Source organism: Streptomyces sp. NPDC051963, assembly GCF_044593495.1.
Lineage (GTDB): Bacteria > Actinomycetota > Actinomycetes > Streptomycetales > Streptomycetaceae > Streptomyces.
In genome coordinates, this window is record NZ_JBIUCC010000002.1 from 1,167,821 (window position 1) to 1,223,676 (window position 55,856).

Genomic DNA, 55,856 nt, shown 5'->3' on the forward strand with positions numbered 1-55,856 from the left:
TCGTACGCGGGCATCGTGGCCCGGATCGTCGCCCACCACTCCTCGGGCACCGGCGGATTGCTCCACACCGCCGGATCGGACAGGTCGCCGGACTGGGCGGGAACCACGAGTGTGCCGTCCGGGCCGAGCGCATGGAGTAATCCCTGGACGACCGCGACAGCGCCTCCGCAGACCCAGCCGAGCGAGCTGAGCGAGGAGTGCAGGAGGAGCGTTTCGCCGGGTTTGACCCCCAGCTCGCGCAGGTCGTCGGAGATGGTGCTCCGGGTGACAAGAGGGCCGGTCGGAGGGGGTGTGGGCATGGTTGGGGAGTGTGCTGGAAGGGTCTTGAAAGCGCCAGCGAATTGATCGATCAATGATCGTTTCCGCAGGTCAGATTAGGTATACCTAAGTGACGCAGGGCACCGTCCAGTGAGCCGGACGCCGCTTGCCTGGCTCTGAGGAATTACGCAACAATGGCGTTGTGAAAAACGTCGGCGAGGCTCGGGAGACCCACACGGGTACCCCGCAGGAGGAGCTCGCGGCTGGGGTGCGCTCGGACCGTTCGACGCGCAACCGGGTCGCGCGATCCATCCTGGACCACGGGCCCTCGACCGTCACCGAGCTGGCTGGACGGCTGGGGCTCACCTCGGCCGCCGTACGCCGGCATCTGGACGCGCTGGTCGCGGACGACGTCGTTCAGGCGCGCGAGCAGCGGGTGTACGGCGCGCGGACACGCGGTCGGCCCGCCAAGGTGTTCGCCCTGACCGACTGCGGACGCGACGCCTTCGATCAGTCGTACGACAAGCTCGCCGCGGACGCCCTGCGCTACATCCAGGAGCGGTTCGGCGGCGACGAGGCGGTCGTGGCCTTCGCCCGAGCGAGGATCGCCGAGCAGGCCGACGCGTACCGCAAGGCGATCGAGGCGGCGGCCCCCGAAGAGCGGACCGAAGCCCTGGCCAAGGCCCTGAGCGCGGACGGGTACGCTGCTACGGCGCGCAGCGCACCGGTCGGTGAGCAGCTCTGCCAGCACCACTGCCCGGTGGCCCATGTCGCGGAGAAGTTCCCGCAGCTGTGCGACGCCGAGACGGAGATCTTCTCGCAGCTGCTCGGCACGCATGTCCAGCGACTTGCAACCATCGCCCACGGTGACGGCGTCTGTACGACATTCATCCCAAAGATTTCCAAGAACACCCATAACGCATCTGCAAGCACCGCCGGGAGGAACCCCGCATGACGCTCCCCATCGAGGAGACCGCCCACCCCGAGCTCGAGGGTCTGGGCAACTACGAATACGGCTGGGCCGACTCCGACGTGGCTGGTGCCTCTGCCAAGCGCGGTATCAACGAGGACGTCGTCCGGGACATCTCCGCCAAGAAGAGCGAGCCGGAGTGGATGACCAAGCTCCGTCTCAAGGGTCTGCGCCTCTTCGACAAGAAGCCCATGCCGAACTGGGGCTCCGACCTGTCGGGCATCGACTTCGACAACATCAAGTACTTCGTGCGCTCCACGGAGAAGCAGGCGGAGTCCTGGGAGGACCTGCCCGAGGACATCAAGAACACGTACGACAAGCTCGGCATCCCCGAGGCGGAGAAGCAGCGCCTCGTCGCCGGTGTCGCGGCCCAGTACGAGTCCGAGGTCGTCTACCACCAGATCCGCGAGGACCTGGAGGAGCAGGGCGTCATCTTCCTGGACACCGACACCGCGCTGAAGGAGCACCCGGAGCTCTTCAAGGAGTACTTCGGCACGGTCATCCCGGTCGGCGACAACAAGTTCGCGTCGCTGAACACCGCGGTGTGGTCCGGCGGCTCCTTCATCTACGTGCCGAAGGGTGTGCACGTCGAGATCCCGCTCCAGGCCTACTTCCGTATCAACACGGAGAACATGGGCCAGTTCGAGCGGACGCTGATCATCGTCGACGAGGACGCCTACGTCCACTACGTCGAGGGCTGCACGGCCCCGATCTACAAGTCGGACTCCCTGCACTCCGCGGTCGTCGAGATCATCGTGAAGAAGGGCGCCCGCTGCCGCTACACGACCATCCAGAACTGGTCGAACAACGTCTACAACCTGGTCACCAAGCGCGCCGTCGCCTACGAGGGCGCGACCATGGAGTGGATCGACGGCAACATCGGCTCCAAGGTGACGATGAAGTACCCGGCCGTCTACCTGATGGGCGAGCACGCCAAGGGCGAGACCCTGTCCATCGCCTTCGCGGGCGAGGGGCAGCACCAGGACGCCGGCTCCAAGATGGTCCACATGGCGCCGAACACCTCCTCCAACATCGTCTCCAAGTCGGTGGCGCGAGGCGGCGGCCGCACCTCCTACCGCGGTCTCGTCGAGATCGGCGAGGGCGCCCACGGCTCCAAGTCGAACGTGCTGTGCGACGCGCTGCTCGTCGACACCATCTCCCGCTCGGACACGTACCCGTACGTGGACGTCCGTGAGGACGACGTGTCCATGGGCCACGAGGCGACCGTCTCCAAGGTCTCCGAGGACCAGCTCTTCTACCTGATGAGCCGCGGTCTGAGCGAGTTCGAGGCGATGGCGATGATCGTGCGCGGCTTCGTCGAGCCGATCGCCAAGGAGCTGCCCATGGAGTACGCCCTCGAGCTCAACCGGCTGATCGAGCTGCAGATGGAAGGCGCGGTCGGTTAAGACCGGGTCCTCTGCACAGCAGCCAGCGAAATCTGACGTAGGAAGAGAGCAGACCGACAGCCATGGCTGAGGCTCAGAACATCCCCGTGGGGTCCACCACCGCGGGCCAGATCGCGGTGGCCGCCGAGTCGACCGTCGCCACGCGCATGAGCGCGCCCCCGTCCTTCGACGTGGCGGACTTCCCGGTTCCGCACGGCCGCGAGGAGGAGTGGCGGTTCACCCCGCTGGAGCGCCTGCGCGGGCTGCACGACGGCACCGCGGTCGCCGACGGCGGTTTCCGGTACGAGGTCACGGCGCCCGCCGGTGTCACCTACAAGCAGGTGGGCCGGGACGACGAGCGCCTCGGCCGGGCCGGCAAGCCGGTGGACCGGGTCGCGGCCCAGGTGTTCAGCGCGTTCGAGAAGGCGGGGGTCGTCTCGATCCCCAAGGACACCCAGCTGAGCGAGCCGGTCCGGATCGCCGTGCACGGCCAGGGCGGTACGGACTACAGCCACTTCCTGGTCGAACTCGGAGCCTTCGCCGAGGCCGTCGTCGTGATCGACCACACCGGTGACGGCGTCTTCGGCGGCAACGTCGAGTACGTCCTCGGCGACGGCGCCAAGCTCACCGTCGTCTCCGTCCAGGACTGGGACGACAAGGCCGTGCACGTCGGCCAGCACAACGCGCTGATCGGCCGCGACGCGACCTTCAAGTCGTTCGTGGTCACCTTCGGCGGCGACCTCGTACGCCTCCACCCGCGGGTCGCGTACGCCGGCACCGGCGGCGAGGCCGAGCTGTTCGGCCTGTACTTCACCGACGCCGGCCAGCACCAGGAGCACCGTCTCCTCGTCGACCACAACACCCCGCACTGCAAGTCCAACGTCGCCTACAAGGGCGCGCTCCAGGGCGACGAAGCGCACGCGGTGTGGATCGGCGACGTGCTGATCGAGGCCAAGGCCGAGGGCACGGACACCTACGAGATGAACCGGAACCTCGTCCTCACGGACGGCGCCCGGGTCGACTCGGTGCCGAACCTCGAGATCGAGACCGGCGAGATCGTCGGCGCCGGCCACGCCTCGGCGACCGGCCGCTTCGACGACGAGCAGCTCTTCTACCTGATGGCCCGCGGCATCCCGGCCGACGAGGCCCGTCGCCTGGTCGTCCGCGGCTTCTTCGCCGAGCTGGTCCAGCAGATCGGCGTCGACGACATCGAAGAGCGTCTCCTCGTGAAGATCGACGAGGAGCTGGAGACCGTGTCTGGACCGGGCCGATGACCTTCGTACGCGCCTGTGGGCTGAGCGAGCTGGAGGAGGACACCCCGAAGCGGGTGGAACTCGACGGCACGCCGGTCTCGGTCGTGCAGACCGAGGGTGAGGTGTTCGCGATCCACGACATCTGCTCCCACGCGAACGTGTCGCTCTCCGAGGGCGAGGTGGAGGACTGTCAGATCGAGTGCTGGCTGCACGGCTCCAGCTTCGACCTCCGCACCGGCAAACCGTCCGGCCTTCCCGCGACGCGCCCCGTTCCCGTTTACCCCGTAAAGATCGAAGGGGACGATGTGCTCGTCTCCCTCACCCAGGAGTCCTGAGGCACCCATGGCAACGCTTGAAATCCGAGACCTGCACGTCACCGTCGAGGCCGACAACGCCACGAAGGAGATCCTCAAGGGCGTCGACCTCACCGTGAAGCAGGGCGAGACGCACGCCATCATGGGCCCGAACGGCTCCGGCAAGTCGACCCTCGCCTACTCCCTGGCGGGTCACCCGAAGTACACGATCACCGGCGGCACCGTCACCCTCGACGGCGAGGACGTCCTGGAGATGTCCGTCGACGAGCGCGCCCGCGCCGGCCTGTTCCTGGCGATGCAGTACCCGGTCGAGGTCCCCGGCGTCTCGGTCTCCAACTTCCTGCGCACCTCCGCCACCGCCATCCGCGGCGAGGCCCCCAAGCTGCGTACCTGGGTGAAGGAGGTCAAGGAGGCCATGGAGCGCCTCAACATGGACCCTGCCTTCGCCGAGCGCAACGTGAACGAGGGCTTCTCCGGCGGTGAGAAGAAGCGCCACGAGATCCTCCAGCTGGAGCTCCTCAAGCCGAAGGTCGCGATCCTCGACGAGACCGACTCCGGCCTGGACGTCGACGCCCTGCGCGTCGTCTCCGAGGGCGTCAACCGCGTCCGTGAGACCGGCGAGGTCGGCACCCTGCTGATCACGCACTACACGCGCATCCTGCGCTACATCAAGCCCGACTACGTCCACGTCTTCTCGGCCGGTCGCATCGTGGAGTCCGGCGGCGCCGAACTCGCCGACAAGCTGGAGAACGAGGGCTACGAGGCCTACACGAAGGGTGGCGCATCCGCGTGACACAGCTGCCGGGCCTCCTCGACACCGAGGCGATCCGCAAGGACTTCCCCATCCTGGACCGACTGGTCCACGACGACCGGAAGCTCGTGTACCTGGACAACGCGGCGACTTCCCAGAAGCCGCGCCAGGTGCTGGACGCCCTGAGTGAGTACTACGAGCGCTACAACGCCAACGTCCACCGCGGTGTGCATGTGCTCGCCGAGGAGGCCACGGCGCTGTACGAGGGCGCGCGCGACAAGGTCGCCGCGTTCATCAACGCGCCCAGCCGCGACGAGGTGATCTTCACGAAGAACGCCTCCGAGTCGCTGAACCTCGTGGCCAACATGCTGGGCTGGGCCGACGAGCCCTATCGCGTGGACCACGAGACCGAGATCGTCATCACGGAGATGGAGCACCACTCCAACATCGTGCCGTGGCAGCTGCTGTCGCAGCGCACGGGCGCGAAGCTGAAGTGGTTCGGCCTGACCGACGACGGCCGCCTCGACCTCTCCAACATCGACGAGATCATCACGGAGAAGACGAAGATCGTCTCCTTCGTGCTGGTGTCGAACATCCTCGGTACGGTCAACCCGGTCGAGGCGATCGTGCGCCGCGCACAGGAGGTCGGCGCTCTCGTCTGCATCGACGCCTCCCAGGCGGCGCCCCACATGCCGCTGGACGTGCAGGCCCTCCAGGCCGACTTCGTGGCCTTCACCGGCCACAAGATGTGCGGCCCGACCGGCATCGGCGTCCTGTGGGGCCGCCAGGAGCTGCTGGAGGATCTTCCCCCCTTCCTGGGCGGCGGCGAGATGATCGAGACGGTGTCGATGCACTCGTCGACGTACGCCCCGGCGCCGCACAAGTTCGAGGCGGGCACGCCTCCGATCGCGCAGGCGGTCGGCCTGGGAGCGGCGATCGACTATCTCCAGTCGATCGGCATGGACAAGATCCTCGCCCATGAGCATGCGCTGACCGAGTACGCGGTGCGTCGCCTGGCGGAGGTCCCGGGTCTGCGGATCATCGGCCCGACCACGGCCGAGGACCGGGGAGCCGCGATCTCCTTCACGCTCGGTGACATACACCCCCACGACGTGGGCCAGGTCCTCGACGAGCAGGGCGTCGCGGTCCGGGTCGGGCACCACTGCGCCCGGCCGGTCTGCCTGAGGTACGGAATTCCTGCGACCACGCGAGCGTCGTTCTATCTGTACTCCACGCCGGCCGAGATCGACGCTCTGGTCGACGGACTGGAGCACGTACGGAACTTCTTCGGCTGAGAGGCTGATCGTGAAGCTGGATTCGATGTACCAGGAAGTCATCCTGGACCACTACAAGAACCCGCACGGGCGGGGCTTGCGGGATGGCGATGCCGAGGTGCACCACGTGAACCCGACGTGCGGCGACGAGATCACGCTCCGTGTGAAGTACGACGGCACGACGATCAAGGACGTCTCGTACGAGGGCCAGGGCTGCTCGATCAGCCAGGCGAGCGCGTCCGTGCTGAACGAGCTCCTCGTCGGCAAGGAGCTGTCCGACGCCCAGAAGGTCCAGGAGACCTTCCTGGAGCTGATGCAGTCCAAGGGCAGGATCGAGCCGGACGACGCGATGGAGGAGGTGCTGGAGGACGCGGTCGCGTTCGCCGGTGTCTCCAAGTACCCGGCCCGGGTGAAGTGCGCGCTGCTGAGCTGGATGGCGTGGAAGGACGCGACGGCCCAGGCGCTGGGCTCCGACGCCGCTGAAAGGAAGACGGCATGAGTGACACCGTTGAGATGAAGCCGGCCTCGGAGGAAGAACTCCGCGAGGCGCTGTACGACGTCGTCGACCCCGAGTTGGGCATCGACGTCGTCAACCTCGGCCTGATCTACGGCATCCACGTCGACGAAGCGAACATCGCGACGATCGACATGACCCTGACCTCGGCGGCCTGTCCGCTGACGGACGTCATCGAGGACCAGGCCAAGTCCGCCACGGACGGCCTCGTCAACGAACTCCGGATCAACTGGGTCTGGATGCCGCCGTGGGGCCCGGACAAGATCACGGACGACGGTCGCGAGCAGCTTCGGGCGCTCGGGTTCAACGTCTGAGCAGCCGAACGGCTTGTACCGAGGCCCCCGGAGCGATTCCGGGGGCCTCGGTCGTTCGGCTACGGGGCTTCGGCCGGCCGGGCTTCAGTCACCCAGCGCGGCCACGAGCCGGAACGCCGAGTCCCGGCGGTACAGGTCGCTGTGCTGGTACGACTCCAGGCGGACCACGAAGTTCCTGTGGCGCAGGAAACGGCCCGGGTAGTTCACCGACTCCAGCATGACCGCGCCGGAGAAGGACGAGGGGCGGGCGCAGAAGGTGGCGTCCTGTTCGAAGAGGGACGAGCCGTCGTCGCGTTCCTCGCGCAGGACGAAGTTGCGGTGGCGCAGATACCTGCCGTCGGCGGTGGCGAAGGAGTAACAGGACGACTTCGCAAGGCCGTCGACCACCTTGAAGGTGGCGTCCTCGGCGGCCGCGGCGGAGGTGATCCGGTCGAGGGCGACGGAGTCGTCGGCCGCATGCCAGTAGCGGTCGGTGTAGTTGGCCGCGCGGACCGACCTCCAGTTGCTGACGGGGGTCGGTGAACTCGCCCCGGGCGCCGTCGGCTTCGAGGGCTCGGCCGAGGGCTTGGGCGTGGAAGTGTGCCGTGACGGCGGCGTCTTCGTGGGCTCGGCCGAGGGCGGGCCGCCCTTGCCCTTGGGAGGGGCCGTCGGACTCGGCGACGGTGAGCCGAAGGAGATCAGGCCGGGCAGCGTCGCGTTGACGGGCGACGGCTCCAACGATCCTGACGCCTCGTCAACTCCCCTGTCCGTCATGACGATTGCCGTGACACAGGCGGCGATGGTGGCCACCGCCACCGTGCCGGCCAGCCAGAGGCGTCGCGTTCCCGGTATCCGGGAGGTGTCCGGGGCCAAGCCGTGTTCCCAGGGTTGGTTCCGGGGAGGCCGGGGCGGGGTTTGTGGCATGCACTGTCCTCCAGCGGCGCCCATGAGAGCAGGGCAGGCCGCGGCTGCGAAGACCCGGTATGTGAACGGTGAAACAGTAGTGGACCCCGGGGCTGGGGAGCAGCCGTTTGAAGAGAGCGGTTTCCACATTCCCTTGCGGGGCTGGGCAGTTGACGCGGCCCCTCCGCACCCCACCGGTTATGTACGCTCGTACACATGGGATACCTGACACTGATCGGCGCCATCGCGGCCGAGGTCGCCGCGACGACCGCCATGAAGTACAGCGACGGCTTCAGCAAGCTCTGGCCGTCCCTCCTCACGGCGCTCGGCTATGTCGTCTCCTTCACCCTCCTCGCCCAGACGCTGAAGACCGTCGGCATCGGCACGGCCTACGCGATCTGGGCGGGCGTCGGCACCGCCACGATCGCCGTCCTCGGGCTCTGGCTGTTCGGTGAGGCCCTGACCCTCACGAAGGTCACCGGAATCCTGCTCATCGTCGCCGGAGTGGTGGTGCTGAACCTCGGGGGAGCGCACTGATGGCCAGGCGCTACGATCCCGAACGCCGCCAGCGGATCATCGACGCCGCCATCCGGGTCGTAGGACGGAAAGGCCTTGCCGGTCTGACCCATCGCACGGTCGCGGCCGAGGCCGACGTACCGCTGGGCTCCACCACCTACCACTTCAAGACCCTGGACGACCTGATGGTCGCCGCCCTCCGCCAGGCCAACGAGGGCTTCGCCAAAGCGGTTGCCGCACGGGGTGCGCTGGAGGACCCGCGCACCGACGTCGCCGCCGAACTCGCCGCCTGGATCGGCGAATGGCTGGCCGGCGACCGCACCCACGTGGAACTGGAATACGAGCTCTACCTCGCCGCCCTCCGCCGCCCCGCCCTCCGCCCCGTGGCCGCCGAATGGGCCCAGGACCTGGCCCACCACCTCATCCCCCGCACGGACCCGCTCACGGCCAGGGCCCTGGTCGCGCTCCTGGACGGAATCTGCCTACAGGTCCTCCTCACCGACGAGCCGTACGATGAGGAGTACGCCCGCGAGGCACTGGCGCGGATCATCCCCTGTGACCCGCGCCGAGCGCGCTGAGGCCGGCGGAGGGGGACAACCTGCGCCGGGCCCACCCCACCGGCCCGCCCCCTGAGACACCACCCCCGCCGGTTGGCCCGCGCCGCCCCGTGCCGGTTAGGTTGCCCTCATGACCGACACGACTGCATCTCGTACCACCACCGGTGGCGCTGCCGGCGCCGTTGCCGCCGGGCTTGCCACGATCGCCGCTGACGGCACCGTCCTCGACACCTGGTTCCCGGCGCCCGAGCTTGCCGCCGAGCCCGGCCCCTCCGGTACCGAGCGGCTCTCGGCCGAGCGGGCCGTGGAGTTGCTCGGTGAGGGTGCGGCGAAGGCGATCGGCCGGGACGCCCGTCGTGACGTAGAGGTGGTGGCGGTCCGCACGGTCATCGCGTCGCTCGACGAGAAGCCGACCGACGCCCACGACGTCTACCTCCGTCTGCACCTCCTCTCCCACCGCCTGGTCAGGCCGCACGGCCAGAGCCTGGACGGCATGTTCGGCTTCCTCGCCAACGTCGCCTGGACCTCGCTCGGTCCGGTCGCGGTCGACGACATCGAGAAGGTGCGCCTGAACGCCCGCGCCGAGGGCCTGCACCTCCAGGTGACGTCGATCGACAAGTTCCCGCGGATGACGGACTACGTGGCGCCCAAGGGCGTCCGCATCGCCGACGCCGACCGTGTCCGCCTGGGCGCGCACCTCGCCGAGGGCACGACGGTCATGCACGAGGGCTTCGTGAACTTCAACGCGGGCACGCTCGGCACGTCGATGGTCGAGGGCCGTATCTCCGCGGGCGTGATCGTCGGCGACGGCTCGGACATCGGCGGCGGCGCGTCCACGATGGGCACGCTGTCCGGCGGCGGCAACGTGATCATCTCCATCGGTGAGCGCTGCCTGATCGGCGCCGAGGCGGGCGTCGGTATCGCGCTCGGCGACGAGTGCGTGGTCGAGGCGGGCCTCTACGTCACGGCGGGCACCCGTATCACGATGCCCGACGGCCAGATCGTCAAGGCCCGTGAGCTGTCCGGCGCCTCTAACATCCTCTTCCGCCGCAACTCGATCACCGGCACGGTCGAGGCCCGCCCGAACAACGCGGTGTGGGGCGGTCTGAACGAGATCCTGCACAGCCACAACTGACTTACACAAACGGGTTACTCAGCGTGACCTGATCAAGGTTTAGGCAGATGAACGGGTGGACGCAGCGTCCGATCAACTGCCGAACCGCGAAACAAGGGGCTGAGCAATGACGAGCGAGCGGGCGAGGACCGTGGCAAGGCTGCTGACCGGGACGGTCACCGCCGTGATGGTGTGCTGGCTCCCGGTGGGCACCGCCCACGCCGACGAGACCAACACGGCCTCGCACAACGGCCCCAGGGTCGGCCTGATCAACGTCGGCCAGGTCGACGACCCGATGGAGGACGTGCTGGAGCACTTCCTGCTGTTCGGCGACGGGTACCGCTGGGGCTGACCCCGGCCTGTTCCCGGCCCGGGGGGCGTACCGCACGCGGTACGCCCCCCGGGCCTTTTTGCGCCGGGCGGCATAGCAGCGGACACCCGCAGGCGTCACAAGGAACACAGGGGCCGGGCACAGTGCCCACCCGGGGGAAGAGAAGGTGACGATGGATGCCGCAGCACAGGACAGTTTTCGGGAGTTCGTGGCGAACCGGTCGTCCGCGTTGCTGAAGACCGCGGTCCTGCTCAGCGGCGGCGACCGGCACGCCGGCGAGGACCTGCTGCAGAACGCGCTGATCAAGGCGGCGGGCCGCTGGCACCGTATCGACGAGCCGGAGGCGTACGTACGGCAGATCCTGTACCGCCAGCAGGTCAGCCGCTGGCGGCTCAAATGGCCGAGACGCGAACTCAGCGTCGCCGAACCGCCGGAGAGCGGCTCAGGCCCGGACACCCTGTCCGCGGCCGAACTGCGCGTCGTGATGCGCGCGGCGCTGTCCCGGCTCACCGCGCGCCAGCGCACCGTGCTGGTGCTGCGCTATTTCGAGGACCTGCCGGAGGCCGACGTGGCCCGCCTCGTGGGCTGCTCCGTCGGCACCGTACGGTCCACCACGCATCGCTCCCTGGCTCGACTGCGCACCCTCGCGCCCGAACTCGCCGCCCTCGGCGAAGCCGAGGCGGAGGCCGGTGCCGATGCCGAGCAGCCCCCGTCCCGTGACCACTCGCCCGTGGAGGTACGGCCGTGAACGTCGACGAACTCGTACGCGACTCCCTGCGCGAGCTGGCCGCCGAGCAGCCCTCCGCCGCACCGGGCTTCGCCGACCGCGTGCTCACAGCCCGTCGGCGTCGCCGCACGCGCAGGCTCGCCTCCGTCGCCGCGGCCACCGCCGCCGTGGTCGCCGTCGCGGTGGCGGTGCCGCTGCTGGACTCCGGCAGGAAGGACGTACGTCCGGCGGGCGTGCTGGACGGGGACGCGACCGTCGCCCACCCCGACCAGTCGCCGCCACGTGAGCTGATCGCGGCAGGGAACGTGGCGCTGGCCGCGTACTACACGGCACAGCTCCAGGAGCAGTCGGAGCAGCGCGGTGCCGCGATCCGCACCTACTGGCTCCTCGACCCGGAGACGGGACGGTACGAGAAGGACACGCGGTGGTCCTACGTCGCCGTCGCACCCGGGGCGAGGACCGCCGCCGTCCTGGAACGGGGGCTGCTGCCCGCCCACCGGATCGGCCTGCTGGACCTCGCGACGGGGGAGGTCCAGCGGTGGATCCCGGTCGAGCGCGGAGTCGGCGGTCTGGCGTTCTCGCGCGATGGGAGGAGGCTCGTGGCGACGACGTACGAGGAGAACCCGGATCTGCGCGTCAAGTTCAAGACTTCCTCAGGCGGGGCCCAGTGGATGGCGGGCCACCTCGGCCGGTCCAGCCGCAGCGGCTTTCACATCCTCGACGTGGCCTCCGGAAGCGGCTCATGGGCCGCCGTCCCGTCCGGCCCGGATATCAACGACCGCCAGGACTTCGCCTTCAGCGGCACCGGCGAGCTGGTGTACTCGCAGGTCATCGGCACCAAGAGCGGGATGCAGCGGTTCTACGACCGCACCGGCCGCGAGGTCGCCGCCCCCGCCGAGGAACGGTACCTGCGGTCCGACGTAGGCGCCCGGCTGTCCCCGGACGGCAGCCTCGCCGCCCTCGGTCTGACGAGGGAGGTCGACCCCGGCAAGTCGTACTCCTCGATCCGCGATCCCCGCACCGGCGAGGAGATCACCAAGGTGCGTGGCGCGGAACTCCTGGCCTGGGCCGACGAACGGCGGCTCATCGCCTGGGAACGGACCACCGGCCTGGACGAGCCGTACCTGCCGCGCCTCGTGCTGGTCACGATCGGCAGCGACAAGGTCGTACCGCTGAGCGGCGCCCGCGAGCAGAACCGGGATCTGAACCGCTCGGAGTGGGAGCCCGTCTTCGCCCGGCGCTGATCAGCCGGCCGTGAACTCCTCGTACACCGCCAGCAACCCGTCGACCGCCCCCCGGTCGGCGGGGCGCAGCGGCGCGCGGACCGGGCCAGCCGGCAGACCGAGTGCGTTGAGGAGGGCCTTGGCGGTGACCGTGCCGGGCAGGCCCGCCGACATCATCGCCTCGATCAGCGGTGTGGCCCGCTGTTGGAGGCGGGCGGCGACAGGGGTGTCGCCCGCCTCGAACGCGTCGAGCACCGCGCGCAGTTGACGCGGCACGATGTTCGCGACCGTGCTGATGTAGCCCGCCCCACCCACCGCGTAGAGGGCGAGGTTGTGCTCGTCGCAGCCCGCGTAGTACGCCAGGTCCGTGCGGGCGAGCACCTTCTGGGCGCCGAGGAAGTCGTACGAGCAGTCCTTGACGGCGACGACACGGGGGTGCTCGGCGAGCCGGATCACGGTGTCCGGCTCGATGCGCGTGCCGGTGCGGCCGGGGATGTCGTACAGCACGATCGGCAGACCGGAGGCGTCCGCCACCTCGCGGAAGTGGGCCTCGACGGCGTCCTGCGGGGGCTTGCTGTAGTACGGCGTGACCACCAGCAGACCGTCCGCGCCCGCCTTTTCGGCCTCCAGCGCGAGTTCGACGGTGTGCCGCGTATCGAAGGTGCCGACGCCCGCCACGACCGTCGCCCGGTCGCCCACCGCCTCCCGGGCCGCGGCGACGAGCGCCGACTTCTCGGCGTCCGTGGTGGTCGGCGACTCGCCCGTCGTACCCGAGAGCACCAGTCCGTCGCAGCCCTCGGACACCAGCCGCTCGGCGAGCCGCTGCGCTCCGTCGAGGTCGAGCGCGCCCTCCTCGGTGAAGGGCGTGATCATGGCGCAGAGGGCGCGGCCGAAGGGGGAGTCCGTAGTCATGGTAGTAGTCTCGGCGCGATCACCTCGTAGCTCCACTTAATTCTTCTACGAGGTATTGGTAAGTGATGCTGTGATGTCGGGCCGGGTGGCGTGTGCGCCGAAGGGTTGAGGCCCTATGTCCAACGCGGGCCCTCATGGGTCACCATGGCCCAGACGGTCAACCGACGTGCAGGGCCATGGGAGGCGTCATGAAGCTCGGCAAGGCACTCGCCACCGGCGTCGCGGAAGAGCAGCCGCGCAGCCACGACGAAGAACTCGAACTCCCCGAGGAGATCAGGGAAGTCGAGGCGTCCGCGCCCGAAGAGGTACCGGCCGCCCGATGAGACTGCGGCTTCCGGAGGAACGCCCGACGGAGCCGCCGACCGGATACAAGATCGCCCACCCGGTGCTGTCCCAGGACGGCACCCGGGCCGGGTTCACCGGTGTGTCGCTGGGCGGTGCGCTGCCGTACGGGGTCCTCGACGAGGCCCGGTGCGTCTACGGACTGCGGCACCGTGCGCCGCACCGCCGCTGCGACTGCGGCTTCCACTGTGTGCACGACCGTACGGCGGCCGAGGCGCTGCTCACCACCGCCGAGAACCGTGCGGCCGTGCTGCTGGAGGTCTCGGTCCTGGGCGCCTACATCCGGTTCGAGCGCGGCTTCCGGTATGCGCGGCAGCGGGTGCGTACCGCGACGGTCGGACCGTGCGCGTGCGGAGCCGTCGCGGCGGCCCTCGCCGACGCCGGCTGGGGCAGGCCGGGCTGGTACGGGCTGGCCCCCTCCTGCGCGGCCTGTGTCCGCGGTCGTACGTCCCTGTCGCTCGCCGGGTTCGCGCGACTGGCCGGGGAGCGGCTGCGCGTGATCGCGGGGAGCGGCGCCACGGCGGTGTCGGCGGCCGACCTCGACATGCCCGAACTTGTCGCGGAGGCTGCCCTGTTGCAGGCCCGCCTCGACTGGTTCCAGACCCAGCTGGCCCGCCTCGGTGGACGCGGGAAGGGGTAGCGGGGTCCTGTGCGGGTACCCGGGCCTTCCGAGCAGGGCCATCACCCGGGAAAGGCACAGCGATGACGGACAGGACAGCACCGGAGCACACGGTCGGCGGGGTCAAGGGACCCGATGAGCTGCGACAGCAGCTCGGACACACCGCGAGCCGACTCGGCCGTACCGTCGAGGAGTTGGCCGACAAGGCCGACCTGAAGACCCGAGCCGCCGACCTCAAGGACAGGGCGGGCGCGATGACCGTGCAGTTGCGCAGCACCGCCACCCACGCCGGCCACACCGTGGAGCACAGCGTCCCGCGCCCCGTCGCGAACGTCGTCCAGGCCGGTCTGCGGCACCCCCGGCCGGTGGTCATCGTTGGCGCCGCCGCGGGTGCGGTGGTCGTGGCGGGGCTGCTGCGGCGGCGGCACAACGGCCACCACTGAGCCGCGTCGGCTCCCCTCGTCCGCCGCCGGGAACCCCACTCCGCCCAGGACGGTGAGCTCCGTGCGCCGCGGCGGGGACGTCGGCGCCAAGCGCTCCGCCGGCTGTGCCGATATGCGGCTGCGCCGCGGGGCAGCGATGTGCCGTTGATCGTCTGCCGCGCCGTCGTGGCCGGTCGCGCAGTTCCCCGCGCCCTTTGGGGCGCTGCCGAACCGCACCGGGCTTCGCCGGACCCGTGACCCGCAGTGGAAGGGTGGCGATGGCGGTGGAGTCGCAGCGCACGACGACCTCGTCCGCCCGGAGGTCTCGGCGCCCTTCTTCAGTATCTGGCGGGTGGCGACGCCCGAGTGGCAGCAGCAGACCGCCGAGGTGATCGCCCGCACCTGGGAGCGCCGCCCGTGGCCCGCCGGCGACCTGTTCGGCTACCACGTCTACACCGGGCACGACGGCTCCACGCCGGCATCGAGCGGGTCGCGCTCGCCCGGTACCGGCGCTACCGCAGCCATGAGCGCACGGCCGGCGACCCCCGGGTTCCGGGGCTCATCGTGACCGTGCGGATCGACTTCGAGCCGGAGGCCGCCGGCAGGCGGCGGGACTGGGTCGACCTCGTGGTCCAGGCGCTCGCCGACGATTCCACCGGCCATCGCGGCCTGATATCGGCCCACTTCCATCTCGCCACCGACGGGACCCACGTCCTCAACTACGCCGAAGGGGAGAGCGGCCAGGCCTACGGCGACGCACTCGCGGCACCCGGCGAGGGCATCGGTGCCAGCCGCTACGACCACGCCGCACCGAAAACTTCACCCTCCTGGACAAAAAAAGTTGTCGGTGGGACAGTGGATCCATGTTGGACGTGACCGTGATCGAGGACCCCGAGGCCGCAGCCGTCTCCCTGGACCCCATCAGGGCCCGGCTGCTCGCCGAGCTGGCGGCCGGACCCGCGTCGGCCGCCATGCTGGCCGGCAAGGTCGGACTGCCCCGCCAGAAGGTGAACTACCACCTCAAGGCGCTGGAGCGGCACGGCCTGGTCGAGCTGTCGGGAGAGCGCCGCAAGGGCAACGTCACGGAGCGGCTGATGCGCGCGACGGCGGCGTCGTACGTCATCTCGCCGCTCGCGCTCGCCTCCGTGCAGCCCGACCCGGACCGCTTCCGGGACCAGCTGTCCGCGCGCTGGCTGCTGGCGCTGGGCGCCCGGCTCGTCCGGGACGTCGGTCAGCTGATCACCGGCGCGACGAAGGCCCGCAAGCGGCTCGCGACGTACGCGCTCGACGGCGAGGTCCGCTTCGCCTCGGCCGCCGACCGGGCCGCGTTCATCGAGGAGCTGACGGCCGGCGTGAGCGGGCTGATCCGCAAGTACGACGCCTCCGATGCCGAGGGCGGCCGTGACCACCGGATCGTCGTGGCCGTCCATCCCACGGTGAAGCAACAGCCCGAGCCCACGGTCGAACAGGCAGAGATTTCCGAGAGCTGATACCCAGGAGTGCACCATGTCCAAGGAATTCGAGATCGCCCGCGAGTTTGAGGTCGACGCCACGCCCGAGGAGGTGTGGGAGGCCGTGACCGCCGGGACCGGCGGCTGGCTGTGGCCGATGGAGGCGCCCGAACCGCGTGAGGGCGGCGCGGGGCCCTTCGGGTCCAAGGTCACCGCCTGGGACCCGCCGCACCGATACACCAACCGCGTCGAGGACGTCGACGGCATCTCCGAACAGACCCTCAACCAGCTCGACTACACCATCGAGCCGCGCGACGAGGGCCGCCGCGCCTGGGTGCGGTACGTGCACAGCGGGATCTTCGTCGACGACTGGGACAACCAGTACGACGGCGCGAACCGGCACACCGACTTCTACATGCACACCCTGCGCGAGTACCTCACGCGCTTCCGGGGCCGCCCGGTCACCGCCTTCGCCACCTTCGACGGACCCGAGGAGTCCAAGACCTCCGACGCGTTCGTCACCGTGGGGCGGGCGCTGGGGCTCGCGGACGACACCGCCGAGGGCGCGGCCGTCCAGGTGCGCGGTCCCGAGGGCCGACTCCTCGACGCCGTCGTCGACTTCCGCAACCCGTACTTCCTCGGACTGCGCACGGACGACGCCCTCATCCGCTTCTTCGGACGCAACCACTGGAACTACATGGTCGGCATGTCCGTGCACGACTTCGCACCGGGCGCCGACGCCAAGGCGGACGAGGAGACGTGGAAGGGCTGGCTGAACGGCGTGTTCAGCCAGCCCTGAGCACACGGGGTGTTACGGCCTGAACCGCAGCACCTGCGGGTCGTGGTCGCTGATCTGGTCGTTGAACTCCGCGTTGATGTGCACGCTGTCGTACGTGAAGTCGCAGCTGTAGCGGATCGACGGGGAGATGAGGATCTGGTCGAGGACCTGGCTGTTGCCCTGGTAGTCGTAGGTGTAACGCTCGCTCTTCGGCAGCGACTTGATCGCCGACCACAGCGCGCCGTCGCTCTCGAGGATCTTCGTGGTGTCGGAGAACTCGAAGTCGTTGATGTCGCCGAGCGTGATGACGTCCGCGTTCTTCTGCTTGGCCAGGATCTCCTTGACGAAGGCGTTCACCGCCGTCGCCTGGGCGTGGCGCTGGGTCTCCGAGCTGCGGGCCGGCGGCTGGTACTGCGCGGTCAGACCCTGGTCGCCACCCTTGGAGTTGAGGTGGTTGGCGATCAGGAAGACGGTCTTGCCACGGAAGACGAACTCGCCGGCCAGCGGCTTGCGGCTGTTCGCCCAGGCCGTGTTGGCCGGGTCGATCCGGCCGGGGGAGGCGGTCAGCTGCGCCTTGCCGTGCACCTTCGTGACACCGACGGCGGTGGTGGCGTCGCCGCCCGCGCGGTCGGTGAAGGAGACCCGCTCCGGGTTGAACAGGAACACCTGGCGGATGTTGCCGCCCGGCTCGCCGCCGTCCGTGTTGTTGGTCGGGTCGATGGAGCGCCAGTCGTACGTCGGCCCGCCCGCGGCGGCGATCGCGTCGATCAGCTTCCGGACGGTCTGGTCGGCGGCGACCGTGCCGTCGTTGGTCGCGCCGTTGTTGTCCTGGATCTCCTCCAGGGACAGGATGTCGGGCGACTGGAGGTTGTTCACGATCGCGGCCGCGTGCTCCTCGAAGGAGGAGTCCGACGGGTCGAGGTTCTCGACGTTGTACGTCGCCACCGCGAGCTCGCTCCGGGACTGCTTGCGGGTCGTCTCCCGCTCCAGGCCGCCGCTCTTCAGCGTGCCGATCTCGCTCGCGACGAGCGTGTAACCCCCGAACTGGTTGTAGTCCAGCGGACCGGCGGTGGTGCCGGTGAGGGTGTCGCCCACGTTCGCGACCGGGAAGTCGGCGACCGCGCCGAGGGACTGGATCTGGAGGCGGCCGGTGTTCTGCGAGGTGTACGAGCCGTAGAGCGTGCCGCCGTGGCGGGTGGTGTTCTCGCGCGGCTTCACCGTCACCCACAGCTCGGTGTACGGGTCGGTGGCGCCGACCACGCGGGTGTCGGAGACCTGGACGTTCATGCCCTCCAGGGACTCGTAGTAGTCCAGGGCGTACGTCGACGGCTGGAGCGTCAGGCCGTTGACCGACCCGTTCGCGGCGGTGTCGCCGGCCGGGGCGTAGGCGGCGGGCACCGACTTCGCGCCGATCCTGGTCGCGGCCGGGACCGCGTTGCCGCTGGAGACCACGGTCACCGTCGGCCGCGTGATCTCGGTGAGCGACTGGTTGCCGGACGACGTGCCGCCCGGGACGTACTCCGAGACCGTGCCCGACACCGTGACCGAGTCGCCGACGGCGACCTTCGGAGCGGAGCTGGTGAAGACGAAGACGCCCTCACTGGTGGCCGGGTTGTCGTCCGGGCTCGGATCCTGGAGCCAGAACCCTCTGGACGAGCCGTAGGTGCGTATGCCGGTGACGATTCCGGCCACGTCCGTGACCGTCTCTCCGGCGTACGGGGATATCCGGGTGCTGCCCTGGATGTCATGGACGCGCACCGAGTCCGCGTGCGCGGGCGAGGTGAGGACGATCGTGGACGCCGCGGAACAGACGGCGGCGACAGTGAGCGCGGCGAGACGCGCGGAACTCTTGCTCGGCAAGGGATCCCTCCGGGGACGTACGTGGGCGCCGGGACGAGGGTGGTGCGAGGGTGACGCATGAGGCGCGAATGACGCGCGGATGACGCGCGTAGAAAAGAGTGAACAGTTGTCCCCCCTGTTTCTACGCGCGTCAATCTCCTGCCTGATCACGCCAGTTGTCAAGGTTCCAGCCATGTACACGGCCTGACCGGGAGATGAACCGGGCGGCATGGGTCGAAATCCGTCTAGGCTGAGCGCCAGAGTGGTAGGACGTGCCCGAGGAGAACCAGCCGATGTCAGACAGCTCCCCCTTGCCGCCGGTGCGGCTGCACCCCGAAGCGGAGCTGGCGCGGGACGCGCTGTCCACGCCGTTGCTGTCCCGGGCCGTACGGCTCGCCCGCTGGGCCGGGTCCGAGACCCGGGTCGACGCAGGCGGTGGACTCGTCGAAGAACAGCTGCCCATGGCCGCCGAGGCCCTCGGGCTGACCGGCGACGACGCCGCGGCCTTCGCCAGTGAGGCCTGGCGGGTCGCCGTCGACACCGGGCTCGTCGAGGTCGTCGACGAGGAGGAGGGCACGGTCGGGGTGGGCGAGGATCTCGCGCTGCTCACCGGCGGTTCGCCGCACGACGTGCTCGCGGTCTGGCTCGCGGCGCTGGAGACGGTGCTGGCCGATGCGAGCGTGCCGGACATCGACGACCTGGTCGAGGCGGTGGACGAGGGCGGCGGGATCGACTTCTCCTCCCTCGACTGGAACCCGGAGGCGGAGGCGGAGTTCCTCGACGGCGTGCTGGGGAACCTGTACCTGCTGACGGTCAGCGAGGACGGTCCGGGTGACGGGACCGTGCCGTTGCCCGCACTGGCCGCGTCCATGATCGTGCCCAGCGACATGGGGGAGCCCACCAACGACGTCCTGGAGCAGGTCTCCGACGCGATGATGCGCCTCGACGACCAGTTCCGGCTGCTGGCGCCGGTCGGACTCGTCGACTTCCAGCCGGTCGACGAGGCGCTGATGGCCGACGCCGACGAGGAGCCCGCGGCGCCGATCGACGACACCGACGTCTCCCGCTACGGCATGGTCCGGCTGACCCCGCTCGGCCTCTACGGGCTGCGGGCGCGACTGCTGGAGGCCGGGATCGAGGCGCCGGCCGTCGGCGACCTCGCGGACAAGGGCGCGGACGCGCTGCTCGACGGGACGTCCACGTTCCCGCCGGCCGCCGCGCAGGCCGAGACCGAGCAGTGGCTGGCCCGCCGTGAACCCCTCGCCGCGGCACGGGAGTTGCTGGCCGCGGCGCGCGGGTCGGACGCGGGGGCGCCGCTGCGGAGGCTGCGCTGCCAGCAGGCGCTGTCGCTGGTCGGCCCGGAGGCCGGGCCCGCACTGCGGGAGGTGCTCGACGACGCGGAGCTGGGCGGGCTGGCCCGGGTCTGGCTCACCGAGCACGGGGCGCCCGACGTTCCCGCGCCGTCCGAGGCCATGGTGTTCTGGCTGACCATCGACACGGTGGCCGCCCAACTCGCCGCCGAGGGCAACTCCGAGGAGCTGCGAGGACTGGTGGAGGGGCTCGCCGAACAGCATGGCGGCTTCTTCGCGGCGGCCTGGCGGGTGGAGCATCCGGCGACCGCGGATGTGCTGGAGGCGATGGGGCGGTTGCATCCGGACAAGCGGGTCGCCAAGGAGGCGCGGAAGGCGGCGTTCAAGGCGCGGTCGCAGCACGGGGGGTAACGGGCGGGTGGTGTGTGCGGGTTTGTGGGGGCTGGTCGCGCCCACGCGGCGGAGACGCATATCTGATGCAGTCCCGCGCCCCTTTGGGCGTTGTTCAATCGGCGTTCATGCGGCGGCGGGAACGTTGCGCCGCAACCGAGGTCCGCCACCCTCCACGGCATACCCACCGTCACAGGAGTAAGCATGTCGCTCACCCGCAGGGACTTCGCCAGAAACTCCGCGATCACTGGCGCCGGTGTTGCGCTCGCAGGCAGTGTCGGCGCCCTCGCCACCGCCCCGAACGCGCTCGCCGCCACCGACATCGAGAGCGAGGGTACTCAGGCGGCGCACTCGCACGGTCGTGTCGGGTACGGACCGCTGATCGCCGACCCCGACGGCCTCCTCGCGCTGCCCGCCGACTTCACGTACCGCGTCATCACCTACAGCGGCAAGACCAAGCTGGAGTCGGGTGAGTTCACCCCGTCCAACCACGACGGCACGGCCACCTTCGACGGCCCGCGCGGCACCACGCTGCTGGTCAACAACCACGAGCTCGCCGGCCCCCGCGCCAACTGGCCCCACCCCGTGCCGCTCACCGAGGGCCTCGTCTACGACCCGGCGGCGGCCGGCGGCTGCACGGTCGTCGAGGTGCGACCCGGCGGCAAGGTCGCCGAGTGGGTCGGCATCGCCGGCACCGCCACCAACTGCGCCGGCGGCAGCACCCCCTGGGACACCTGGCTGACCTGCGAGGAGACCGAGGACAAGGCCGGCACCAACGGCTTCACCAAGGACCACGGCTACGTCTTCGAGGTCGACCCCGCCGACCGCCGCGCCAACAAGAGCCCCAAGCCGATCAAGGCGCTCGGCCGCTACGCCCACGAGGCCGTCGTCATCGACCCCAAGCGCGGCCACGCCTACCTCACCGAGGACGCCGCGGGCCCCAACGGCCTGCTCTACCGCTGGGTCCCGGAGGACGGCTTCTGCCACGGCCGCGGCAAGCTGCGCCACCTCGCCGACGACGCGGGCGAGCTCCAGGCCGCCAAGTGCTTCGACTCCGGCGGCAAGTTCATCGACGACCTCTCCCGCGCCACCAAGATCGGCACGGTCTACGGCGTCGACTGGATCGAGGTCCCCGACCGCGACGCCAGGACCACGCCTACCCGCAAGCAGTTCACCGACGCCCAGATCACCCGCTGCCGCAAGCTCGAGGGCATGTGGTGGGGCGACGGCGGCGCCTACATCGTCTCCTCGTTCGCCCGTGCCGAGAGCCCCGGCAAGCCGCACGACGGCCAGGTCTGGTTCTACGACCCCAAGCGCCGCACGCTGACCCTGAAGGTCCTGCTCGGCGTCAACGCCGACCCTTCCGAGGAAGGCGCCTTCGACAGCCCCGACAACATCACCGTCTCCCCGTACGGCGGCCTGATCATCGCCGAGGACGGCAACGGCATCCAGCACCTGTTCGGCGCGACCGAGAGCGGCCGGACCTACCCGATCGCCCGCAACGAACTGAACCTGGGCACCGAGGAGGAGCCCGAGTACAGCGAGTTCACCGGCGTCACCTTCTCGCCCGACGGCAAGATCCTCTACGCCAACATCCAGACGCCGGGGATCATGCTCGCCATCACGGGGCCCTGGAAGCGGCAGCGGCGCTGAGCCGGATCGCTCGACGGCGTAGGCGTGTGCGGTCCGGCATCGACATTCGGTGCCGGACCTTTGCGTGTACACCCTTGTCCGCGAGCAGCACTGACATCTAACATTTCAGTTCGTGGAGGCCATACCGCGCACCCTGCTCCGGGACCGCGCCTACGAAGCGATCCGGGACGCCATCGTCGCCGGTGACATCGAGCCCGGCGCGGTCGTGCGGGATGCCGATCTCGCCGAGCGGCTGGGGCTGTCCCGGGCGCCGGTGCGGGAGGCGTTCTCGCGGCTGGTGGACGAGGGGCTGCTGGAGAGCAAGCCGCAGAGCTACACGCGGGTGACCCCGGTCGTCGCGGCCGACGTACGGGACGCGGCCGCGGTCGTCGGAGCTATGCACGAGCTGGTCACCCGGGTCGCGGTGCCCCGGCTGACCGCCGCGGACATCGAGATGATGCGTGCGGCCAACGAACGGTTCGCGGACGCCGTCCGCGCGGGCGACATCGACACCGCGTTGCGCGCCGACGACGAACTGCACGACGTCCTCGTCAGGGCCGGCGGCAACCGCGCGGCCGCCGCCACAGCCGCCCGCTACACCCCCCTCATCCGCCGGCTGGAGCGACGCCGCTTCGGTGAGGGCGGCACCTGTAGCTCTCCCGGGCTGCACGAACGGCTGATCGTGGCCTGCGCGGACGCGGACGTGGACGAGGCGGTCCGTGTCACCGCGGAAATCTGGCGCACTCTCCTGGACCTGGCCGACCCCGACTGAGCCAAGGAGGCTCCATGTCCCTCTCCTCGTACGAGCGTTACCCCCTTCTCCTCGGCCCCTCGCCCGTGCACCGGCTGGAGCGGCTCACCGATCATCTCGGTGGCGCCTCCCTCTGGGCCAAGCGCGAGGACTGCAACTCCGGTATCGCGTACGGCGGCAACAAGACCCGCAAGCTGGAGTACCTGATAGCCGACGCCCTCGCGAAGGGCTGCGACACGCTCGTCTCGATCGGCGGGGTGCAGTCGAACCACACCCGCCAGGTCGCCGCCTGTGCCGCCCGCGCCGGGCTCAAGTGCGTGCTCGTGCAGGAGAGTTGGGTGGAGTGGCCGGACTCCGTGTACGACAAGGTCGGCAACATCCTCATCAGCCGACTCGCCGGCGCCGACGTACGGCTCGTGCGGGCCGGGTTCGGGATCGGCTTCAAGGAGAGCTGGGAGCAGGCGCTGCGCGAGGTGGAGGAGGCGGGCGGCACGCCGTACGCCATCCCCGCCGGTGCCTCCGACCATCCGCTCGGCGGGCTCGGCTTCGCCGGATGGGCCTATGAAGTCGCCGAGCAGGAGCGGGAGTCGGGCGTCTTCTTCGACATCGTGATCGTGTGCTCGGTGACCGGGTCGACACAGGCCGGCATGGTCGCCGGATTCCGTGCGCTTGAAGAGGCGGGCGGGCGGCAGCGGCGCGTGATCGGCATCGACGCGTCGGCCGACCCCGTCCGCACCCGGGAGCAGATCGCGCGGATCGCCCAGCGCACCGGGCAACTCATCGGTGTGCAGAAGGAGTTGACGGAAGCGGACGTCGAGCTGGACGAGCGGTACCACGCGGGCATCTACGGCATTCCCGACGAGGTGACGCTCGCGGCGATGCGGCTCGCCGCCCGGACCGAGGGGATGGTCACCGACCCCGTCTACGAGGGCAAGTCGATGGCCGGGATGATCGACCTCGTCTCGCGCGGGGAGATCGGCCCTGAATCCACCGTGCTCTACGCCCATCTCGGCGGACAGCCCGCCCTCAACGCGTACAGCGCCCTGTTCTAGGCGCGGCCCATCGCGCGGGCCAGCCCGAGACCGTCCATGTAGTCACGGACGTGCACGATCAGGCCGTCGCGGACCCGGATGACGAGGAGTCCCGGGACGGAGAAGGACTGGCCGGTCGAGGTCAGGGTCCCGCTGACGGTCTGCTCGACCACGATCACCTCGGGGTCGGTGCTCTCGTGCACGGCGACGTCGTGGATCTCTCGCGGCTGCGCCGGGCTCCCGCCCCAGGCCGCCCGATAGCCGGCCCGGACCTCTTCGCTGCCCTGGAAGCGCGGGGGCATACCGGGGGCGGTGAACGGGAATTCGTGGACGCCGTCGACCGCGTACAGGTCCGCCAGGTCGTCCGCGGACATGTCCAGCATCGCCTGCTGATAGCGGGCCAGGATGTCACGAGGGCCTGATGCAGGCGGGGTGGGCATGGGGGGGGGGGCTCCCTGATTGCAGGGCTGAAGGGTCGTTGATTGCAGGGCGCCCCCACTGGCGGGGGCGCCCTGCGAATCGTAGCGACTCGTACATCGACTCCTGCAGTGACTTCTACAGCGACTGGGCCGCCGGCTTCACCATGCCCCGTACCGTGCGGGACTTGACGAAGTCGCCCATCGCCGTCATCTCCCACTCGCCGGAGAACTGGCGGATCATCTTCGCCATCAGTACGCCGGTCTGCGGCTCGGCGGTGGTCAGGTCGAAGCGGACCAGCTCCTCGCCGGTCGCCGCGTCCAGGAGGCGGCAGTAGGCCTTGGCCACCTCGGTGAACTTCTGGCCGGAGAAGGAGTTGACGGTGAAGACCAGGCCGGTGACCTCCTGCGGGAGCCGGCCGAGGTCGACGACGATGACCTCGTCGTCTCCTCCGCCCTCGCCCGTGAGGTTGTCGCCGGAGTGCTTGATCGCGCCGTTCACGATGGACAGCTTGCCGAAGTAGCAGCTGTCGATGTGATTGCGCTGCGGGCCGTACGCGATGACCGACGCGTCCAGGTCGATGTCCTTGCCGCGGTACGCAGGCTCCCAGCCGAGGCCCATCTTGACCTGGGAGAGCAGCGGGCGGCCGCCCTTGACGAGGGACACGGTCTGGTTCTTCTGAAGGCTGACCCGGCCCTTGTCGAGGTTGATCTTCCCGGCGCCGGGCGCGGGGGGCGCGGGCGGGGCCGGGGGAGCGGCGGGAGCCTGGGGTGCCGGGGGCGTGGACATGGGCGGGGCCGGTGGGGTGACCGGGGGCTGCATGGTGGGCTGCGGCGGGGCGACGGGGGCGGCCGGGGCCGGTTCCTCCACGCTGACGCCGAAGTCGGTGGCGATGCCGGCCAGGCCGTTGGAGTAACCCTGGCCGACCGCGCGGGCCTTCCAGGCGCCGTTGCGCAGATAGATCTCCACGACCACCAGGGCCGTCTCGGTGCCGAGCTGCGGGGGCGTGAAGGTGGCCAGGACGTTGTTGTCGTTCGCGTTGCGGATCGTGGCCGTGGGTTCGATGCCCTGGAAGGTCTGGCCTGCGGCGTCCGGGCTCGCCGTGACCACGATCTTCTCGATGCCCGGGGGGAGCGCGGCCGTGTCGACCGTGATCGCGTCGGGGGCCGTGCCGCCGCCCGAGCTGTATGTCACGCCGGGGCCGCTGGGCTGGTTGTAGAAGATGAAGTCGTCGTCCGAGCGGACCTTGCCGTCGGCGGTGAGCAGCAGGCCCGATACGTCGAGCCGCACCGGGGCGGCGACGTCCACCGTCACGCGCGCGGTGGAGAGAGGGATGTTCGAGCCGGGGGTCATAGCTGTCATGCCCGGTGAACGAGCGAGGGCGTTTTACCGTTCCCTTACTCTGCGGCCAATTGGACGAGCGGGTTCAGCGGCGGTTGCGGGGGTGGTTGCGGGCGGTGCGTTCGTTGCCGTGCTTGTAGTTTCCCGTCCAGCGGGCCATGACGAGTTGGGCGTCGCCGGATTCCACCTCCGTGAGGAAGTCTTCGGCTCGGGGGCCGCGGAGGGTGGTGGCGGGGTGGCCGTGGTGGGTGATGCGGACGGTGCCGTCTGGGTGGGCCTCGTAGTGGAAGCCGTGCGGGCTTGGCATGGTCCGGATCGTACGGGTGTGGGGTGGTCCGGCCCAGGGGTTTTCGCCCCCGCCGCCCCTACCCGTCCCGTCCCTGGGGGCTGCGCCCCCAGACCCCCTCGTCCTCAAACGCCGGACGGGCTGGATGTTGCGGACCTGCGCCGAAATCCAGCCCCTTGGGGGTCCCCCCTCTGGGGGAGTTTGAGGAGCGGGGGTCCAGGGGGCGGAGCCCCCTGGAGGACGGGAACATCTACGGCACCACCACGATCTTGCGGCCCACGCCCGACGCGAACTGGTCCAGGGCTTCCGGGTAGCGGTCCAGTGGGATTCGGTCGCTGATGAATACGTCGGGGTCCAGGACGCCGGTCGCGAAGAGTTCGGCCGCGCGCTCGAAGCTGTGGAGGACGGCCATCGAGCCGGTGATGGTGATCTCCTGGTTGTAGATGCGGTACGGGTCGATCGTCACGCGCGTCGCGTAGTCCGCCACCCCGAACTGAAGGAACGTCCCCGCCTTCGCCACCCGCTCCAGACCGTCCTGGATGGCCGCCGCGTTACCGGTGGCGTCGATGACGAGGTCCCAGCCCTGGGGGCGGTCGAGCTCGTCGGGGTTCGCGGCGGAGGCGGAGACGCCCAGGCTGCGGGCGGTTTCCAGACGGGTGGGGTTGACGTCGACCACGTCCACGCTCGCCGCGCCGGTCCGCTTGGCGAGCTCCAGCATCATCAGGCCCATCGTGCCGGAGCCGTAGATGAGGACGTGGGCGCCTAGGCGGGACTGGAGGACGTCGTAGCCCCGGACCGCGCAGGACAGGGGTTCCACCAGTGCCGCGTCCTGGGTGCGGACGTGTTCGGGGAGCCGTACGCAGTTCGCCACCGGAGCGACCGCGTAGCGTGCCGCGCCGCCGGCCGTCGTCACGCCGATCGCCGCCCAGCGCTCGCAGAGGTTGTTGTGGCCCGTGCGGCAGTAACGGCACTCGTAGCAGTAGAGGGAGGGATCGACGGCCACTCGGTCGCCCACCGACAACTCCGTGACCTGCGTGCCGACCCCGACCACCTCGCCCGCGAACTCGTGCCCGGGCACGATCGGCAGCTTGGGCGCGAACTCGCCCTGGAGGATGTGGAGATCGGTGCCGCAGAGGCCGCACGCGGCGACCTCGACGACCACCTGGCGGGGGCCCGGCGTCGGGTCGGGGACCTCGGCGACGACGGCCCGGCCCACGGACTCGATGACGGCGGCCTTCATTTCACGGCTCCCAACGACAGGCCCTGGACCAGCTTGTCCTGGGCGGCGAACCCCGCGGCGAGCACCGGCAGGGAGATCACGAGCGACGCGGCGCACACCTTCGCCAGGAACAGGCCCTGGCTGGTGATGAAGCCGGTCAGGAAGACGGGGGCCGTCTCGGCCACGACGCCGGTCAGCACCCGCGCGAAGAGCAGTTCGTTCCAGCTGAAGATGAAGCAGATCAGCGATGTCGCGGCGATGCCGGGGAGGGCGATGGGGGCCACCACGCGCGCGAGGACGGTCGGCAGGTTCGCGCCGTCCACCCGTGCCGCCTCGATCACCTCCACCGGGACCTCGGACAGGAACGACTGCATCATCCACACCGCGATCGGCAGGTTCATGGAGGTGTAGAGGATGACCAGCAGCCAGATGTTGTCCAGCATGTCCGTGTTCTTTGCGAACAGGTAGATCGGGAGCAGGCCCGCCACCACCGGCAGCATCTTCGTGGACAGGAAGAAGAACAGTACGTCCGTCCACTTCTTCACCGGGCGGATCGACAGCGCGTACGCCGCCGGGAGGGCCAGGAGGAGTACGAACAGCGTCGATGCCACCGATGCCACGGTGGAGTTGATCAGGGACGGCCAGGGGCTGGCGCCGCCGCCCGTGCCGAAGAACTCGCGATAGCCGTCCAGGGTGAGCGCCGCTCCGAAGGACGGCGGGTTGGTCGCCGCGTCCTCCTCCGAGTGGAAGGACGTCAGCGCCATCCAGGCGATGGGCAGGAAGAAGACGATGCCGGCCAGCCAGGCCACCAGGCCCAGGCTCACGCCCTTGCGCTTGCGGATGCGTACGGCGATGTCGCTCATGCGCGGCCCACCTCCTCGCGGAACAGGGACGACACGACGCGCAGGGCGAAGGTCGCGATGATGATCGAGCCGATGACCACCAGGACGCCTGCGGCCGAGGCGAGGCCGTTCTCATGGGCCTGGTAGAAGCTCTGGTAGACGGTGTACGGGAGGTTCGCGGTGCCCAGACCGCCCGAGGTGATCGTGAAGACCGCGTCGAAGTTCTGGACGATGTAGATCGAGCCCAGCAGGGCGCCCAGCTCCAGGTACCGGCGCAGGTGCGGAAGCGTCAGATAGCGGAAGATCTGCCAGTCGCTCGCGCCGTCCACCCGCGCGGCCTCCATCTGCGCCTGGTCGCGGCTCTGCAGGCCCGCCAGCAGGATCAGCATCATGAACGGGGTCCACTGCCAGACCAGGGCCGCCTCGACCGCGAGGAGCGGTGTGTTGGAGATCCAGTCCGGTTGTGGGCCGCCGACATAGTGCAACAGGCCGTTGAACAGGCCGTATTCGGGGTTGTAGAGGACGTGCTTCCAGAGCAGGGCGGCGGCCACCGGGACCACCAGGAACGGGGCGATCAGCAGGGTGCGGACCAGTCCCCGGCCCTTGAACTTCCGGTCCAGGAGCAGGGCCAGGACCAGGCCGAGGACGAGGCTGGCCAGCACCACGGCCACGGTGAGCAGGATCGTGGTCCACACCGAGCGGCGCAGGTCCGCGTCGGTGAGGACTTCGGAGTAGTTGCCGAAGCCGGTGAACTCGCGGGCGTCGGGGTAGAGCGCGTTCCAGTCGAAGAACGAGATCACCAGCGTGGCCACGAACGGCAGCTGGGTCACGACGATCATGAAGATCAGGGCGGGGAGGAGGGGGGCGCGGGTGGCCCAGGCGCGCATACGGCCCGAGGGGCCCTTCATGGCGCGGACGGATGGTGCGGCGATCGGAGCGGTGGTCGTGGCGGTCATCGTCCCTCGTACTCCTCGGAGATCTTCTCGGCGAGCTGCTGGGACTTCTCCAGGGCCGAGTCCACGGACTGGCGTCCGGCGATGGCCGCGCTGATCTCCTGGGAGACCTTGGTGCCGAGGTCGGTGAACTCGGGGATGCCGACGAACTGGATGCCGGGCGCGGGGCGCGGCTGCACTCCCGGGTCCTCCGGACGGGCGCCCTCGATGGCTTCCTTGGTCATCTCCTGGAAGGCGGCGGCCTCCGCGCGGTAGTCGGGGTTGTCGTACGTCGACGCGCGCTTTCCGGCCGGTACGTCGGACCAGCCGACCTCGTCGCCGACCAGTTGCTCGTACTGCTTGCTGGACGCCCAGGACACGAACTTCCAGGCCTTGTCGGGGTTGCGGGAGGCGTCCTGGATGCCCCAGGCCCAGGTGTAGAGCCAGCCGGAGGACTCGGTCTTCTCGACCGGGGCGGGGGCGTAGCCGACCTTGCCCTTGACCGGGGAGTCGGCGGACTCCAGGGAGCCGGCCGCGGAGGTGGCGTCGTACCACATGGCGACCTTGCCCTGGGTCATGTTGTTCAGGCACTCGGCGAAGCCGGACTGGGGGGCGCCGGACTCGCCGTGGTCGCGGACGAGGTCGACATAGAACTTCACGGCCTTCTCCCACTCGGGGGAGTCGAGCCGGGCCTTCCAGTCCTTGTCGAACCAGGTGCCGCCGAAGGTGTTCACGACCGTGGTGAGCGGTGCCATGACCTCGCCCCAGCCGGGCAGGCCGCGCAGGCAGATGCCCTTCATCCCGGACTCGGCGCCGTCGAGCTTGGCGGCGAGGTCCGCCACCTGGGTCCAGGTGGGGTGGGCCGGCATGGTCAGACCCTCCTTCTCGAACACGTCCTTGCGGTACATCAGGAAGGACGACTCGCCGTAGAAGGGCTGGCCGTAGAGCTTGCCGTCCTCGGCGGTGAGGGACTGGCGCATCGGCTTGAGGATGTCCTGCTCGTCGTAGGCCGGGTCCTTGGCGACGTAGGAGTCCATCTCGTGCAGCCAGTCGTTGCGGGCGTAGATCGGTATCTCGTAGTTGGACAGGGTCGCCACGTCGTACTGGCCCGCCTGGTTGGCGAAGTCCTGGCTGATCTTGTCGCGGACGTCGTTCTCGGGCAGCACGGTGAAGTTGACCTTGATGCCGGTCTCTTTGGTGAAGTGCGCGGCGGTGAGCTTCTGGAGCTCCACCATCTGCGGGTTGTTCACCATCAGGACGTTGATCGAGTTGCCGCCCGCCCCGGCCCCGCCCGCGCCGACCCAGCAGCCGGTGAGCAGCGGGGCGAGCAGCGTCCCTGCGGCGACCGCGGCGAATGTCGCTCGCGGCCTCCGTCGGCTCTGGGTTCGCATGGATCGCTCCTGAACATTTGGGGAGATAAAGGGTGTTGCCGGGCGTGAAGGCGCCCTACAGGAGGTGCGTTGGACTTTCAGACCCGGATGACCTGCGGGCCCAGCAGTGAGTAGCGGTGGGCCTCGGCCGTCGGGAGCAGAGTGCTGGTGACGATCGCCTCCAGCGCGCCGACCTCGGCGAACCGGCAGAAGCTGACCGCCCCGAACTTGGTGTGCACACCCGCGAACACGGTGCGCCGGGAGGCGCGTACGGCCTGTGCCTTGACCTCGCTGACCGCGGGGTCGGGGGTGGTCAGACCGTGTTCGCGGGAGATGCCGTTGGCGCCGATGTAGGCGAGGTCGATGACGAAGCCGGCGAGCATCTTCGTCGTCCAGTGGTCGACGGTGGCGAGGGTGCCGGAGCGGACCCGGCCGCCGAGGAGCAGTACCGAGATGTGCTCGGCCTCGGCGAGCGTGCCGGCGACCGGCAGGGACGCGGTGACCACGGTCAGCGGCCGGTCCCGGGGGAGCGCCTCGGCGATGAGCTGCGGGGTGAACCCCTCGTCGACGAAGACGGTCTCGGCGTCCCCGAGCAGCTCGGCCGCGGCGGCCGCGATGCGTCGCTTCTCGGGGACATGGCTGGTGGCGCGGAAGGCGAGCGTCGTCTCGAAACCGGCGCTCTCCACGGGATACGCGCCGCCGTGTGTGCGGCGCACCAGACCGTGGTCCTCCAGGGCGCGCAGATCCCGGCGTACGGTCTCCTTGGCCACGCCCAGTTCGGCGGCGAGCGCGGTGACGTCGACCGAGCCGCTGGCGCGGGCGACCTGGACGATCTCCCGCTGGCGTTCCTCTGCCGTCCTGGTGCTCATGGCCGACACCTGCCTCCGTGCTACGCGCCGCTGCGTTTTTGGTTCGTTCGCCTACGGGCGCTTTCAGCCGCCCTTTCGGCTCACTCGTTGCCCGTTCGGGCCCGGTGAGGCCCATGGAGGAAGTTCTACAGCGGGGGCGCGGCACTGACCAGGTCTGTTGCGCGCCCGATACTGCCCGTGTGTGCCCGTTCGACTCTCCGCTTGCCCGCCTCGGACCAGGGCGGCTGTCGAACAGGGCGTGAGATCGGGCACGACCGGTGCCCGGATACGGCGAAGGGCGGGCCCGTTCGGTGCCCGCCCGTCCCGGAGGCGCTCTTGCGCACGTATCAGTAAGGCCAGATCGGCGGGTCGCTCACGAAGTGGCCGCCGAGGTAGGCGTGCGCCACGTTCTCCGGGTCGAGCTCGCCCTGCTCGGCGATGAGCTTCTCGGCGTACGGCTCGGAGTCGTCCTGCGGTGCGTAGCCGAGCGCTCGCGCGGTGGTCAGGTCCCACCACAGCCGGGTGTTGGCGGAGGAGCCGTAGACGACGGTGTGGCCGACGTGCTCGGCGGTCAGGGCCGCGTGGAAGAGGCGGGCGCCGTCGGCCGGGCTCATCCACACCGAGAGCATGCGCACGCTGGTCGGTTCGGCGAAGCAGGAGCCGATGCGCACGGAGACGGTCTCCAGGCCGTGCTTGTCCCAGTAGAACTGGGCGAGGTCCTCGCCGAAGGACTTGGACAGGCCGTAGAAGGTGTCCGGGCGGCGCGGGGTGTCGATCGGGATCAGCGCACTCGCGTCAACAGGTGGGGCGCCCTGCGGGCGGGGCGTGAAGCCCACCGCGTGGTTGGAGGACGCGAAGACGATGCGCTCGACGCCCTCCTGGCGGGCGGCCTCGTACAGGTTGTACGTCCCCTCGATGTTCGCCTTCAGGATTTTCTCGAACGGGGCTTCCAGGGAGATGCCGGCGAGATGGATGATCGCGTCGACGCCCCGGACGGCCTCGCGCACGGCGTCCTTGTCGGCGAGGTCGGCGACGATCGCGTCCGGCTCGCCCTCGATCGGGCGCAGATCGAGCAGGCGGAGTGTGTAGCCGTAGTCCGGGAGCAGCTCCCGCATCAGGGTGCCGAGCCCGCCGGCGGCACCGGTGAGCAGAAGGGTGCGGGGAGCGGGCATCCTCGGGTCTCCTTGAGTAGACGGACGCATTCGTGGACAGCATTCACATTCATGGACACGCTATGGATCGTCGACCAGTCGCGTCAAGTGTCCTGCGGCGGTGGTCAATCCGCTCTTGTCATCCCTGCTTGCGAACTTGACCCTCTCCATGTGGGACCTTAGCGTGAGCTTGTTCATGAATATGGACGTGAATCAGAAACGTGCACCGGCCTGTTCTAGGGAGAGCCCGTGACGCCAGCCCCCCTCGCCGCTCGACTCAGCATCCCCAGCGGGCCGCTGTTCTTCCCCGTCACCGCCTACGGCCCCGACGGCTCGGTCGACCTCGACGTCTACCGCACCCATGTGCGCCGGGGAGTCGAGGCCGGGGCCGCCGCCGTGTTCGCCTGCTGCGGCACCGGGGAGTTCCACGCGCTCACGCCGGAGGAGTTCGAGGCCTGTGTGCGCACGGCCGTCGAGGCGACCGAGGGGCGCGTCCCGGTCGTCGCGGGCGCGGGATACGGCACCGCGCTCGCCGTGCGGTACGCGCGTCTCGCGGCGGCGGCCGGGGCGGACGGGCTGCTCGCCATGCCGCCGTATCTCGTGGTCGCCGGGCAGGAAGGGCTGCTGCGCCACTACCGGGAGGTGGCGGCCGCGACCGCGCTGCCCGTGATCGTCTACCAGCGAGACAACGCCGTGTTCACCCCGGAGACGGTCGTCGAGCTGGCCCGCACGGACGGGATCATCGGGTTCAAGGACGGGCTCGGCGACCTGGACCTCATGCAGCGCATCGTGAGCGTCGTCCGCACCGAGCTCCCCGGCGACTTCCTCTACTTCAACGGACTGCCGACCGCCGAGCAGACCCAGCTCGCCTACCGCGGTATCGGCATCACCCTCTACTCCTCCGCCGTCTTCTGCTTCGTCCCGGAGGTCGCCCTCGCCTTCCACCGGGCCCTCGGCTCCGGCGACGACGCCACCGCGCACCGCCTGCTGGACGGCTTCTACCGGCCGTTCGTCGATCTGCGCGCCCAGGGCCGCGGATACGCCGTCGCTCTGGTCAAGGCGGGCGTACGGTTGCGGGGGCTCGACGTCGGAGCGGTACGGTCGCCGCTGCACGAACCGGCCGAGGAACATGTCAAGCAGCTGGCCGAACTCATCGACCGGGGCCACGAGTTGCTGCGGGAGGACGTGTGAAGGCGTCGGCATTCGTCTACCCCTGGGACGTCAACGGCGACCCGGAGGCCGCGGCCCGCATCGCCTCCCTCGGCGTGGAGCAGGTGACCCTGGCGACCGCCTACCACTCCACCCGCGCCCTCACCCCCCGCCACCCGCTCCACCGCATCGTCACCGCCGAGTACGCCGCCGTGCTCCATCCGACGGACGACCGCTGGGAGGGGCGGGCGCTGCGCCCGTACGCGGCCGGTGACTGGGCCCCCGGGGACGCCTACGGCGAGGCGGCCGCCGCGCTCGCGGACGCCGGCCTGGAGGTGCACACCTGGGTCGTCCTCGCGCACAACTCCCGTATGGGCGCCGAGCATCCGCACACCTCGGTCGTCAACGCCTACGGCGACCGCTATCCGTGGGCGCCCTGTATCGCCCAGCCCGCCACGCGCGCGTACCTGATCGACCTGGCCGCCGAGGCGGCGGTACGACCCGGCGCGCGCGGCACCGAACTGGAGTCCCTCGGCTGGTACGGGCTGCAGCACCTGCACGCCCACGACAAGACCGGCGGGGTCCCGCTCGGCGACGCCGGGATGTACCTGATGGCGCTCTGCTTCTGCCCCACGTGCCGCGAGGGCTACGGCGAGCAGGGCCTGGACGCCGACGCGCTCGCCGCCGCCGTACGGGACGCACTGGAGCCGCTGTGGCACGGCGTGCCGGACGACGGGGGCTGGGCGGGCGTCGAGAAGCTGCTCGGGTCCGAGACGGCGGCGGCCACGCGCGCGTGGCGTGACGAAACCGCCCGCACACTCCAGGAGACGGCGATCCGCGCGGTCCGTGCGGCTGCCCCCGACGGCTTCCGGATCCTGCTGCACGCCGACCCCGTCACCTACCACGTCGGCGCCAACGCCGGCGTCGACCCCGCGCACATCCTCTCCGTCGCGGACGGCGTGGTCGTGCCGTGCACAGGGGGACCGGCCCTGCTGACGCCGTTCGCGGAGACCCGCAAGGACGCGGTGCTCGCCGCCAACCTCACCGTGGTCTCCGGCATGGGCGGCAGCCCGGGCACCCTCACCACGGACATGGCCCGCGCACAGGAGCTCGGGGCGACGGAGATCCGGCTGTATCACGCCGGGCTGGCGTCGGACGCCGACCTGGAGGCGGTGCGCTCGGCACTCACCAGGACCTGAGCCCCGCCGTCGGAGACGGGCGTGCGATGAGTTTTCGCGTCGCGGGCGGTCCACACTTCAGGGCCCCGGGTATCCGAGGTCCTGGAAACCGTGAGGAGCAGCCCATGACCGATGACGTGATCCTGGATCTGGGACCGCAGGCCCGTGTGCTGGCGCGGCTCGCCGATGGTGTGCGCGATGCGCAGCTCGGCGGGGAGACGCCGTGTCCGGAGTATGCGGTGCGCAATGTGCTGGGGCATCTGGCGGGGCTGGCCGCCGCCTTCCGTGATGCGGGTCGCAAGGAGCTCGGCCCGACCACGGACACCGACCCGGGCGGCTCCCTGCCGGACGTCGGCCCGGGCTGGCGGGAGGAGATGCCCAAGGTGCTCGACGAACTCGCCGACGCCTGGCGCGACCCGGCCGCCTGGACCGGGATGACGCGTGCGGGCGGTTTCGACATGCCCGGAGCGGTCGCCGGTGCCGTCGCGATCGATGAACTGGTCATCCACGGCTGGGATCTGGCCCGGGCCATCGGCCGGCCGTACACCCCCGACCCGGCCGCGCTCCAGGCGGCGTACGACTTCCTTCTCGCCGCCGCCGACGATCCCAGCCGGGGCGGGGGAATCTTCGGCCCGGTGGTCCCGGTGCCCGCCGACGCGCCGCTGCTGGACCGGACGGTGGGGCTGAGCGGGCGGGACCCCGGGTGGACGCCCAAGGGGTGAGCCGCGGCCCCAACTGACGTCGGGCAACGCCGACTTCTTTCAGAAGCCTTCTTTTGTCAGAAGCATTGACGAAACACAGTGCCCCTCCTACCTTCAACGCGTCGTACTTCGTACGTCATATATGAGACGCGATATGTGAGATCCGAGAGGCGCGCATGACCTCTGTGCCCACGCCGATCCCCTCCCGCACGCAATACGTGCAGGAGGAGATCAAACGCCGCATCCTCACCGGGCAGTTGACGCCCGGCCAGGCCCTGGTCGAGACCGATCTCGCCGCGCAGTTCGGGGTGTCGAAGACCCCGGTGCGGGAGGCGTTGAAGACCCTTGCCGGGACCGGGCTCGTCGTGATGAACCAGTACAAGGGCGTCACGGTGCGCATGGTGGACGCGGACATGGCACGCGAGGTCTACGACGTGCGCCTGCTGCTGGAGCCCGAGGCGTTGAAGCGGGCGGTGAAGCGCGGCGCCTCGCTCGATGCCGCGCGCGCCGCGCTGACCCGCGCCGACGCGGCCGGCGACACCGCCGAACGTTCCCTGGCCAACCGGGAGTTCCACCGCGCCCTGTATCTGCCGTGCGGCAACCCGCTGCTCGGCCGGATGCTCGACGAGGTCCGCGACCAGGCCGCCCTGGTCTCCGCCGTCGCCTGGGCGGCCTCCCCCTCCTGGGAGCGGGAGGCCGGTGAGCACCGGGAGATCCTGCGGCTGGCCCTGGAGGGCGACGCGGACGGAGCGGCCGGCGCCCTCCACGCGCACATCGCGTCGTTCGTGCAGCGGGCCTTCCCCGGGGCCCAGGACGAGGTCCAGGCAGAGGTACAGGCAGCGGAAGGAAACGCATGAGCGGCGTGGCGTTCGAGACCCAGCGGGCGGCTCTGGCCGACGTGGTGGCGATCCCGGTGACCCCGTTCGCCGAGGACGGCAGCGTCGACCAGGACATCCACCGGGCCCTGCTGCGCCGGCTGCTCGACGGCGGCGTCAACATCGTCACGCCCAACGGGAACACGGGTGAGTTCTACGCCCTGACTCCCCAGGAGCGGCAGCTCATCACCGAGTTGACCATCGAAGAGGCCGGCGAGCGGGCCGCCGTCCTCGTCGGCGTCGGGCACGACGTACCCACCGCCGCCGCCTCCGCTCGCCATGCCCGTGAGCTCGGCGCCCAGATGGTGATGGTCCACCAGCCCGTCCACCCGTACGTCTCCCAGGCCGGCTGGGTCGACTACCACCGCGCCATCGCCGAGGCCGTGCCCGAGCTGGGCGTCGTCCCGTACATCCGCAACGCCCAGCTGAGCGGTCTGCGACTGGCCGAACTCGCCGACTCCTGCCCGAATGTCATCGGCGTCAAGTACGCCGTCCCGGACGCCGCGAAGTTCGCCGCCTTCGCCCGCGACGCGGGTCTGGAGCGCTTCGTCTGGGTCGCCGGTCTCGCCGAGCCGTACGCCCCCTCGTACTTCTCCGCGGGCGCCACCGGCTTCACCTCGGGGCTCGTGAACGTCGCTCCTGCCGTTTCGCTGAATATGATCGAAGCGCTTCGATCCGGCGACTACCCGGCCGCCATGAAGGTCTGGGAGCAGATCCGCCGCTTCGAGGAACTGCGCGCCGCCAACGGCTCCGCGAACAACGTCACCGTCGTCAAGGAAGCCCTCGCCTCGCTCGGCCTGTGCCGCCGCGACGTCCGCCCGCCGAGCAGGCCGCTGCCGGAGGGCGAACGCGCCGAGGTCGCCGCCATCGCCGCCGGGTGGTCGATATGACCGACAGGAAGCGTCCCGACGAGCTCAGAAGCCATCAGTGGTACGGCACCGACGGCCTGCGTTCCTTCAGTCACCGCGCCCGCACCCGCCAGCTCGGCTACCTCCCCGAGGAGCACCTCGGCAAGCCGGTCATCGCGATCCTCAACACCTGGTCCGACATCAATCCGTGTCATGTGCATCTCAGGGATCGCGCGCAGGCCGTCAAGAGGGGTGTCTGGCAGGCGGGTGGCTTCCCGCTGGAGTTCCCGGTCTCCACCCTCTCCGAGACCTTCCAGAAGCCGACCCCCATGCTCTACCGCAACCTGCTCGCGATGGAGACCGAGGAACTGCTGCGCTCCTACCCGGTCGACGGAGCCGTGCTCATGGGCGGCTGCGACAAGTCCACGCCCGCGCTGCTCATGGGGGCGGCGAGTGCCGACCTCCCCGCGGTCTTCGTGCCCGCCGGGCCGATGCTGCCGGGCCACTGGCGCAGCGAGGTCCTCGGTTCCGGCACCGACATGTGGAAGTACTGGGACGACAAGCGCGCCGGCCTCATCGGCGACTGCGAGATGACCGAGCTGGAGAGCGGTCTGGCGCGCTCGCCCGGTCACTGCATGACCATGGGTACGGCGTCCACGCTGACGGCCGCCGCCGAGGCGCTCGGCGTGACGGTCCCCGGCGCGTCCAGCATCCCCGCCGTCGACTCCGGCCATGACCGGATGGCCGCGGCTTCGGGCCTGCGGATCGTCGAACTGGTCCACAAGGACCGCAAGTTGAGCGACATCCTCACCGCCGAAGCCTTCGAGGACGCCGTGACGACCGTCCTCGGCCTCGGCGGCTCCACCAACGCCGTGATCCATCTGATCGCCATGGCCGGACGGGCCGGCGTCCGCCTCACCCTCGACGACTTCGACCGCATCGCCCGCACCGTCCCGGTGCTGGCCAACGTACGGCCGGGCGGACGGACGTACCTCATGGAGGACTTCCACTTCGCCGGCGGCCTGCCCGGGTTCCTCTCCCGCATCCCGGACCTGCTCCACCTGGACCGGCCGACGGTCTCCTGCGACACCCTGCGCGAGCAGATCGCCGGTGCGCAGGTGCACAACGACGACGTCATCCGGCCGCGCGACAACCCGGTCGCGCACGAGGGCGGGGTCGCCGTCCTGCGCGGCAACCTCTGCCCGGACGGCGCCGTCATCAAGCACATCTCCGCCGAGCCCCATCTGCTCAAGCACACCGGTCCCGCGGTCGTCTTCGACGACTACAGGACGATGCAGCGGACCATAGACGACCCCGCCCTGAACATCACGGCCGACAGCGTGCTCGTGCTGCGCAACGCCGGGCCCAAAGGCGGTCCGGGCATGCCGGAGTACGGGATGCTGCCGCTGCCCGACCATCTGCTCAAGCAGGGCGTACGGGACATGCTGCGGATCTCCGACGCCCGGATGAGCGGCACGAGTTACGGCGCGTGCGTCCTCCACGTGGCGCCGGAGTCGTACGTCGGCGGACCGCTCGCGCTGGTGCGCACGGGCGACTCGATCACCCTGGACGTCGAGGCCAGGACGCTCCAACTCAACGTGGACGACGATGAGTTGGAGCGACGCAGGGCGCGGTGGACGCCGCCGCCCGTGCGGTACGAGCGCGGATACGGCGCGCTCTACAACGAACAGATCACCCAGGCGGACACCGGCTGCGACTTCGAGTTCCTCGCGCGGCCGGGCAAGGTGCAGGACCCGTACGCGGGCTGAACCGGCCTCGACCGCACAGTATTTCGGCCGAGATCTCGAACGTTGATCGGCAAGCGCTTCACCAGCACGAGCAAACGTAACCGAACGGAGAACAGTCATGGCCCAAGCCGCAGCCGTGGCGAAACCGCCCGCGCCACCGAGGCGGCGCCGTGCCTCCGCCACCCCGCGCAGGCTGCCGTACCTGCTGATCGCCCCGGCAGCCGTGCTGATGCTGGGCTTCATCGCCTACCCGGTGCTCAGCGTCTTCTACTACAGCCTGCAGAACTACAACCCCACCAAACCCTGGCGGAACGGCTACGCGGGCTTCGACAACTTCGTCCACGCCTTCACCGAGGACCCGGTCTTCTGGGACACGCTGGTCTTCAGCGCGAAGTGGGTGGTCGTCGAGGTCGGGCTGCAACTGCTGTTCGGGCTGGCGCTGGCGCTGATCGTCAACCAGACGTTCGTGGGGCGGGGGCTCGGCCGCGCGATGGTGTTCTCGCCGTGGGCCGTCTCCGGTGTGCTGACCTCCGCGATCTGGGTGCTGCTCTACAACTCCCAGACGGGCATCACCCGTTACCTCGCGGACATGGGTATCGGCTCCTACGGCACCAGCTGGCTGTCGGACACCTCCACCGTGTTCCCGGCGGCGATCGTCGCCGACCTGTGGCGCGGGGTGCCGTTCTTCGCGATCCTCATCCTCGCCGACCTCCAGTCCGTCTCCAAGGACCTGTACGAGGCGGCCGAGGTCGACGGGGCGAGCCGGCTGAAGCAGTTCTGGCACATCACGCTGCCCCATCTGAAGGACGCGATCATCCTGTCCACGCTGCTGCGCGCGGTGTGGGAGTTCAACAACGTCGACCTGCTCTACACGCTCACCGGCGGCGGACCGGCCGGCGAGACCACGACACTCCCGCTCTACATCGCCAACACCAGCGTCGACGCCCACAACTTCGGCTATGCGTCGGCCCTGACCACGGTCGCGTTCGTGATCCTGCTCTTCTGCTCGATGGTCTATCTGCGGCTGAGCAAGTTCGGAGGTGAGGACAAGTGAGCACCACCCAAGAGGCCACCGCGGTCGCGCCGGCCGCGGGTCGCCCGGTCCCCGAGCCGCAGCGTCCGGCGAAGTACCGCCGCGCCTGGGACGAGGCCCCGCGCTGGCAGATCTACCTCCCGCTGGGGATCTACCTGATCTTCACCCTGATCCCCTTCTACTGGATCCTGCTCTTCGCGCTCCGCCCGGCCGGCTCCACCTCGCTGGTGCCCTGGCCGATGACCTTCGACCACTTCGAGAAGGTGTGGACGGAGCGTGCCTTCGGCACCTACTTCCAGAACAGCGTGCTCGTCGGCGTCGCCACCCTGGTGATGACGACGCTCGTCGCGCTGGCCGGCGGCTATGCCCTCGCCCGGTTCGACTTCAAGATCAAGCGGGCCTTCATGCTGGGGCTGCTGTGCTCCCAGTTCGTGCCGGGCGCGCTGCTCCTGGTGCCGCTGTTCGAGATCTTCGCCGAACTGCAGATGATCAACTCGCTGGGCAGCGTCATCCTCGCGGAGACGGTCTTCCAGCTGCCCCTGTCGATGATCCTCATCAGCAACTTCATCAAGAACGTGCCGTACTCCCTGGAGGAGGCCGCCTGGGTCGACGGCTGCAACAGGATGACCGCCTTCCGGATCGTCGTCCTGCCGCTGCTGCGCCCCGGTCTGATCGCCGTCGGCTCCTTCGCCTTCGTGCACTCCTGGAACCACTTCCTGTTCGCCCTGATGTTCCTCAACAACCAGGACAAGCAGACCATCCCCGTCGGCCTCAACACCCTGATGAGCGCGGACAGCGTCGACCTCGGCGCACTCGCCGCGGGCGGCATCATCGCGGCCGTGCCCGTGGTGATCGTGTTCGCCTTCATCCAGAAGTGGCTGATCACCGGCTTCAGCGCGGGGGCGGTGAAGGGATGAGACTCCGTCAGATCACCGTTGCCTCAGCCCTCTTGGGGGTGCTCTGCGTGCCCGCCCATGCCGACGCCCGGGACATCGGCCGCAACACCCTGGCCCCGAACGACGGCTGGGCCGCGGCCGAGCGGAACGGCAGCGCCCTGCACACAAAGATCGACAGCACTGAACGGGCCGACCGAGAGGTGGCACGCGGCGCGGGCGCGGGGAGGATCCCATGAGCACCGTGGACATCGTCCTGGCGGGCGCGCGTGGCCACGGCCGCTGGCACGTCGAGAACATCCGCCGGCTCCAGGACAAGGGACTGGTACGACTGGTCGGCATCTGTGAGCTGACCCCGCTGACCGAGGAGGAGTTCGGCGGCGAACCGCCCGCCCAGTCTGCCGACTTCGGCGCCCTTCTCGACTCCACCGGGGCCCGGGCCGCCGTGATCTGCACACCGATCCCGACCCACACCGACCTCGCCCTGACGGCCGCCGAGCGGGGCGTGCACCTCCTCCTGGAGAAGCCGCCCGCCCCGTCCTACGCCGAGTTCCGCCGGATGGCCGACGGGGTCGCCCGGGCGGGGGTCGCCTGCCAGATCGGCTTCCAGTCGATGGGCTCGCACGCGGTGCCGGTGATCCGTGAGCTGATGGCCGAGGGCGCGATCGGGGAGCTGGTCGGCATCGGCGGGGCCGGGGCCTGGGCGCGCCCCGAGGCGTACTACCGGCGTGCGCCGTGGGCGGGCAAGCGGCGCCTGAACGGCGTGGACGTGATCGACGGTGCGCTGACCAACCCGCTCGCGCACGCCGTCGCCACCGCCCTCGCGCTGAACGGCACCACACGCGCCGAGGACGTCACCGACATCGAGACCGAGCTGCTGCGCGCGAACGACATCGAGTCCGACGACACCTCCTGCGTCCGCGTCACCACCGTCCACGGCCACTCGGTCACCGTCGCGGCGACGCTGTGCGCCGAGCACCCCGACGAGCCGTACGTCCTCGTGCACGGCACCCGCGGCCGGATCACCTTCTGGTACAAGCAGGACCGCGTGCTGCTCCAGCGCGCCGACCACGGCCCGGAGGAGACCGAGTACGCCCGCACGGACCTGCTGGAGAACCTCGTCGACCATCTCACCACCGGCGCCCGGCTGTTGGTCGCGCCGGACTCGACGGGCGCCTTCATGAAGGTCGTTGAAGCGATTCGACTGGCCCCCGACCCGGAACCACTGCCGCAGGAGGCCTGGTACCTCCTCCCGGACGAGGGCCGCCGCGTGATCCCCGGCGTCGACGGACTCGTCACGGCCGCAGCCGACACCCTCTCCCTCTACTCCGAGCTGGGCGCCCCCTGGGCCTTCCCGCAAGTGCGCCCGAAAGAGGTGAGTACCTGATGACGACCACCGACTCCCCGGTCCTGCGCGTCGCGGGCCGCCCGGTAGCCCGCTACGTCACACGGCCCGAGCTGCCCGCCCGGCTCTCCCCACGCCCGTATCTGCACCCCGTCACCACCCTGGCCGGTACGGCGGTCACCGAGTTGAGCCCCGCCGACCACACCCACCACCTCGGCGTCGGTGTCGCCGTTCCCGACGTCGAGGGGCACAACTTCTGGGGCGGACGCACCTACGTCCCCGACCGGGGCCCCACGGAGCTGGACAACCACGGGGCCCAGCGGCACACCACCTTCCAGCTCCGGGACCCCGACGGCTTCGTGGAGGAGCTGCGCTGGGTGGCCGCGGGAGCCGAGCTGCTGCGTGAGCGCCGTACGGTGGCGGCCACCGAACTCACCAACGCCGCCTGGGCGTTGGACTTCACCTTCTCCCTCACCAATGTCACCTCCGACCCGCTCTCGATCGGCAGCCCGGCCACCAACGGCCGCCCCGGCGCGGCATACGGCGGCTTCTTCTGGCGGGCCCGCAAGGAGGCGCCTGCGCCGGACGTCTTCACCGTCGACCGGGAGGGCGAGCAGGAGGTCCACGCCACCCGCGCCACCTGGGTGGCTCTCGCGGGCTCCACCTGGACCCTGGTCTTCGCCGGGGCCACCGAACAGACCCGCCAGGACCAGTGGTTCGTGCGCGCCGGGGAGTACCCGGGCGTCGGCTCGTCCCTCGCCGCCGAGGAGCGGCTGCCGATCCCGCCCGGCGAGACCGCCGTCCGCCGGATCGTCACCGTCGTCGCCGACGGCCGCATCGGCCGGCTCGAAGCGGCGTCCCTGGTTCGGAAGGCGGTGAGCCCATGACGACCGAGACCTACCGCAACCCGATCCTCGACGCCGACTGGTCCGACCCGGACGTGGTCCGCGTGGGCGACGACTTCCACCTCACGGCCTCCAGCTTCGGCCGCGCACCCGGCCTGCCCCTGCTCCACTCCCGCGACCTCGTCAACTGGACCCTGGTCGGCCATGCCCTCAACCGCCTCGAACCGGCGGCCGAGTTCAGGTCCCCGCGCCACGACTGCGGGGTCTGGGCCCCTTCCCTGCGCCACCACGACGACCGCTTCTGGATCTTCTGGGGCGACCCCGACCAGGGCATCCACCAGATCAACGCCCCCGAGATCCGCGGGCCCTGGACCCGCCCCCACCTCATCAAGGCCGGCAAGGGCCTGATCGACCCCTGTCCCCTCTGGGACGACGAGACCGGCGAGGCCTATCTGATCCACGCCTGGGCCAAGTCCCGCTCCGGCGTCAAGAACCGTCTCACCGGCCACCGTATGCACCCTGACGGGATGTCACTTCTCGACGAGGGCAAGGTGATCGTCGACGGCGACCGCATCCCCGGCTGGTTCACCCTCGAAGGGCCCAAGCTCTACCGGCACGACGGCTGGTTCTGGATCCTCGCCCCCGCCGGGGGAGTGGAGACCGGCTGGCAGGGCGCCTTCCGCTCGCGCGGGTTCTTCGGGCCGTACGAGGAGAGGGTCGTCCTCGAGCAGAAGGACACCGACGTCAACGGGCCGCACCAGGGCGGCTGGGTGCGCACCCCGTCCGGCGAGGACTGGTTCGTGCACTTCCAGCAGCGCGGCGCGTACGGCAGGGTCGTCCATCTCCAGCCGATGCGCTGGGGCCCGGACGGTTGGCCGGTCCTCGGCGACGACGGCGCCCCCGTCGCCGTACACCGACGGCCGGACCTGCCGCCGCAGCCGACCGCGGCGCCCGCCACCGACGACGACTTCCCCGGCGGACGTTTCGGCCGCCAGTGGTCATGGACCGCCAACTCGCAGGACGGCTGGGCCACCCAGCACTCCGGCGACGGCCTCCGCCTCACCTGCGTCCGCTCGGCCGACGCTCACGACCTGCGGAAACTCCCGAACGTCCTCACCCAGCGGCTGCCCGGGTCGCCGTGTGCGGTGGAGGTCGGGTTACGGCTGCACAGCGAGGACGCGGGGGCGCGGGCCGGGCTCGCGGTCCTCGGTGACGCGTTCAGCTGGATCGGGCTCCAGCGGGGCGCCGACGGGGCGGTCCATCTCGTGCACCGGTTCGCCGAGGCCGTGGCCGAGCGGGAGCGCGACGCCGCCCACCCGCGGCTCGCACCCGACGGACGGGCACGGCTGCGGATCGAGATCGGGTCCGGGGCGCGTTGCCGCTTCTCCTACGACATCGGCGACGGCTGGACGTCCTCCGGTCCCGTCTTCGCCGCCACCCCCTGGCGCTGGGTCGGCGCCCTGCTCGGACTGTTCGCGCTCGCGCCCGTCGGCGGGGGACACGCCGGCGCCGCGGCCTTCACGCACTTCCGGATCAGCCCTCTGTAACTCACGTCACCCGTACGCCTGTTGGGAGCCGCAATGACGCACTTCCATAGCAAGCGCTTGCCGCAATCGAGACCGGGGCACGGCCTGGTCCTGGCCGCCGTCGTGGGCCTGGTCGCCGCGCTCTGCCTCGGGGCCGTCGGGGAGGCCAAGGCCGCCCCGGCCCCGGTGTCCCGCTGGAGCGACCGGCCGCACGGCTTCGCCTCCCTCGCGGGCGGTACCTCCGGTGGCGCCGGCGGCAAGGTCGTCACCGTCACCGACCAGGCCTCGCTGATGAAGTACGCGGCCGCCGAGGAGCCGTACGTCATCCGGGTCCAGGGCACGATCACCGCCGAGCCGTTCGGCGCGAACATCGAGGTCGCCTCGGACAAGACGATCGTCGGGGCCGGCGCGAGCGGCGAGCTGGTGCAGGGCGAGTTCCATCTCGCCCCCGGCACCCACAACGTGATCATCCGCAATCTGACGATCCGCGACTCGGCGATCGAGGGCGACTGGGACTGCAAGGACACCGACTTCGACGGCATCCAGATGGACACCGTCCACCACGTGTGGGTCGACCACAACCGCTTCTCGCACATCTGCGACGGACAGCTCGACGTCCGCAAGGACAGCGAGTACGTGACGGTCTCCTACAACCGGTTCGAGGACAACAACAAGACGTTCGGGCTCGGTTGGACGACCGACGTCAAGACGCAGATCACCATCGACCACAACTGGTTCGCCCACACCAAGCAGCGCAACCCGTCCGTCGACAACGCCGCCTACGCGCACCTCTACAACAACTATCTGACGGCCCAGGAGGATCCCGGCGACCCGGTGTGGACGTACGGGAACTGGTCGCGCGGCCGGACCAAGATGGTCATCGAGAACTCCTACTACCAGGACGTCCAGCACCCCTACCAGGCCGACGGCACCGCCGAGTTGGTGCAGCGCGGGTCGATCCTGAGGAACACCACCGGGCGGCACGACGAGTGGGGTGCGGCCTTCGATCCGCGGGACTTCTACGACTACCGGCTCGATCCGGCCGCCGCCGTGCCCGCGATCGTGCAGCGGTTCTCCGGGCCGCAGGAGCGGATCGGGGCCGTGCTTCACGTACCGGCCGACGACCCGACTGCGTAGTCCTCCTGTTCGGCTGGGCGTCGTACGCCCGTCACTGACCCCCACAACTTCATATCTCCGCTGGATCCAGAAGAAGAGAGCCGACCAATGAAGATCAGCATCCGCAGAAGCAGGCGCGCTGTCACCGCCGTCGCCCTCGGGTCCGTCCTCGCGCTGACCGCCACCGCCTGCGGTGACGACGGCAGCGGGGCGGGCGGTGACAAGGGTTCGGAAGGCAGCGGCAAGGGCGAGATCGTTTTCTGGGACAACAACGGCGGTGTCCGCACCGACATCTGGAAAGAGATCATCGCCGACTTCGAGAAGGCGAACCCGGACATCGGCGTCGAGTACGTCGGCATCGCCTCCACCGAGTACCAGTCCAAGGTCGACACCGCCCTCCAGGGCGGCGGCCTGCCCGACGTCGGCGGCGTCGGCGCGGCCATGCTCGCCGGGTTCTCCGCGCAGGGCGCGCTGGAGCCGCTCGACGAGCGGCTCGCCGGGTCGTCCCTGAAAGGCAAGCTCAACGAGGACATGGTCGAGTCGCTGAAGGCGGCCGGCGGTCGTGACGACACGCTGTACTCGATTCCGACCTCCGCGAACAACGGCGTCCTGTACTACCGCACCGATCTGTTCAAGGCGGCCGGGCTGGAGGAGCCGCTCACCTGGGAGGCCTTCTACAAGGCCGCGGAGAAGCTCACCGACGCGGGCAAGAACGAGTTCGGGTACACGATTCGCGGTGGCGCCGGATCCATCGCGCAGGCGCTGGACGCCATGTACGGGCAGTCGGGGATCACGTCGTTCTGGGACGCGAGCGGCGAGAAGACCACCGTCAACGACCCGAAGAACGTGGCGGGGCTGGAGAAGTACGCGGCCCTCTTCAAGAAGGTCACTCCCGCCGCCGACCTCAACAACGACTTCACCAAGATGGTCGCGCAGTGGGACTCCGGCACGATCGGCATGCTGAACCACAACCTCGGGTCGTACCAGGACCATGTGAAGGCGCTGGGCGTCGACAAGTTCCGGGGCATTCCGCAGCCGATGGGCTCCGCCGGTACGCGGGTCCAGGTGTCCAACCCCGTGGACGGGCTGGGGTTGTTCAAGAGTTCCAAGAACAAGGACGCGGCGTGGAAGTTCATCGAGTTCGCTTCGTCGCACGAGGAGAGTTCGAAGTTCAACAAGTCCGCGGGGCAGGTGCCGGCGAACACGGATGCGGCGAAGGACTCGTGGATCTCTGAGGCCGAGCCCACGAAGTTGGCTGCGCAGGCGTTGTCGGACGGGTCTACGTCGATTGTGCAGTTGCCGTACTACCTGCCTGACTGGAACACGATTTCCAAGGCGGACAACGAGCCGAACTTCCAGAAAGTGCTGCTCGGGGATATGAGCGCGAAGGAGTTTTTGGACACGATGGCTGAGCAGTTGAATGCGGCTCAGGCGGAGTGGAACGAACAGACCGGCTGAGAGGTCGGGTGGTTCGGGTCGTGGGGGCTGCGGGTCCGTTGTGGCTGGTCGCGCAGTTCCCCGCGCCCCTGAGGTTGGAAAGGGGCACCCACGTTGTCACTCACCCGTAGACAAGTCACCGCTGCGGCGCTTGCCGCCGTGCCCGTCGGTTTCAGTGCAACCGGTACGGCTCAGTCCGCGGAACGCCGCACACGTACTCTCTACATCGCCGGTGATTCCACCGCTGCCCAGAAATACGCCGACGCCGCCCCGGAGACCGGGTGGGGTATGGCACTTCCCTTCTTCCTGCACAAGGACAGGCCCGTCGCCAATCATGCGGTGAACGGTCGGAGTTCGAAGTCTTTCGTCGACGAGGGTCGGCTCGACGTCATTCTCGGGCTGACCCAGCCCGGCGACCTTCTTCTCGTCCAGTTCGCGCACAACGACGAGAAGACCACCGACCCGACGCGGTACACCGAGCCCTGGACGACGTACCAGGACTATCTGCGCCTGTACATCGAGAGCGCCCGGGCTCACGGTGCCCGGCCCGTGCTCGCCACCCCCGTAGAGCGGCGCAGGTTCGACGTGGGCGGCAACGCTGTGCCGAGTCATGGCGACTATCCGGCGGCGATGCGGGCGTTGGCCAAGACGGAGCGGGTGGCGGTGCTCGATGTCCAGGCGTTGTCGCTCGCGTTGTGGCAGGAGCTCGGGGTCGAGGAGACGAAGAGGTACTTCAACTGGACCGGGACCGAGCAGGACAACACGCACTTCAATCCGCCGGGCGCGATCGCCGTGGCGCGGCTGGTCGCGCGGGAGTTGGTGCGGACCCGGGTGCTGGAGCCGCGGGACGTGCGACGGCTGGACGAGGAGATTCCCGAGGGCTGGATCAGCTGGCCTGAAGGCGCCGCCTAACCCGACCCCCGTAGCGAGACGAGAGCCACCCCCCGTATTCAGAAAGAGAGCCGCACAATGAACACACAGAAATGGCATGGGCATGCCATCACCAGAGCCGGTGTCGTTGCCGGGTGTGCCGCACTCGTGCTGGTCACCGTCGGTCCGGGCGCCCAGGCGCAGCCCCGCGACCTCGCCCGGCAGACCCTCGGCGCGAACGACGGCTGGGGTGCGTATGGAACCGGGACCAGCGGAGGGGCGGCTGCTGACGCCGAGCATGTCCACACCGTCAGTACCTGGGGCGAGTTCAAGGCCGCGCTGGCGGACGGTGGCGCTGCGCCGAAGATCATCAAGGTCAAGGGGACGATCGACGCCGTGGCCGACGGGTGCGATGCCTTCGCCGCGGACGGGTACGACTTCGACGCGTATCTGGCGAAGTACTCGCCCGAGAGCTGGGGGCTGGACACCGACCTCAGTGCCGAGCCCGACGACAGTCCGGAGGGGCTGCGGCGCGTCTCCGCCGCGCGGCAGTCCGAGGCGATCAAGGTCAGCGTGCCGGCCAACACCACCATCATCGGTGTGGGCAGGAACGCCGGGATCAAGGGCGCCAGCCTCCAGATCACCCGCGTGGACAACGTCATCGTCCGGAATCTGACCTTCGAGAGCCCGGTCGACTGCTTCCCGCAGTGGGACCCGACCGACGGCTCCACCGGCAACTGGAACTCCGAGTACGACAGCGCCGTCGTCTACGGCTCCACCCATGTCTGGCTGGACCACAACACCTTCACCGACGGCGGGCACCCCGACAGCGCGGCGCCCACCTACTTCGGCATGCTCTACCAGCAGCACGACGGCGAGCTGGACGTCGTCCGGGGCGCCGACTACGTCACCGCCTCCTGGAACGTCTTCGCCGACCACGACAAGACGATCCTGGTCGGCAACAGCGACAGCGAGTCGACGGCCGTCGGTGACCGTGGGCACCTGAAGGTGACCTTCCACCACAATCTGTTCTCGGATCTCGTGGAGCGGGCGCCCCGGGTCCGGTTCGGGCAGGTCGACTCCTACAACAACCACTTCGTCGCCGACGACACCTACGCCTACAGCTTCGGCATCGGCAAGGAGTCCCAACTCGTCGCCGAGCACAACGCGTTCACGCTGCCCGAGGGGGTCAGCGCGGCCAAGGTGCTGAAGAAGTGGAACGAGGCGCCGGTCACCGCCGCCGGGAACGTCGTCAACGGCACGGCGACCGACCTCATCGCCGTGCACAACGCGGAGCTCCCCGGCGAGACCCTCCAGTCCGGCGCCGGCTGGACGCCGACCCTGCGCACCAAGGTCGACCCGGCGCGTGCCGTTCCCGCGATCGTCGATCACCGCGCGGGCGCCGGCCGACTGCGCTGACGTACCGCGAACGGGCCCGGAGCGGGCCGCACCCCGCTCCGGGCCCGACCGCCCCTCCCCATGAGCCGCACCGCGAAGGAGCACCCGCATGCCCTCGCAGTTCCCGATGTCCCGCAGACGATTCCTCATGGCGAGCGCCGGAGCCGGCGCCGCCCTCGGCCTCGCCGCCGCCCCCGCGCGGGCCGGCACCGGGCGGCGCCCGTTCGGCCGCCACGGTTCACCGGCCGCCCGCCTCACCCCGAAGACCCTGTACGTCGACCGGCGCGGCAACGGTGACTTCACCACCGTCCAGGCCGCCGTGAACGCCGCCACCACCGCCGGGTACACCCTGGTCATCGCCGCCGGTGAGTACCGGGAGACCGTGACCGCCGGAGTCGTCGACCCCGCCACGGGGCAGCGCACCCAGGCCGCCGCCGAGATGACCTGGATCGGCGCGAGCGAGAACCCGCGCGATGTCGTCATCGTCTACGACAACGCGGCGGGCACCATGAAACCCGACGGGTCGGGCACCTACGGCACCACCGGCTCCGCCACCACCCTGGTCCGCGCCGACGGCTTCACCGCCCGCTGGATCACCTTCGCCAACGACTGGCTGCGCGCCGACCACCCCGGCGTCTCCGGCACCCAGGCCGTCGCCATCAAGGTCCAGGGCGACCGCTCCGCGTTCCACCACTGCCGGTTCCTCGGCCACCAGGACACCCTGTACGCCGACTCCTTCGCCCTCGGCGTCACCGCCCGGCAGTACTACTCCCACTGCTATGCCGAGGGCGACGTCGACTTCGTCTTCGGGCGGGCCACGGCCGTCTACGAGCACTGCCACTTCCGGACGCTCGCACGGACCGACCTGGCCGGCGCCCCCTACGGCTTCGTCCTCGCGCCCTCGACAGCGGTCGCGAGCCCGCTCGGATACCTGGTGAGAAGGGGCCGGATCAGCAGCGAAGCACCCGACGCCTACTACAAGCTGGCCCGCCCCTGGGTGCCCAGCTCCGACACCACCGCCCGGCCCTCGCTCGTCGTGCGGGACACATGGATCGGTCCCGGCATCGACGCGGTCGCGCCCTACACCAACATGTCGGACAGCTACCCGTGGCAGAACCAGCGGTTCGCCGAGTACCGCAACACCGGGCCCGGCGCGGCGATCATCGTCCCCGACAACCGGCCCCAACTCACCGCCGAACAGGCCGAGTCGGCGAGACGCGAGGCGTACCTCGGCGACTGGACCCCATGGAAGGGGCGGTGACATGCGCAGACGCACGCTGATCACCGGTATCGCGGGCGGGCTGGTGGCGGTCGGCACCAGCCCCGCCCTCGCCCGGGACCGCAAGGTCCTCCATGTCCGGCCCGGCGGCTCCGTCCAGGCCGCCGTCGACGCGGTGGACGGGCCCGGGTGGACGATCGTCGTGCACCCGGGGACGTACCGCGAAGTCGTCACCATCCCCGTCGGACTGGCCGAGTTGACGGTGCGCGGCGCCACCCGCGACCCCCGCGACGTCGTCATCGTCCACGACAACGCCAACGGGACGCCCAAGCCGGACGGTTCGGGAACGTACGGAACGGCGGGATCCGCCACCTTCTCCTCCGCCGCTCCAGGACTCACGGTCCGCGACCTCACCCTCGCCAACGACTGGCTGCGCGCCGACCACCCGGAGATCACCGGAACGCAGGCGGTGGCGGCTTACACCTACGGCGACCGCACCCGCTTCGAGAACGTCCGGCTGCTGGCCCACCAGGACACCCTGTTCGTCGAGACGAGCGCGCTCACCGCCTTCGACCGGCAGTACTTCCGCCGCTGCTACATCGAAGGAGACGTCGACTTCGTCTTCGGGCGGGCGACGGCCGTGTTCGAGGAGTGCCACTTCCACACCCTGCAACGGGACGTCGCCTTCACCCCCAAGGGCATGGTCTTCGCCCCGTCCACCGCCCGCGCCAACCCCTACGGCATCCTCGCCGTCCGCTCCCGCATCACCTCCGCCGCCGAGGACGGGGCGTACAAGCTGGCCCGTCCCTGGGTCCCGACGTACGAGACGACCGCCTGGCCCTCCCTCGTGGTCCGCGACACCCGGATCGGACCCGGCATCGACGCGGTGACGCCGTACACGAACATGCGGGAGGCGTATCCCTGGCAGTCCATGCGCTTTTGCGAGTACGGCAACAGCGGGCCGGGCGCGGTGATCACGGCGCCGGAGAACCGGCCTCAACTGACCGCCGATGAAGCCGCGTTGCACACGAAGGAAACGTATCTCGGCGACTGGGCGGCCCGTCGGCACCCCGCCCTGTGAACGTCCCCCCCCACCCTCATCCCCTACCCGCATCGACGAAAGGACACCCACTCCATGTCTCGTCGTACCGCACTCGTTCTGGGCACGGCCGTGGCGCTCGGCGCCGGTCTTGCCGTCCTCCCCACCCAGGCCCAGGCCGCGACCGTGGTGGTCGACACCTCGGCCGAACTGAGCAGCGCCCTCAGCAGCGCCACCGCCGGTACCACCATCCAGGTGCGCGGCGGCACGTACTACCCGACGGCCACCCTCCAGTCGACGGCGAACGGCACCTCGTCCAGCCGCGTCCACCTTCAGCCGTACGGCTCCGAGACGGTGAAGATCGACGGCTCGAACCTCCCCGACGGCGACTGGATCTTCAAGCTGACCGCCGACTACTGGACCGTCTCGGGCATCACCTTCCAGAACTCCCCGGACAGCGCGGTCGTCTGCCAGTCCTGCACCGGCACGGTGTGGAGCAACATCAAGACCATCAACGGCGGCGACTCCGGCTTCACGCTCACCGGCGACGCGACGGTCAACAACACGGTCAGGAACATCGACTCGTACGGCCACTACGACGCCGCCACCCACGGCGAGAACGCCGACGGAATCGCCGTGAAGTTCGGCTCCGGCACCGGAAACCTGATCACCGGCGCCCGTCTGTACAACAATTCGGATGACGGGATCGACTTCTGGTCCTTCTCCTCGCCGGTCACCGTCGAGCACACCTGGGCCTTCGGCAACGGCAGGAACCGCTGGGGTGACTCGGCGTTCGCCGGGGACGGCAACGGCTACAAGCTCGGCGGCGACGGCGAGGTCGTCGCGCACGTCGTCAACAACTCGGCCGCCTGGGACAACGCCGGCAACGGCTTCACCGAGAACTCCAACACCGGTGCGATCGTCATCAACCGCACCACCGCGTACGCCAACGGCAACAGGGGCTACTACTTCGCCACCGGCGCGGCCCGCCTCGGCAAGAACCTCGCGGTGAGCAACGGCGGCGGCTCGGTGAGCAAGGGTTCGTCGGTCGTCTCGGCCGGCAACAACTGGGACTCGGGGATCGCGACCCCGTCCTTCGTCTCCACCAACGCCTCGACCACCTACAACGCCCGCCAGTCCGACGGCTCGCTGCCCGCGACCACCTTCCTGACCACGGGCAGCACCACCATCGGCGCGACGATGAACTGAGTCACCGCCGTACGGGTCTGATCGACTCCAGGGTCGGCACCACCGGCTTGATGGTGCCGTCGGCCGCGAACTCCATGCGGTCGATGGTCGTCTCCCGGTGCGTGCCGTCCCCGCCCGCCTCACCGGGGCCGCCCAGGGCGAACCGGTGGTAGACGATGTACCAGTCGTCGGTGCCGGGGGTGTTCACCACCGAGTGGTGGCCGGTGCCCTTGATGCCGTACTCCGGGCGCTTGGACAGGATCGTGCCCCGCTCGGTCCACGGGCCGAGCGGGGACGGTCCCGTCGCATAGGCGACGTGGTAGTTCTCGCTACGGGTGTCGTCCTCGGACCACATGAAGTAGTACGTCCCCTTGCGCTTGACCACGAAGGAGCCCTCGCGGAAGTTGTCCGGGGTGATGTCCCGCACCTTCGACGGGTCGTACGAGGTCATGTCGTCGTTCAGCGGCACCACGTACCCGTGTCCGTTGCCCCAGTAGAGATACGACGTGCCGTCGTCGTCCGTGAAGACGGCCGGGTCGATCATCTGGCCGCTGAGGGAACCGCCCTTGGCGACGAGGGGTTTGCCGAGGGCGTCCTTGAAGGGGCCCGCGGGGGAGTCGGCGACCGCCACGCCTATCTGTTGCTCGGCACAGAAGTAGAAGTAGTGCTTGCCGTTCTTCTCGGCGATTGCGGGAGCCCAGGCGTTCTTGTCGGCCCAGGAGACATCGGCACCCAGGTCGAGGATCACGCCGTGGTCCTTCCAGTGGACCAGGTCCTTCGACGAGAACGCCTTGAACTGCGTACCGCTCCAGCCCGGGAAGCCGTCCGTGGTCGGATAGATCCAGTAACGGCCGTCCATGTAGCGGATGTCTGGGTCGGCGTACAGCCCCGGCAGGACCGGGCTGCGGGTCGGTACCGCCTCGACGGTCCAGGTTCTGGCCGTTCCGTCCGCCGCCGTCACCGTGTACGTCTGCGGTCTCCGGAAGTCGCGGCGCGTGCCGGACGGCGGGGTCACCGTCGCGCCGGCGCCGACGGCGAACCTGGGCGCCAAGTGCCGTAGGTCCGCGGCGGGTTCCATCGGCAGCACGACCTTGCTCGTGGTCTCCGTGACGACCGCGTACCCCTCCTGGCCCTTCGCCGTGGCGTCCACGACCGACGTCGGTGTGACCGGGTACGCGGCCAGCAACCGGTCGTACTCCGCCTGTGTCACCGGCATCACCGTGCCGTGGCGGGGGCTCGCGGGAAGCTGGTAGTTCGCGGACATCGTCCACCTGCCCGAGTCGAGGTCGGTGGTCTCGAAGGGCACGTAGCCCCGGCCGCCGTACTCGTCGATGAACAGGTACCACTTCTCCTCGGTGTTGGACTTGAACACCGTCGGGCCCTCACCGCGGTCGATCGAACCGCTGCCGATGCAGTCCGAGACGAAGTCGTACGAGGTGTCCGTGAGCGTCGTCGACTTCTCGGCGGTGATGAACTTCGAGCAGGGGCTGGAGGAGGTGGGGTCCCGCTCGTCCTTGGTGTAGCGGTAGTAGGTGTCCTTGTGCTTCACGACGGTCGAGTCGATGACCGAGTAGCCGGGGTCGTCCCAGACCTTCGGCTCGCTGAAGGTGCGGAAGTCCTTCGTGGTCGCGTAGAGCATCTTGTTGTACGTCGATCCGGTGTGGTCGGGGTCGTCGTCGGCGTACAGCTTGGACGCCCAGAAGACGACGTACTCGCCGAGCGTGTCGTCCCAGTAGGCCTCCGGCGCCCAGGTGTTGCCCGCGCTGTCCGGGGACACCTTCACCAGGCGCTGGTCGGTCCAGTGGACCAGGTCGGTGGACTCCCAGACCATGATGGACTTGCTGCCGTGCCGCTGGACGTCGTCCCAACTGCCGCTGCTGTTCTGGTACATGCGCAGATCGGTGGCGATCAGATAGAACTTGTCGCCCTCGGGGGAGCGGATCACGAACGGATCGCGCAGGCCCTTCTCCCCGGTGGTCGAGGTGAGGACCGGCTTGCCCGCGTTCAACTCCCGCCAGTGCAGCGGGTCGTCGCCGCGGCTGAGGGCGTAGCGGATCTGCTCGCCGTCGGCGGTGCCCTCGCCGGTGAAGTAGGCGAAGAGATAGCCGGCGTACTTGGACTGGGTCACGGGTGGTGCTCCGGACTGTGCGGAACTGGGCGGTGCGGCCAGCAGGCCCAGCAGAAGGGCGAGGAACGGGATCAGGAAGGTGCGGGCGGAACGGCGTCTGTGGCGTCGCATGACACATCCTGTGGGACTGTGGGGGTTTCTGTTGCCTTCGGAGTGTCACGGGACGGGGGCAGGGCGTCAATCGGTGAGCGGCAGGAGAACGTGAGCGAAAGTTTCGGTGGGACGCGGCAACCTCGTCCGGCCGCGGCGGCGACTGGATCGCGTAACTTCCCCTAGGAAAGGAACGCTTCGTGCGTCAGAGCACCGGACGCCATCGCAGGACCCGCACCCTGTCGATCGCCGCGGCGGTCGCCGTCTCCGCGGGGGCGGGAGGTGTCTGCCTCGGCCTGTCGAACGGCGGCGCCCAGGCCGCGTCGACGACGGTCACCGTCTCCACCACCGCGCAGCTCGAATCGGCCGTCAAGAACGCCACCGCGGGCACCACGATCCAGGTCCGCGCGGGCACGTACACCCCGTCGGCCACCCTCAAGTCCACGGCGAACGGCACCGGTTCGGCGCGGATCACGCTCCAGGCGTACGGCGGCGAGAAGGTGAGGATCGACGGCTCCCAGCTGGCCGACGGCTCCTGGCTGGCCGGGATCTACGGTGACTACTGGACCGTGCAGAACCTCACCTTCCAGAACTCCCCGGCCCAGGGCTTCGTCGCCACCTCGTCCGTCGGTGGCATCTTCAAGAACCTCGTCACCGCGAACAACGGCGACTCCGGGTTCACCCTGCGCGGCGACGGCACGACCGACAACCTCGTCCAGAACCTGGACAGTTACGGCAACTACGACCCGGCCGGACACGGCCAGAACGCCGACGGGATCGCCGTGAAGTTCGGCTCCGGTACCGGCAACAAGATCACCGGGGCGCGGCTGTACAACAACTCCGATGACGGCCTCGACCTGTGGCAGTTCTCCTCACCGGTCACCATCGAGCACTCCTGGGCCTTCGGCAACGGCAAGAACCGGTGGGGCGACTCCGCGTTCGAGGGCAACGGCAACGGGTTCAA

General features: G+C 69.7%; 57 protein-coding genes and 1 pseudogene (2 of these 58 running past the window's edge). 44 read left to right on the forward strand and 14 right to left on the reverse strand.

What is annotated here, in order from left to right; all coding sequences use genetic code 11:
- Positions 1-299, reverse strand: the start of a protein-coding gene (locus ACIHFB_RS11720) for an AAC(3) family N-acetyltransferase (protein ID WP_365278062.1). 499 nt of this gene lie to the left of the window's left edge; the window shows 299 of its 798 coding nt (coding positions 1-299); its start codon is at positions 297-299; the stop codon falls past the left edge of the window.
- A gap of 161 nt (positions 300-460) precedes the next feature.
- Here ACIHFB_RS11720 and ACIHFB_RS11725 point away from each other — a divergent pair, with 161 nt between their 5' ends.
- From ACIHFB_RS11725 to ACIHFB_RS11760, 8 genes are all read left to right on the forward strand, one after another.
- Positions 461-1,213, forward strand: coding sequence for a metalloregulator ArsR/SmtB family transcription factor (locus tag ACIHFB_RS11725; protein WP_365278065.1), 753 nt, complete (start codon positions 461-463; stop codon positions 1,211-1,213).
- Positions 1,210-2,634, forward strand: a complete 1,425-nt coding sequence (gene sufB, locus ACIHFB_RS11730; RefSeq protein WP_164426668.1) for a Fe-S cluster assembly protein SufB — start codon at positions 1,210-1,212, stop codon at positions 2,632-2,634. Before ACIHFB_RS11725 ends, sufB begins: the two co-directional genes overlap by 4 nt.
- A gap of 62 nt (positions 2,635-2,696) precedes the next feature.
- The gene (gene sufD, locus ACIHFB_RS11735) at positions 2,697-3,887 is read left to right on the forward strand and encodes a Fe-S cluster assembly protein SufD (protein ID WP_400126564.1); all 1,191 of its coding nucleotides are present in this window, start codon (positions 2,697-2,699) and stop codon (positions 3,885-3,887) included.
- A complete protein-coding gene (locus tag ACIHFB_RS11740) occupies positions 3,884-4,201 on the forward strand; it encodes a non-heme iron oxygenase ferredoxin subunit (protein ID WP_048585098.1) in 318 nt (105 codons plus the stop codon). The genes sufD and ACIHFB_RS11740 overlap by 4 nt, the downstream gene beginning before the upstream one ends.
- A 7-nt stretch (positions 4,202-4,208) precedes the next feature.
- Positions 4,209-4,973, forward strand: coding sequence for a Fe-S cluster assembly ATPase SufC (gene sufC / locus ACIHFB_RS11745; RefSeq protein ID WP_269641512.1), 765 nt, complete (start codon positions 4,209-4,211; stop codon positions 4,971-4,973).
- Positions 4,970-6,226 carry a cysteine desulfurase gene (locus ACIHFB_RS11750; protein WP_365278073.1) on the forward strand — a complete coding sequence of 419 codons (1,257 nt, stop codon included), beginning with the start codon at positions 4,970-4,972 and terminating at the stop codon, positions 6,224-6,226. The genes sufC and ACIHFB_RS11750 overlap by 4 nt, the downstream gene beginning before the upstream one ends.
- Before the next feature lie 10 nt (positions 6,227-6,236).
- Positions 6,237-6,704 carry a Fe-S cluster assembly sulfur transfer protein SufU gene (gene sufU / locus ACIHFB_RS11755; RefSeq protein ID WP_400126567.1) on the forward strand — a complete coding sequence of 156 codons (468 nt, stop codon included), beginning with the start codon at positions 6,237-6,239 and terminating at the stop codon, positions 6,702-6,704.
- A complete protein-coding gene (locus ACIHFB_RS11760; RefSeq protein WP_400126568.1) occupies positions 6,701-7,033 on the forward strand; it encodes a metal-sulfur cluster assembly factor in 333 nt (110 codons plus the stop codon). Before sufU ends, ACIHFB_RS11760 begins: the two co-directional genes overlap by 4 nt.
- A gap of 84 nt (positions 7,034-7,117) precedes the next feature.
- Here the strand turns inward: ACIHFB_RS11760 and ACIHFB_RS11765 are convergent, their stop codons facing one another.
- Positions 7,118-7,885, reverse strand: a complete 768-nt coding sequence (locus ACIHFB_RS11765) for an AbfB domain-containing protein (RefSeq protein WP_400126570.1) — start codon at positions 7,883-7,885, stop codon at positions 7,118-7,120.
- 246 nt (positions 7,886-8,131) lie between these two features.
- On the opposite strand from ACIHFB_RS11765, the gene ACIHFB_RS11770 reads away from it, so the two are divergent.
- The 6 genes from ACIHFB_RS11770 to ACIHFB_RS11795 all read left to right on the forward strand — a co-directional run bounded on the left by ACIHFB_RS11770 (position 8,132) and on the right by ACIHFB_RS11795 (position 12,404).
- Positions 8,132-8,452: a multidrug efflux SMR transporter gene (locus tag ACIHFB_RS11770; RefSeq protein WP_365278085.1), complete on the forward strand. Its 321-nt coding sequence runs from the start codon at positions 8,132-8,134 to the stop codon at positions 8,450-8,452.
- Positions 8,452-9,009, forward strand: coding sequence for a TetR/AcrR family transcriptional regulator (locus ACIHFB_RS11775; RefSeq protein WP_400126573.1), 558 nt, complete (start codon positions 8,452-8,454; stop codon positions 9,007-9,009). The genes ACIHFB_RS11770 and ACIHFB_RS11775 overlap by 1 nt, the downstream gene beginning before the upstream one ends.
- Before the next feature lie 109 nt (positions 9,010-9,118).
- Positions 9,119-10,123, forward strand: a complete 1,005-nt coding sequence (gene dapD / locus ACIHFB_RS11780; RefSeq protein ID WP_365278091.1) for a 2,3,4,5-tetrahydropyridine-2,6-dicarboxylate N-succinyltransferase — start codon at positions 9,119-9,121, stop codon at positions 10,121-10,123.
- A gap of 106 nt (positions 10,124-10,229) precedes the next feature.
- Entirely contained in the window at positions 10,230-10,454 is a 225-nt protein-coding gene (locus ACIHFB_RS11785; RefSeq protein WP_365278093.1) for a hypothetical protein, read from the forward strand.
- Between the two features lie 151 nt (positions 10,455-10,605).
- Complete coding sequence (locus ACIHFB_RS11790; protein WP_365278096.1) at positions 10,606-11,181, forward strand: SigE family RNA polymerase sigma factor; 576 nt, start codon at positions 10,606-10,608, stop codon at positions 11,179-11,181.
- Complete coding sequence (locus ACIHFB_RS11795; RefSeq protein WP_400126576.1) at positions 11,178-12,404, forward strand: YncE family protein; 1,227 nt, start codon at positions 11,178-11,180, stop codon at positions 12,402-12,404. Before ACIHFB_RS11790 ends, ACIHFB_RS11795 begins: the two co-directional genes overlap by 4 nt.
- On the opposite strand, the gene dapA is transcribed toward ACIHFB_RS11795, so the two are convergent.
- Positions 12,405-13,295 (reverse strand): 4-hydroxy-tetrahydrodipicolinate synthase, encoded by an 891-nt coding sequence (gene dapA, locus ACIHFB_RS11800; RefSeq protein WP_400126578.1) that lies wholly within the window; start codon positions 13,293-13,295, stop codon positions 12,405-12,407.
- Between the two features lie 188 nt (positions 13,296-13,483).
- Between dapA and ACIHFB_RS11805 the strand changes: the two genes are divergently transcribed.
- The 6 genes and pseudogenes from ACIHFB_RS11805 to ACIHFB_RS11830 all read left to right on the forward strand — a co-directional run bounded on the left by ACIHFB_RS11805 (position 13,484) and on the right by ACIHFB_RS11830 (position 16,928).
- Positions 13,484-13,618 carry a hypothetical protein gene (locus ACIHFB_RS11805; RefSeq protein ID WP_282612963.1) on the forward strand — a complete coding sequence of 45 codons (135 nt, stop codon included), beginning with the start codon at positions 13,484-13,486 and terminating at the stop codon, positions 13,616-13,618.
- Positions 13,615-14,277 (forward strand): hypothetical protein, encoded by a 663-nt coding sequence (locus ACIHFB_RS11810; protein WP_365278107.1) that lies wholly within the window; start codon positions 13,615-13,617, stop codon positions 14,275-14,277. The genes ACIHFB_RS11805 and ACIHFB_RS11810 overlap by 4 nt, the downstream gene beginning before the upstream one ends.
- Before the next feature lie 62 nt (positions 14,278-14,339).
- On the forward strand, positions 14,340-14,699 hold the full coding sequence (locus ACIHFB_RS11815) for a DUF3618 domain-containing protein (RefSeq protein WP_365278109.1): 360 nt from the start codon (positions 14,340-14,342) through the stop codon (positions 14,697-14,699).
- 274 nt (positions 14,700-14,973) lie between these two features.
- Positions 14,974-15,554, forward strand: a pseudogene (locus tag ACIHFB_RS11820) (antibiotic biosynthesis monooxygenase); the annotation flags it as partial.
- Positions 15,542-16,168 carry a helix-turn-helix domain-containing protein gene (locus ACIHFB_RS11825; protein ID WP_365278117.1) on the forward strand — a complete coding sequence of 209 codons (627 nt, stop codon included), beginning with the start codon at positions 15,542-15,544 and terminating at the stop codon, positions 16,166-16,168. The pseudogene ACIHFB_RS11820 and the gene ACIHFB_RS11825, both read left to right, overlap by 13 nt.
- Positions 16,169-16,184: 16 nt before the next feature.
- Positions 16,185-16,928 carry an SRPBCC domain-containing protein gene (locus ACIHFB_RS11830; RefSeq protein ID WP_365278120.1) on the forward strand — a complete coding sequence of 248 codons (744 nt, stop codon included), beginning with the start codon at positions 16,185-16,187 and terminating at the stop codon, positions 16,926-16,928.
- Between the two features lie 12 nt (positions 16,929-16,940).
- On the opposite strand, the gene ACIHFB_RS11835 is transcribed toward ACIHFB_RS11830, so the two are convergent.
- Positions 16,941-18,767, reverse strand: a complete 1,827-nt coding sequence (locus tag ACIHFB_RS11835) for an endonuclease/exonuclease/phosphatase family protein (protein ID WP_400126582.1) — start codon at positions 18,765-18,767, stop codon at positions 16,941-16,943.
- Between the two features lie 272 nt (positions 18,768-19,039).
- Between ACIHFB_RS11835 and ACIHFB_RS11840 the strand changes: the two genes are divergently transcribed.
- The 4 genes from ACIHFB_RS11840 to ACIHFB_RS11855 all read left to right on the forward strand — a co-directional run bounded on the left by ACIHFB_RS11840 (position 19,040) and on the right by ACIHFB_RS11855 (position 23,881).
- Positions 19,040-20,467, forward strand: coding sequence for a hypothetical protein (locus ACIHFB_RS11840; RefSeq protein ID WP_400126584.1), 1,428 nt, complete (start codon positions 19,040-19,042; stop codon positions 20,465-20,467).
- A gap of 183 nt (positions 20,468-20,650) precedes the next feature.
- Positions 20,651-22,099 (forward strand): alkaline phosphatase PhoX, encoded by a 1,449-nt coding sequence (locus ACIHFB_RS11845; protein WP_365278127.1) that lies wholly within the window; start codon positions 20,651-20,653, stop codon positions 22,097-22,099.
- A 121-nt stretch (positions 22,100-22,220) separates the two neighbouring features.
- The gene (locus ACIHFB_RS11850; RefSeq protein WP_400126765.1) at positions 22,221-22,850 is read left to right on the forward strand and encodes a GntR family transcriptional regulator; all 630 of its coding nucleotides are present in this window, start codon (positions 22,221-22,223) and stop codon (positions 22,848-22,850) included.
- A gap of 14 nt (positions 22,851-22,864) precedes the next feature.
- Positions 22,865-23,881 (forward strand): 1-aminocyclopropane-1-carboxylate deaminase, encoded by a 1,017-nt coding sequence (locus ACIHFB_RS11855; protein ID WP_400126586.1) that lies wholly within the window; start codon positions 22,865-22,867, stop codon positions 23,879-23,881.
- Here ACIHFB_RS11855 and ACIHFB_RS11860 read toward each other — a convergent pair.
- The 9 genes from ACIHFB_RS11860 to ACIHFB_RS11900 form a co-directional block, all read right to left on the reverse strand.
- The gene (locus ACIHFB_RS11860; protein ID WP_400126588.1) at positions 23,878-24,300 is read right to left on the reverse strand and encodes a nuclear transport factor 2 family protein; all 423 of its coding nucleotides are present in this window, start codon (positions 24,298-24,300) and stop codon (positions 23,878-23,880) included. The two genes, ACIHFB_RS11855 and ACIHFB_RS11860, sit on opposite strands and share 4 nt — an antisense overlap.
- Positions 24,301-24,415: 115 nt before the next feature.
- Complete coding sequence (locus ACIHFB_RS11865; RefSeq protein ID WP_365278298.1) at positions 24,416-25,630, reverse strand: TerD family protein; 1,215 nt, start codon at positions 25,628-25,630, stop codon at positions 24,416-24,418.
- 73 nt (positions 25,631-25,703) lie between these two features.
- Positions 25,704-25,925: a hypothetical protein gene (locus tag ACIHFB_RS11870; RefSeq protein ID WP_365278137.1), complete on the reverse strand. Its 222-nt coding sequence runs from the start codon at positions 25,923-25,925 to the stop codon at positions 25,704-25,706.
- A gap of 229 nt (positions 25,926-26,154) precedes the next feature.
- The gene (locus ACIHFB_RS11875; protein WP_365278140.1) at positions 26,155-27,144 is read right to left on the reverse strand and encodes a zinc-dependent alcohol dehydrogenase family protein; all 990 of its coding nucleotides are present in this window, start codon (positions 27,142-27,144) and stop codon (positions 26,155-26,157) included.
- On the reverse strand, positions 27,141-27,986 hold the full coding sequence (locus ACIHFB_RS11880; RefSeq protein ID WP_365278142.1) for a carbohydrate ABC transporter permease: 846 nt from the start codon (positions 27,984-27,986) through the stop codon (positions 27,141-27,143). The genes ACIHFB_RS11875 and ACIHFB_RS11880 overlap by 4 nt, the downstream gene beginning before the upstream one ends.
- Positions 27,983-28,921 carry a sugar ABC transporter permease gene (locus tag ACIHFB_RS11885; protein WP_365278144.1) on the reverse strand — a complete coding sequence of 313 codons (939 nt, stop codon included), beginning with the start codon at positions 28,919-28,921 and terminating at the stop codon, positions 27,983-27,985. The genes ACIHFB_RS11880 and ACIHFB_RS11885 overlap by 4 nt, the downstream gene beginning before the upstream one ends.
- The gene (locus ACIHFB_RS11890) at positions 28,918-30,288 is read right to left on the reverse strand and encodes a sugar ABC transporter substrate-binding protein (RefSeq protein ID WP_365278147.1); all 1,371 of its coding nucleotides are present in this window, start codon (positions 30,286-30,288) and stop codon (positions 28,918-28,920) included. Before ACIHFB_RS11890 ends, ACIHFB_RS11885 begins: the two co-directional genes overlap by 4 nt.
- A 77-nt stretch (positions 30,289-30,365) precedes the next feature.
- On the reverse strand, positions 30,366-31,136 hold the full coding sequence (locus ACIHFB_RS11895; RefSeq protein ID WP_365278150.1) for a DeoR/GlpR family DNA-binding transcription regulator: 771 nt from the start codon (positions 31,134-31,136) through the stop codon (positions 30,366-30,368).
- A gap of 326 nt (positions 31,137-31,462) precedes the next feature.
- A complete protein-coding gene (locus tag ACIHFB_RS11900) occupies positions 31,463-32,287 on the reverse strand; it encodes an NAD-dependent epimerase/dehydratase family protein (protein ID WP_400126591.1) in 825 nt (274 codons plus the stop codon).
- A 228-nt stretch (positions 32,288-32,515) separates the two neighbouring features.
- Here ACIHFB_RS11900 and ACIHFB_RS11905 point away from each other — a divergent pair, with 228 nt between their 5' ends.
- The 19 genes from ACIHFB_RS11905 to ACIHFB_RS11995 all read left to right on the forward strand — a co-directional run bounded on the left by ACIHFB_RS11905 (position 32,516) and on the right by ACIHFB_RS11995 (position 52,695).
- Positions 32,516-33,457, forward strand: a complete 942-nt coding sequence (locus ACIHFB_RS11905) for a 5-dehydro-4-deoxyglucarate dehydratase (RefSeq protein ID WP_400126593.1) — start codon at positions 32,516-32,518, stop codon at positions 33,455-33,457.
- A complete protein-coding gene (locus ACIHFB_RS11910) occupies positions 33,454-34,614 on the forward strand; it encodes a hypothetical protein (RefSeq protein WP_400126594.1) in 1,161 nt (386 codons plus the stop codon). The genes ACIHFB_RS11905 and ACIHFB_RS11910 overlap by 4 nt, the downstream gene beginning before the upstream one ends.
- A gap of 104 nt (positions 34,615-34,718) precedes the next feature.
- Entirely contained in the window at positions 34,719-35,315 is a 597-nt protein-coding gene (locus ACIHFB_RS11915; RefSeq protein ID WP_400126596.1) for a TIGR03086 family metal-binding protein, read from the forward strand.
- Positions 35,316-35,470: 155 nt separating this feature from the next.
- Positions 35,471-36,151 (forward strand): GntR family transcriptional regulator, encoded by a 681-nt coding sequence (locus ACIHFB_RS11920; protein ID WP_400126598.1) that lies wholly within the window; start codon positions 35,471-35,473, stop codon positions 36,149-36,151.
- A complete protein-coding gene (locus ACIHFB_RS11925) occupies positions 36,148-37,059 on the forward strand; it encodes a dihydrodipicolinate synthase family protein (RefSeq protein WP_365278168.1) in 912 nt (303 codons plus the stop codon). The genes ACIHFB_RS11920 and ACIHFB_RS11925 overlap by 4 nt, the downstream gene beginning before the upstream one ends.
- Positions 37,056-38,786 (forward strand): L-arabinonate dehydratase, encoded by a 1,731-nt coding sequence (gene araD, locus ACIHFB_RS11930; RefSeq protein WP_365278170.1) that lies wholly within the window; start codon positions 37,056-37,058, stop codon positions 38,784-38,786. Before ACIHFB_RS11925 ends, araD begins: the two co-directional genes overlap by 4 nt.
- Positions 38,787-38,883: 97 nt before the next feature.
- On the forward strand, positions 38,884-39,819 hold the full coding sequence (locus ACIHFB_RS11935; protein ID WP_365278173.1) for a sugar ABC transporter permease: 936 nt from the start codon (positions 38,884-38,886) through the stop codon (positions 39,817-39,819).
- Positions 39,816-40,715: a carbohydrate ABC transporter permease gene (locus ACIHFB_RS11940; protein ID WP_400126601.1), complete on the forward strand. Its 900-nt coding sequence runs from the start codon at positions 39,816-39,818 to the stop codon at positions 40,713-40,715. Before ACIHFB_RS11935 ends, ACIHFB_RS11940 begins: the two co-directional genes overlap by 4 nt.
- 47 nt (positions 40,716-40,762) lie before the next feature.
- Positions 40,763-40,930 carry a hypothetical protein gene (locus ACIHFB_RS11945; protein ID WP_365278178.1) on the forward strand — a complete coding sequence of 56 codons (168 nt, stop codon included), beginning with the start codon at positions 40,763-40,765 and terminating at the stop codon, positions 40,928-40,930.
- Positions 40,927-42,078 (forward strand): Gfo/Idh/MocA family protein, encoded by a 1,152-nt coding sequence (locus ACIHFB_RS11950; protein WP_400126603.1) that lies wholly within the window; start codon positions 40,927-40,929, stop codon positions 42,076-42,078. Before ACIHFB_RS11945 ends, ACIHFB_RS11950 begins: the two co-directional genes overlap by 4 nt.
- The gene (locus ACIHFB_RS11955) at positions 42,078-42,923 is read left to right on the forward strand and encodes a PmoA family protein (protein ID WP_365278184.1); all 846 of its coding nucleotides are present in this window, start codon (positions 42,078-42,080) and stop codon (positions 42,921-42,923) included. The genes ACIHFB_RS11950 and ACIHFB_RS11955 overlap by 1 nt, the downstream gene beginning before the upstream one ends.
- Entirely contained in the window at positions 42,920-44,428 is a 1,509-nt protein-coding gene (locus tag ACIHFB_RS11960) for a family 43 glycosylhydrolase (protein ID WP_400126605.1), read from the forward strand. Before ACIHFB_RS11955 ends, ACIHFB_RS11960 begins: the two co-directional genes overlap by 4 nt.
- 57 nt (positions 44,429-44,485) lie before the next feature.
- On the forward strand, positions 44,486-45,544 hold the full coding sequence (locus tag ACIHFB_RS11965; protein WP_400126607.1) for a polysaccharide lyase family 1 protein: 1,059 nt from the start codon (positions 44,486-44,488) through the stop codon (positions 45,542-45,544).
- Positions 45,545-45,631: 87 nt separating this feature from the next.
- The gene (locus ACIHFB_RS11970) at positions 45,632-46,981 is read left to right on the forward strand and encodes an ABC transporter substrate-binding protein (protein ID WP_400126609.1); all 1,350 of its coding nucleotides are present in this window, start codon (positions 45,632-45,634) and stop codon (positions 46,979-46,981) included.
- Positions 46,982-47,074: 93 nt separating this feature from the next.
- Positions 47,075-47,872: a rhamnogalacturonan acetylesterase gene (locus tag ACIHFB_RS11975; protein WP_400126611.1), complete on the forward strand. Its 798-nt coding sequence runs from the start codon at positions 47,075-47,077 to the stop codon at positions 47,870-47,872.
- 57 nt (positions 47,873-47,929) lie between these two features.
- On the forward strand, positions 47,930-49,249 hold the full coding sequence (locus ACIHFB_RS11980) for a pectate lyase (RefSeq protein ID WP_365278195.1): 1,320 nt from the start codon (positions 47,930-47,932) through the stop codon (positions 49,247-49,249).
- 88 nt (positions 49,250-49,337) lie between these two features.
- Complete coding sequence (locus ACIHFB_RS11985) at positions 49,338-50,489, forward strand: pectinesterase family protein (RefSeq protein WP_400126613.1); 1,152 nt, start codon at positions 49,338-49,340, stop codon at positions 50,487-50,489.
- 1 nt (position 50,490) lies between these two features.
- Positions 50,491-51,528 (forward strand): pectinesterase family protein, encoded by a 1,038-nt coding sequence (locus ACIHFB_RS11990; protein WP_400126614.1) that lies wholly within the window; start codon positions 50,491-50,493, stop codon positions 51,526-51,528.
- 54 nt (positions 51,529-51,582) lie between these two features.
- Positions 51,583-52,695, forward strand: coding sequence for a pectate lyase (locus ACIHFB_RS11995; protein WP_400126616.1), 1,113 nt, complete (start codon positions 51,583-51,585; stop codon positions 52,693-52,695).
- 1 nt (position 52,696) lies between these two features.
- Here ACIHFB_RS11995 and ACIHFB_RS12000 read toward each other — a convergent pair whose 3' ends face one another.
- Positions 52,697-54,913, reverse strand: coding sequence for a family 43 glycosylhydrolase (locus tag ACIHFB_RS12000; protein ID WP_400126618.1), 2,217 nt, complete (start codon positions 54,911-54,913; stop codon positions 52,697-52,699).
- A gap of 179 nt (positions 54,914-55,092) precedes the next feature.
- Here ACIHFB_RS12000 and ACIHFB_RS12005 point away from each other — a divergent pair, with 179 nt between their 5' ends.
- Positions 55,093-55,856: the 5' portion of a right-handed parallel beta-helix repeat-containing protein gene (locus tag ACIHFB_RS12005; RefSeq protein ID WP_400126620.1), read on the forward strand. The gene runs 391 nt beyond the window's last position; 764 of the gene's 1,155 nt are visible here — the first part of the coding sequence; its start codon is at positions 55,093-55,095; the stop codon falls past the right edge of the window.

Coding starts and splice junctions, on each gene's coding strand:
- sufB (WP_164426668.1), top strand. CDS start 1,210: ATGACGCTCCCCATCGAGGAGACCGCCCACCCCGAGCTCGAGGGTCTG.
- sufD (WP_400126564.1), top strand. CDS start 2,697: ATGGCTGAGGCTCAGAACATCCCCGTGGGGTCCACCACCGCGGGCCAG.
- ACIHFB_RS11740 (WP_048585098.1), top strand. CDS start 3,884: ATGACCTTCGTACGCGCCTGTGGGCTGAGCGAGCTGGAGGAGGACACC.
- sufC (WP_269641512.1), top strand. CDS start 4,209: ATGGCAACGCTTGAAATCCGAGACCTGCACGTCACCGTCGAGGCCGAC.
- ACIHFB_RS11760 (WP_400126568.1), top strand. CDS start 6,701: ATGAGTGACACCGTTGAGATGAAGCCGGCCTCGGAGGAAGAACTCCGC.
- ACIHFB_RS11770 (WP_365278085.1), top strand. CDS start 8,132: ATGGGATACCTGACACTGATCGGCGCCATCGCGGCCGAGGTCGCCGCG.
- ACIHFB_RS11775 (WP_400126573.1), top strand. CDS start 8,452: ATGGCCAGGCGCTACGATCCCGAACGCCGCCAGCGGATCATCGACGCC.
- dapD (WP_365278091.1), top strand. CDS start 9,119: ATGACCGACACGACTGCATCTCGTACCACCACCGGTGGCGCTGCCGGC.
- ACIHFB_RS11785 (WP_365278093.1), top strand. CDS start 10,230: ATGACGAGCGAGCGGGCGAGGACCGTGGCAAGGCTGCTGACCGGGACG.
- ACIHFB_RS11790 (WP_365278096.1), top strand. CDS start 10,606: ATGGATGCCGCAGCACAGGACAGTTTTCGGGAGTTCGTGGCGAACCGG.
- dapA (WP_400126578.1), bottom strand. CDS start 13,295: ATGACTACGGACTCCCCCTTCGGCCGCGCCCTCTGCGCCATGATCACG.
- ACIHFB_RS11805 (WP_282612963.1), top strand. CDS start 13,484: ATGAAGCTCGGCAAGGCACTCGCCACCGGCGTCGCGGAAGAGCAGCCG.
- ACIHFB_RS11810 (WP_365278107.1), top strand. CDS start 13,615: ATGAGACTGCGGCTTCCGGAGGAACGCCCGACGGAGCCGCCGACCGGA.
- ACIHFB_RS11815 (WP_365278109.1), top strand. CDS start 14,340: ATGACGGACAGGACAGCACCGGAGCACACGGTCGGCGGGGTCAAGGGA.
- ACIHFB_RS11825 (WP_365278117.1), top strand. CDS start 15,542: ATGTTGGACGTGACCGTGATCGAGGACCCCGAGGCCGCAGCCGTCTCC.
- ACIHFB_RS11830 (WP_365278120.1), top strand. CDS start 16,185: ATGTCCAAGGAATTCGAGATCGCCCGCGAGTTTGAGGTCGACGCCACG.
- ACIHFB_RS11840 (WP_400126584.1), top strand. CDS start 19,040: ATGTCAGACAGCTCCCCCTTGCCGCCGGTGCGGCTGCACCCCGAAGCG.
- ACIHFB_RS11845 (WP_365278127.1), top strand. CDS start 20,651: ATGTCGCTCACCCGCAGGGACTTCGCCAGAAACTCCGCGATCACTGGC.
- ACIHFB_RS11855 (WP_400126586.1), top strand. CDS start 22,865: ATGTCCCTCTCCTCGTACGAGCGTTACCCCCTTCTCCTCGGCCCCTCG.
- ACIHFB_RS11860 (WP_400126588.1), bottom strand. CDS start 24,300: ATGCCCACCCCGCCTGCATCAGGCCCTCGTGACATCCTGGCCCGCTAT.
- ACIHFB_RS11865 (WP_365278298.1), bottom strand. CDS start 25,630: ATGACCCCCGGCTCGAACATCCCTCTCTCCACCGCGCGCGTGACGGTG.
- ACIHFB_RS11870 (WP_365278137.1), bottom strand. CDS start 25,925: ATGCCAAGCCCGCACGGCTTCCACTACGAGGCCCACCCAGACGGCACC.
- ACIHFB_RS11875 (WP_365278140.1), bottom strand. CDS start 27,144: ATGAAGGCCGCCGTCATCGAGTCCGTGGGCCGGGCCGTCGTCGCCGAG.
- ACIHFB_RS11880 (WP_365278142.1), bottom strand. CDS start 27,986: ATGAGCGACATCGCCGTACGCATCCGCAAGCGCAAGGGCGTGAGCCTG.
- ACIHFB_RS11885 (WP_365278144.1), bottom strand. CDS start 28,921: ATGACCGCCACGACCACCGCTCCGATCGCCGCACCATCCGTCCGCGCC.
- ACIHFB_RS11890 (WP_365278147.1), bottom strand. CDS start 30,288: ATGCGAACCCAGAGCCGACGGAGGCCGCGAGCGACATTCGCCGCGGTC.
- ACIHFB_RS11895 (WP_365278150.1), bottom strand. CDS start 31,136: ATGAGCACCAGGACGGCAGAGGAACGCCAGCGGGAGATCGTCCAGGTC.
- ACIHFB_RS11900 (WP_400126591.1), bottom strand. CDS start 32,287: ATGCCCGCTCCCCGCACCCTTCTGCTCACCGGTGCCGCCGGCGGGCTC.
- ACIHFB_RS11915 (WP_400126596.1), top strand. CDS start 34,719: ATGACCGATGACGTGATCCTGGATCTGGGACCGCAGGCCCGTGTGCTG.
- ACIHFB_RS11920 (WP_400126598.1), top strand. CDS start 35,471: ATGACCTCTGTGCCCACGCCGATCCCCTCCCGCACGCAATACGTGCAG.
- ACIHFB_RS11925 (WP_365278168.1), top strand. CDS start 36,148: ATGAGCGGCGTGGCGTTCGAGACCCAGCGGGCGGCTCTGGCCGACGTG.
- araD (WP_365278170.1), top strand. CDS start 37,056: ATGACCGACAGGAAGCGTCCCGACGAGCTCAGAAGCCATCAGTGGTAC.
- ACIHFB_RS11935 (WP_365278173.1), top strand. CDS start 38,884: ATGGCCCAAGCCGCAGCCGTGGCGAAACCGCCCGCGCCACCGAGGCGG.
- ACIHFB_RS11950 (WP_400126603.1), top strand. CDS start 40,927: ATGAGCACCGTGGACATCGTCCTGGCGGGCGCGCGTGGCCACGGCCGC.
- ACIHFB_RS11955 (WP_365278184.1), top strand. CDS start 42,078: ATGACGACCACCGACTCCCCGGTCCTGCGCGTCGCGGGCCGCCCGGTA.
- ACIHFB_RS11960 (WP_400126605.1), top strand. CDS start 42,920: ATGACGACCGAGACCTACCGCAACCCGATCCTCGACGCCGACTGGTCC.
- ACIHFB_RS11970 (WP_400126609.1), top strand. CDS start 45,632: ATGAAGATCAGCATCCGCAGAAGCAGGCGCGCTGTCACCGCCGTCGCC.
- ACIHFB_RS11980 (WP_365278195.1), top strand. CDS start 47,930: ATGAACACACAGAAATGGCATGGGCATGCCATCACCAGAGCCGGTGTC.
- ACIHFB_RS11985 (WP_400126613.1), top strand. CDS start 49,338: ATGCCCTCGCAGTTCCCGATGTCCCGCAGACGATTCCTCATGGCGAGC.
- ACIHFB_RS11990 (WP_400126614.1), top strand. CDS start 50,491: ATGCGCAGACGCACGCTGATCACCGGTATCGCGGGCGGGCTGGTGGCG.
- ACIHFB_RS11995 (WP_400126616.1), top strand. CDS start 51,583: ATGTCTCGTCGTACCGCACTCGTTCTGGGCACGGCCGTGGCGCTCGGC.
- ACIHFB_RS12000 (WP_400126618.1), bottom strand. CDS start 54,913: ATGCGACGCCACAGACGCCGTTCCGCCCGCACCTTCCTGATCCCGTTC.